We start from the raw sequence: 56,634 nt of genomic DNA, 5'->3' as shown, positions 1-56,634 counted from the left end.
AGCGGTAGCCGAACGGGGCGCCACCGAGCACGTTGACCGAACCCGATTTGGCGCGGTGGGTCTTGCCGCGCCGATACCGTTCCATGATCTGGGCTTTCTCGTATTCGGCGAACATGCCCTGGAACTGCACCATCAGCTGGTCCTCGGGGGTGTCGCCACGCGGGCCACGCACGAACTCGACCCGGGTGCCCGCGCGGGTGAATTCCTCGATCAACAGCGCCTGATAGGCGAACTTACGGGCGAGCCGGTCCGGCGAATAGCACAGCACCACATCGATATCGACGCCCGCAATCAGATCCCGCAACCGCTCGAGCGCCGGACGGATCAGCGTGGCCCCGGAATGCCCGTCGTCACGGAAAATCCACTGCTCAGGCACCTCGAGCCCGAGGTCTCGCGCGTGCGCTTTCAGCGCCTCGATCTGGGAGCCGATCGTCTCGTCCTTCTTCTGCCGGGCCGAGGACACCCGGGCGTAAATCACCGCGTTGCTCATGCGGTGTCATTCCTTCCTGACCGGCTCGCAGGGTGCGGGCCCGTCGTTGCGGTACCAGAATGGAGTAGGCCACCGACATATCCGTGGCCGCGTGACGGTCGAACACGAACTCCGCTTCGACCGCCCGCTCGTTCACCTGCGACGGAGCTGTCCGGGGCCCCGCGCCAAGAACTCCGTCAACGCAAGCGCCACCAGGGCGGAGATCGTGATCTGCGATGCCCGCGCCCGGTCCCGGACCCGCCCCGCCAGCACCGCCGGCAGCTTGACGGTGAAAACCACCGACTCGCCGGGAACCGTGACCTGGCCCTCGCGCACCGCCCGCCCGGCATACCGGCGGGCTTGCCGCGTCGAGCAGCCGAACCGATCCGCCAGTGCCGCAACAACTTCCGCGACCGATAGCCCCGTGGCGAGAAGGTCGGCAGCGGCATTGACCCGACGCGCGTAATCGACCGCACCCACACGAACACGACCATCAGCCATGCCATAAAACTACTACCCGACATGTCAATCCCGCTCCAGAACAGAGGAATTGGCACGAGGCATCAGTTCCAGCCGCCGGTAACTCAGCGAGACATCGAAGCAGAAGTTGCCAACTGCGTTGGGGGCGTAACCACGCCCCCTTGCGGTGCACCCGACAAGGTGGCGTTCCATGTCCATTCCTCGAGGTATCCGGCCTCGAGCATGTTTCGCATCAGCCGCAGGAACCGGTTGTCGTGGATCTTGTCCGCCAAAATCGCAAGGAGCACTTGATGATCCAGCGATCCGAAGCAGTCGGCGACATCGCCTTCGACGAACCAGGTTGTCCCGGTCCAGGTGTCGGCCACCTCGCTCAAAGCGGTGTGGCAGCCCCGGCCGGGCCGGAACCCGTGGGAACGGCCGGAAAACTGTGGCTCGTAAAAGGCTTCCAGCAGCAGCCGGATCACCTCACCGAGCAGTTTGTCCGACCAGGTCGGCAGTCCCAGCGGGCGCAGTTTCCCATTGCGTTTGGGGATCCAGACCCTTCGTGCGGGGCTGAACCGGTAGCGCTCGTGGCGCACCGCATCGATGATGCGGTCGATCCGGTTCAGCGACATACCGTCCACGGTTTCTGCGGTGGCCCCGGGCGTCATCGCTCCCTTGTTGGCGTAGATGCGTCCGTAGGCCAGCAGATACAACTGCGGATTGAACAGTTGCCGATACAACTCATCCAGCGGCAGCCCCTTGCTGCCGCGCTCACTCAGGACACCCAATACCGTTTCGGCGCTCTGCATTTCGCATACCTTCCACTGCTTGGAATGTCCCGGTCACCTGTTGTCCTTCGCCCTGCAGACGGCTTTCCCGTCCTCCCTGGCCGGGCGTGATTCCGGCGACTACTACGACAACTCCGTCGCCCTAGGACTCGCGTCCCGTAGGCGATCCCGCGTTCGTCTTCGTCATACGTATCGAGCGCGACGTAGGCGGCCCACTCATCTCCTTGAATGTCCTCACTGGACATCGCTCCGCATCCGGAAGGCGAGCCGGCCAGAGTGCGGGACCGGCCCGGGACACGGCGTCGGTGATCAGGCATCACTTCCGACGGGCGGGCATTTGCACCGTCTGGAGATTGGGCTTCAGGCAATCCAGCTTTCGCCCTATCGCGCGGGTCTCCCGACGCACCGCCCCCGATACCTGGGCGCAGCCGCCGGTTTCCTGACATGCTCTTGTCCCCGTTAACCTTTCGGCGCCGGGTAAGTCATCAGACCCAAGGATCTCCCTCCAATCCTTCCCGGCTGCGCCGGGGATATGACGAAGCGCCTCGCGGCGCACCACTCTCATGCCGCGACCCGCGCTGACCGAAGCGGCCAGCGCGGGCCCTCGGAAGATCAACGGGCTGAGACCATCTCGGGCACCGCACGGCTGCGGATCGGACGCACCATATTGCCGAATGCAGCGCGTTGTCTGGGCTTCAGTGGAATCACCAGCGGGTCAGCCGATGGGCCATGTCGTCTTGCTCGTCAAGACACCTGAAACACTGCATCGCCCGCTCCCGGCACGGCGAGGTAGGTTCGCGTGAAGCGACGAGGGGAACGGGTGTGAAAGATCCGCATGATCAACCGGAGTTACCGACGCCGGCCCCACACGGCGCGACCGCCGTCACCGCAGCCATCACCGCGCTGATCCTCGGTCCACTCACCGGAATCACCGGAATCATGTGGGTTCTCTACACGGTCGTCGGAATCGAAGATCACGCCCGCGAATATCACGAGATCGGCGAGTACAACACAGACCTGATCGTCATGGGGATCGCCGCCGTCGTCATCGGGCTGACCTGGTGGGTCGGTGGATTCCTTCTGCTGGCGTACATGAAAACGGGTCGTTTCCTGTTGATCCTCGCGTCAGGGGTGGCACTGATCGTGAGCGTTGCACAACTCTTCAATAGAGGTTTCACCTTCTTGTTCATTCCGATCATCGTGAGCCTGCTGATTCTCGTCCTGTGCGCGGTCCCGGCAACCGGTCGCTGGATCGTGGCGGATGAACCAGAGCCGAATCCGCTTGGACACGTTCACGGCCGGGTCTGAGTTCGCCCAGCTGGCCACGTTATTTATGGACTATGTTCTAAGTCGTTGCTCATTGGGCTGCGGGGCCCGCAATGTCGAGCTCCCGAGCTAGCTTCAGTCGACTCGAGTGCGCGGTAATGCCGCCTATCGCGCATAGACGAACGTCCGCATCTGCCGAATGTCGCGCGTTTTCGCGCGGGAGTAAATGGGGGCGAGCGGCGAGGTGTAGGCGATCTAGTATCGCCTGGTGGTGGATGTGGTGAACAGGCAGTGGGTGTTGGGGCGACGGCCGGTAGGGGCGCTGCGGGACACGGATTTCGAGTTGCGGACTGTGCCGGTGCCGGTTCCGGGGCCGGGTGAGGCCTTGATTCGGGTGCATTGGCTGGGGATCGATCCCACCCAGCGGGGCTGGCTCAATGAGGCTGACAACTATATTGACGCCGTGCCGGTCGGCGCGGTGATGCGTGGTAGTGGTGTCGGGCAGGTGGTGCGCTCGAACGATCCGGATTGTCCAGTGGGTAGCTGGGTCGCGGGAATGGTGGGGTGGCAGGATTATGTCGTCCGGTCGGCGGGCGGGTTGTTCGGGTTGAACGTGGTGCCCGACGGTGTGCCGCCTACGTCGATGCTGAGTCTGTTCGGAGCGCCGGGTTTGACCGCGTACTTCGGTATGACGGATATCGGCCGTCCCGAGCCCGGCCAGACGGTGCTGGTTTCGGCGGCGGCCGGTGTCACCGGGTCCATCGCGGGGCAGATCGCAAAGATTTTGGGCTGCACGGTCATCGGTATCGCCGGCGGCCCGGACAAGTGCTCCTGGATCACCGAGCATGCGGGTCTGGATGCCGCCCTCGACTACAAACACGACGATATCGATGCCTGTTTGACCCGTCTTGCCCCAAACGGCGTCGACGTCTTCTTCGACGGTGTGGGCGGCCGTATCCTCGAGCACGGTCTGGCGCACCTGGCCCGTCGCGCGCGTGTAGTCCTGGCCGGGGCCATCTCTTCCGGGTATCAGGGCGCCGATCCGGCATGTGGGCCGCGGAACTATATGAGGCTGGCGCTGGACCGGGCGCGTATGGAAGGGTTCATCTTCCTCGACTACCTCGACCGTTTTCCGGAAGCCTTCATGGCATTGCGTAACTGGCAGGCCCAGGGAGCGATCACCATTGCCGAGACCGTCAGCAGTGGACTGGAATCCGCGCCGAGCGCGTTGCGTGCCGTCTTCGAGGGTCGCAACCTCGGCAAGCAGCTGGTCGAGATCGCAGAGTCCTGACACATGACGGATACGAGATTGTCGCCGTTGCCCGGCCGGGAAACGTTCATCCGGCGACCGGATGTCGGTCGGTGGTGCGCAGCGGCGCGCCGACGTGGTGCATGTGCCGCAGTGCCTCGCGGTAAGAGGAGATCAGCCCGGTCTCGTGGTAAGGCACGCCGATTTCGGCGCAGTAGTCCCGGACGATCACCGTGGCGTGACGCAGATTCGGCGTCGGCATGCTCGGGAACAAGTGGTGCTCGATCTGATAGTTGAGCCCGCCGAGAGCGAGGTCGGTCAGCACGCCACCTCGCACGTTGCGGGAGGTCAGCACCTGCCGGCGCAGGTAGTCGAGGCGGTCGTCGCCGGTCAGGGTTGGCATGCCCTTGTGGTTCGGGGCGAAGATGCAGCCCATGTACAGGCCGAACAGCACCTGGTGGACAGCGAGGAACGCGAAGGCTTTGTCGGCAGGCAGGACCGCGAACAATGCGGCCAGATAGGCGGCGAAGTGGCCGAAGAGCAGCGCGCCCTCCAATCCGCGGTATTTAACCGATCGATTTCTGAGCGCACGTACGCCGGCCACATGGAGGTTCAGGCCCTCCAGCGTCAGTAGGGGGAAGAACAGGAACGCCTGCGCCCTCCCGATGAGACGAGGCAGACCGCGACTGGCCCGTGCCTGCTGTTGTGACCAGACCAGAATGTCGGGCGCGACATCGGGGTCGAGTTCTTCGTGGTTCGGATTGGCGTGATGCCGGGTGTGCTTGTCCTGCCACCAGCCGTAGGCCAGGCCTATGCCGGCGTTGCCGACGAGTCGGCCCACGACCTCCGTCGGCTGCCGTAGCCGGAAGACTTGGCGGTGCGCGACATCATGCATGACGAGGGCGATTTGAGCGAACGTCACAGCCATGAACGCCGCGACCAGCAGCGTCCACCACGAGTCGCCGACGAGGACGAACGCCGCCCAGCCAGCTGCGAACGCAATCCCGACGAGGCTGAGCCGGACCGCGTAGTAGGCGGGACGCCGGTTCATCAGTCCCGCGTCGGAGATCCGGCGCAACAGACGGGCGTAATCACCGCCGGCGCCGCCGCGCCGCGATGGAAATGACTGTGGGGCCAGAGCCGGTGTCGTCATAGATCTTCCTGAGAGCTGAGTCGGAGATGCCACCTGTGCCCGTGCTCGATGCCGACCAGTCGATCTCGATCGGAGATCTGATCAAGCGGCCGCTGCTCGGTGTGTCCGGGGCACGGTGACGATTTCGATACACCGAAGCTATCGACCGGATTCTCATTCCATGTAATCCCTTGGTATGAGCCGGAATCGGACTGCGGTGTGATATCGGATGTCCACCGCAGACCGAGGATCGGTGATGCAGATCCGGATCTCGTAGCCGACTGCCCCGTCGACGACGGCACGGCCGAAGGTGAGCTCAGGGGTTGAGCGCGGGCCGGTCAAGCGCACCACCCTGGCAATGGCCTGCGCAGGTCCGGTGTCGATGGGCGGGCTGCACCGGCGGCGGGCACCATCAGGCCGCGCGCTGACTATCGGCACGGCGGTGGCACAGTGAACCGGAGGCGGGCCCGAGCGAAGAGGAACAGACCATGAGCGGACGTACCCCCAGCCAGTGGGAAGAGCTCACTGCTGCTGACCCTGCGCATTCGACGTGGTACGTGGAGCGGTTCCGAGCAATGGCGGCCGAAGGCACCGATATCGTCGGGGAGGCGCGGCTGGTCGACGCGATGCTCGACCGCAGTGGCCGAGTCCTGGATGCGGGGTGCGGTCCGGGGCGTGTGGGTGCCTACTTGCACCGAGCCGGCCACGTCGTGGTCGGCGTCGACGTCGACCCGGTGTTGATCGCTGCGGCGGAGCAGGACTATCCGGGTCCGACCTGGATAGTCGGTGATCTCGCCGAACTGGACTTGCCGGGCCGTGGGATCGCCGGCGACTTCGATGTCATCGTCTGCGCGGGCAACGTGATGACATTTCTGGCGCCGTCCACCCGGGAGGCGGTGCTGGCCGGGTTCGCCCGCCACCTCGCCCCAGCCGGTCGGGTGGTTGTGGGGTTCGGCGCCGATCGTGGTTACGAGTTCCCGCAGTTCCTGGCAGACGCCGAGCACGCCGGACTTACGGTGGATTTGCTGCTATCGACGTGGGATCTACGTCCTTTTACCGACGAGTCCGACTTTCTGGTGGCGGTGTTCTCGCGTGCGGATTGAAGCCTGCCCACCCCGAGAGATCCCGCCCGAGTGGGCTCTATCCGTTCGTTGAGCTGGACGAGTGAATGCCCTGCGGCGGCTGCTGTTCGGGTCGGGGCTCTTACCAGAGGACCTGCTTGCGTCGCTGGACGCCTCCGGCGGCACCGTGTTCTTCGAGGAAGGCCTGAGCGGTTCGGTCATTCGTCGCGGTTTTCGGCCATCCGGTCGTCTCGTGGAATGGGAGCGGCGGGAGGTCTCGGGCGCGATCGCTGTCACTGTCGGCGGACGGGTATTGGTGTGGGCGGGCCGGTTCAAACACATCGATGTGCCGATGACGCACCCGCTATGGGCGGCAATCGAATTCAGACTCGATCAACCCGATCGAGTCTGCTTCGTCTACGACCCGGCGACGACCGATCCGCGGCAGCCGGAACGGGTCGAAGTGAGACTGAGAACGTCGCAGGCGAAGCAACTCGCTCAGCTGATGACACGACCGGCATGAAGCCGCGTCGGGGCGTGCTCATCCCCGCATGCCGCGCTGCGCGAGCGTTCGGTCGGCCGTCGACCTCACTTTGGTTGACAGGGCATGGCATCCGGCTCGATGACCCACCCGGCTCCCGTGGGCTCAGTGTCCCGCGGCGGTGAGCTGGTAATCCGCTTCGAGCAGCATCCACCCGCTCAGCTGTACCGAGAGATCGCGGCTCAAGTTGGCCGACGAAGCGGCGGACGAGTGTGTGAGCGGGGGAAGGGTTTCCGGAGGCTCCGGCACCGCGACCGCGCGGGTCCAGTCCGGACCGAACAGGGGTAGCCCGTCTACCTCGGCGCGGTTTTCCCAGGCCGCCCGCGCGGAAGCGTGCACGATATTCGCGGCGGTGGTGTCGCCCAAGGCCAGTGCGGCTTCGGCGAGATATCTGGCGAGGATGCCCATGAACAGCCCGGAGTCGTTCCCGGAGGCCGCGGCGATCACTCCAGCGTCCGTGAGCCGGTCCTCGGTTGCGGCGACGAGTGCTGCCACGCGGCTGTGATGGCTCGATTCGCCTGTGCGCACTGCCAACTCGGTTTCCAGCCCGATGGTCACGCCCTGACTGTAGGTGTGGACGGTCCGGTCGACTCGTCCGCCGGGCTCATGGACACCGTCGAGGATCAGGCCGCTGTCGGTATCGCGCAATCGGTTGTAGAGGAAATCGGCAAGTTGTCGGGCGCGGGACAATTCACCCAGACGCGCCATCGCGATACCGGTCGGACCGATCGCAGGGGTGTTGTAGAAATCGTCGCCGGACCGCCAGGGCACCGCACCGACGACCGGGTTCCAGCCATCGATCAAGGCGGCCCGCAAGTCCCCGATGGCATCGCCGAACCGGACACCGAGCAGCCGGTCGGCACGTTCGAGTGCCAGCACCAGCCACGACATATCGTCGTAGTACCGGTTGGTCCAGCCGGTGAGATTGCGGGTCAGAATACCGCGCGCGAGGGCGACGACCCGGTCGATGCGTTCGGGAGTGCGGGTGCGGTACGCGGCATCCACCGCACAGTCGAGAAGGTGGGCTTGCCACCAGTAACACCATCGCACGAAGGACTGGTCCAGCAAGGACGCCGGCCAGACGAGCGCACCCAACCGCATCCCCGACTGCCCCCAGAGCGGGCGCACGTGCCGCTGCACGATCGCCTGTTCCGCCAGGTCAACTCGCTTCCCGGGCTCCTCGGGGCCAGCTGACACCTTACGAGTGATCGTCCCTGCCTGCGGCTGCGCCATTGCGGTGAGCGCGATCGAGGCTGCGCCCGCCAGCAGCACACCGCGCCGGCTGATCACCTTGTTCCGGCGATCCATCCGCTCGGACTCCCTTTACTGAACAACGATCACCGGAGCCGGAAACCGTGCAGCTACACCCTATCTCGCAACGACCACGACCGCGCGCCGCCGACCCGCTGCCCGGAGTACAGGAGTCAACCGCCGAGCCCCGGCTCCTGGCGCTCCGATGTCGAGGAACATCGTTTCGCTGTTGGCCGCGTCGAGGCCGTCATGACCGGCGCCTCTGAAATCTCCGATCTCCGAACCGATTCAGTGGAGCGCTATTTCTGGCCGATTCCGTTGGCGCTCCCAGTGTGGATCGCGGCCGAGAAGAGCTGCGATGGCGTCCAGTGCGGGCAGCGGTCGGTCCGACTCCACCGGGGGCCGGTAGACGCCATCCGGGCCGTTGAGCGCACTGCCCGGCGCGGTGATCGACCGCGCAATCGGCAATGCGAGGGCGGTGAGACGGTCGGGGACCGGGCAGGGGCGCGACAGCGCACGGGACAGGTCCCAGCGGTGCACGAGCATGTCGACGAAATGGACCGACAGCACTGTGTCAGTCGCCAGCGGGCCGCGCTGCGGCAGGTTCACGACATCGCCGGTCTGTTCCATCGCGACCACCCACCGTGCGGCTGTACGCGCGAAATCGTCGCGGGGATTGCCGGAGTGGTCGTCGATCGGCGCCAATACAGACTCGATGACAGCCTCGTGGCGTTCGTTCATGTGACTCATGAGGTCCGCGACGGTCCAGCCCGCACACGGAGTCGGCGCGGCCATGTCCGCATCGGAAACAGTGGACACATCGTGTGCGATCAGCGCCAAGGCCGTCGCGTCGAGTCGTAGCAGATCACTCATCAGCACACTCTCCCTTTAGCGTTCGATCGTTCGCCATAAGAATAGCGAACGATCGAACGCTATGATGGGTTGATGTCTCCACGCAGCTCATTCGCCGAAGCGGCCCGCACCCGGGATCGAATCGTGCAGACCGCGATCGAGGAGGCGTCATGCATCGGTTTGGAAGGTCTCACGATCGGGTCACTCGCCGACCGGCTCGCAATGAGCAAGGCAGGTGTCATCGGCCCCTTCGGATCTCGCGAAAACCTGCAGAACGCCGCACTCGAACAGGCCGGCCAAATCTTTCGGACAGCAGTTATCGCCCCACTGACGGCGATGTCTCCCGGCGCGGCCCGCCTGGCACACCTGATCGATGCCTGGATCGATTACCTGGCCGAATGCCCTTTTCCCGGAGGGTGTTTCGTCACCGCGGCGTCGACCGAACTCGACGGGCGGCCCGGAATGTTGCGAGACCGGCTGCGTGACGTCGTTGCCGGCTGGCGCGCCTTTCTCACCGCCGAAATCGCTGCGGCACAAGACGAAACGTCCGCTTCGCATCGCCCCCCGGACGAGGTCGCCACCGTACTCATCGGCATCTCCATGGCGGTCAACCAGGAAATCCAACTGCTCGCCGACGGATCCGCCGCCCAACGTGGCCGCGCGGCGATGCGCAACGCGGCCGGACTGCCTCCGTCACCATAGCTTCGACCACGGTGCCGGCTTCAGCTGTGGTGCCCGGCGGTTCGGCGCCGCTCGGCGCGGTGGGCGAGCGCATCGATGATGCGTTGCCATGCCGGTGACGCCTCGGAGATCCGGGAAGAGATCAGCTGCAGGCTCTCTGGTCGGCTGCTGTCTCGTTCGTGTTCGATCTCCCACGCGTCCAGGTCGTCGATGAGCCGGTCCAGGCGTGGATCGTGCGGATCCCAGCCGACTGCTCGATCGCAGGCCAGGTAGAGGCGCGTCGTCTCGGGGTCGTCGAGGCCTGCGGTCTTGTCCCGTATCCGCTGCGGCATGGCCTGCGGGTCCAGAGCCTGCAGCAGGATCCACGAGTCGCGCTCGAGTCGTACCCGCTGTTCGCTGACGCCGAGGCTACGCATCCGGTTCAGGATGGCGACCACATCGGGGGGCAGGACAAGGCTTTCACCGCTTGCCAAATCGGCGATGCGGCTGCGGTATTCGGTGAGCTGGTCGATCTTGCGCTGCAATTCGACGTCGATATCGGCGATGGCCGCGGCGAATTCGGTCGGCTGCGCATGGAGCAGCGCATCGATACGGGCAAGCGGAACACCGGCGTCGGCGAGCGTCCTGATCCGGATGAGGTCCACTGCGGCTTGCGCGCTGTAGCGGCGGTAGCCCGAGGCATCGCGCTCGGGCTCGGGCAACAGGCCGACGTGGTGGTAGTGACGGACGGCGCGCACGGTCACGCCTGCGGTCGCCGCGAGCCGGCCGATGGTCAGCACCGTTCCCCTGTCGTCGTCGGGCATGGTCGTGCCGAGTCTAGGGGGATGACACGTCGGCGGAGCTTGCGTAGCTGGCAGGGTGGGTGGAATCAGTGGCCCGCTACCTTCTCCACGACCTCGCGGATCGCCTGGACCACGGCATCGGGGCGGTCGAAGCAGAGCCGGTGGTGGAGGGTGTCGGAGAGGATGCGTTGTTGCCCCTGCGAGACCCCGCTCACCAGGGCCGCGTCCATTCTCGTCTTGGCGTCGTTCATCTCCTGCGAGGTCAGCGCCTGCTGGGTGGGGTCGTTGCCCACCACGGTGAGCGCGACCACCGGGACGTCAGGGATGCTCGGCCCCGCTCGCAGTTCGGTGGCGAGGTCGGTCAAGGTGGCACGCTCGGCGATGCCGACCTGCATCCATTCGTCGCTCACCTTGGCATCGATCAGTGGTTGCCGTATGTGCTCCGGGTAGTCCGCGAGCAACTCGGCGTGTATCTCGCGCAGGGCCGGGCGCATCTTTCGGAGCTGCTCCGGATCAGGTCCCATCTGCTCGAAGGCGGCCAGACTCGCTGTGGGAGGCATGAAGTCGTCCCAGTCCCGGTGCAGGACGTCCAAGCAGACCAGTCCCGCCACGTCCTGCGGGTACAACTGCGCGAACCGATGCGCGTAGAAGCCGCCGAGGGAGTGTGCCGCGAGAACATAGGGAGCGGTGACGTTCTGGGCGCGCAGCAGCTCGCGCAGTTCCGTGGCGACCGCGGCGGCAGTGCGCGGCAGGGCCAGGGAATCGCTGTAGCCCGTGCCGCCACGGTCGTAGACGACAGCGGTGGTGAATTGCGAAACCTGTTGCTGGACATCGAAGTAGTCCAGACCGACCGCGCTCGCGCCGGGCAGGAACACGACGGCCGGTCCGCCGCTACCCGACCGATGCACGAAAACACGGCGGCCGTCGATCTCCTGGAATCCGCCGATCGGCGGCGCGAGCCGAGTCGTGGAAGTGATGTCATTCGTCATGTGACAAGACTCCAACCCTGACGCAGGGTCAGGGTCAATCCCTTCCGCTGCCGTACCCGAAACGTGCTGATCAACGCGCTGCCTGCGACTGATCGGATGGCCTGTGCTCGAAGACGAATCCGCGCAGTGCCAGAAACCGCATGACGCCGACCGTCGCCATGATGGCGATCACGGCGCAGATCTGCGCGATCTCACCGAGGCCGGGTGCCCAGAATTCGAGACCTGCCAGCGCTGCCGTGCTGATCAACAGGCCGATCAGCGCCAGCCCGCCGCCTTCCCACTGTGCGGTGAACCAGCCGACCCGTCCGGCCGCGTGGAAGGTGAGCTGCCGGTGCAGTTCGTTCGCTATCACCGTGCTGACGATCGAGCCGGCGATATTGGCGACCAGCGGGCCGGTCCCGTTCATGGCCATGAACAGCAGGATGTAGGCAAGGTTGCTGGACCCACCGACCAGGGCGAAGCGGATCAGCTGGGCGAAGGCGTGATCGCCGCCCAGATATCGCATCACGCGGGCGAGTCGGTCGACCCATTCCGTGCGCAGCATCGGGTAGGGGCCAGCACCGATAGTCGGATCGATGCGATCGAGGATCGTCTTGTCCCCGTAAGGCTTCCACGACCCGGAAACTGCAATTGCTGTGCTGTTCACGTGAATACTGTCGCCAGGCCGGCTGATACCAACCTGACGCCAACCTGACACGCCCACTGATTCGGTATTCGGCCTCGCCACTGCGGACAACGTCGGATCCGCAATCGTCTACCTGGCATCACCACGTATCGGGCAGTTCATACCTGCCGGCCTCAGCATGCGCCCGCTGGCGGTGTCGCCAGGTGAACAACCCGCGTCGGCGAATCCGTGACGTCGATACAGGCGAATTGCGGCCTGGTTGTCGACTTTGACCGACAGGCCGACCTCTCGGCCGTTTGCCCAGTGCAGCACTGCACGGATCGCTGCGTCGCCGACCCCTCGGCCGCGGGCGAACGGCGCGACCCACATCGACATGAGTTCGATCCTGCCGGTGTCCGCCGTGTCTGCACTGACCATGCCCGCCGCAACTCCGCGCCACCGGATGATCACGTTGAACGCCACGCCGGCTAGCCGCGCACGCCACCGCGCTTCGTCGTCACCGGGACCACTCCAGTCGGCGAGTGTCGAGCCGAACGCCTCCGGTGCGTCCCGCAGAGCCTGTCGGCGGAGCTGACGCCATATCGGCCAGTCGTCGGGGCTGAGCACCTGCACGTCTATCACGTCACCCCCTCATGTCCGCTTGTGCTGCCGCAAATGCCGCGGGTCTGCCGACCATATCCAGCAGACAAGTAATGGGCCTACCGAATTATCTGGTGGCATCGACGTCGCGACACCGTGGTTAGGCGGGTGGATTCCGGCGACAGCCCGTGCGGGCGCGGTCGTTCTGGGCCGACTGCTCGATCTGTTCACCGGCGGCGCCCGCACACGCTGGTGCAGCGCAGCGTGACCCCGACATCGACGGCGACCTGCATGACCTATGACGTCGTCGTCTGATCCATTCTCATCCGAGCCGACAAGATCGGTAGGAGCCTGCGAATTCGGTGTGCGGAAGCGTGTCGGCGAGGAAAATGGCGGGGACGGCACAAGTAGGGAGGTTTCATGGAAACCCATACCGACGAGATCGCCGAAGATATCTACCGCATCTCTACCTTCATTCCCGAGGTGGGGCCGACCGGCTTCACCTTCAACCAGTTCCTCATCGATGCCGAGGAACCGTTGTTGTTCCACGCCGGCATGCGTGCATTGTTCCCGCTGGTGTCCGCGGAAATCGCGCGGATCATGCCGGTGGAACGGCTACGTTGGATCACCTTCGGTCATGTGGAAGCGGACGAATGCGGGGCGATGAACCTCTTCCTCGCTGCCGCACCGCATGCGCAGGTGGCGCACGGTGAGCTCGGCTGTCTCGTCTCGATCGACGATATGGCGGATCGGCTGCCGCGCCGGTTGGCCGACGGTGAGGTCATCGATCTCGGTAACCGTCGAGTACGGCACCTGGATACTCCGCACGCACCGCACAACTGGGAGGCGCGCGTACTGTACGAGGAGACCACTGGCGTGCTGTTCTGCGGTGACCTGATGACCCAGCTGGGAAGTGGCCCGGCACTGACCGATTCCGACCTGGTCGAGCAGGCGGCCGTCGCGGAGGATGTCTTCCACGCCACTTCGTTGGGGCCCGCCGTGCCCGCCACGCTGAATCGGCTGGCGGAGTTGGAACCCACCACGCTGGCGATCATGCACGGTTCCAGCTTCATCGGAGACGGGGCCAGTGCGCTGCGCAATCTCGCCATGGTCTACCAGGACCGCTTGGACTCCTGATCGCCCGAAAGCTCACGGCCGCAGAGGTTTCCGTGCAGTCGCGCTGCGCCTGCCGATGCGGGGGCTTGCGGCCCGACACCGCCAGAATCGAATAGCTAACCTTGGCGGGGTGGGGCGGGGACGAGGCCGAGACTGTGCGCTTTGCGCAGTGCCGAAATGCGGTCGCGCACACCGAGCTTGCGGTAGATGTTCTCGGTGTGCTTGGACACGGTCGCCGGGGTAATCGCGAGTCTGGTGCCGATGGCGCGAGCGGTCAGCCCATCGCATAGCAGAGTCAGGACCGCGAGTTCACGTGGCGTGATCTTGTGTTCGGCGGGGTCCCCCGGTCCCGTGCCGGTAATGACCGCTGCCTCGTGGGCTTCGACGGTATCGAGCAATGATCTGGCGAGCACAGCGTATTCGAGGTCGCGATCGCTGAATCCGAGACCGCTGCGGCTCATGATGACACTGCGTATTTTGCCCGGCCCCGCGGACAGCGGCAAAGCGAGCTGGCGGTCGATGCCGATCGCGTCCTTACCCGCTCGATACCCCTCCCCTTTCCACCAGCGGTCGTCGGCGACCTCGTCCATGCTCAGCGGTGTCATGTCCCGAGTGTGTGCGTAGTGCCGCAGCAAGGGATGAGATCGCATGTGCGCGTGGATGAGTGCGTCCAGCGGGGCCTCGTACAACCAGTCCGGGGAACCGGTGAGCGCGTGACCTGTGCCGGCTTCCCAGTTCAGGTCGACCAGGACAGCCAAATCACACGGTAGGTCAGCGGTCAACCTCTGCATCAATAGCGGCCAGATCCGCACCGGCTGTTTCTCGGTGATGATCTCCAGCGCTAGATCGTGAATCTTCTTGGCGTCCCCACCCGGCCGATCGCTCACTCCTGCATTGTGCACCAACAGATCTCGCATATCAGCCGAAAAGCCGGATCGCCATACGCAAGTCTGCGTATAGCAGCAGACGCGGCGCGGAAACTACCGTTTACTACACGTAATCAGCTGGCCGACAGACGCTTTCGAGGCAATGGGGCTCGGCAGCAGCGGTGTCGGGAGACTCGAACAGGGGACAATCATGATGCGACGGATGGTATGGATGGGGTCGGTGTCGGCGGCGCGCGAAAATGCACGGTTTCGTCGTCAGCGCCTCATGATCTCGGCAGCTACGCTATTGGCTGCTGCGGGAATCGCCGGGACTACTCTCGCTGCTGCACCCGCCGCGCACGCGGACGTACTGTCGCTGTACCCGCTTTACACATGGTGGAATCCGGAACGCGGCGATAACTTCACCACCGGCAACCGTAACGACGAAAACAGCGCCACCGCCGCCGATTACCTGCCCATCCGCAAGGAAGCATTCGTCTACGAGACCCAGCAGCCGGGAACCGTACCGCTGCACCTGTTCTGGAGCAACAGCCGCCAGGACAACTTCAGCACAGCGACACAGGTAGGTATCGATTCCGCCTACAGCGCCGGATACACCTACATCGGTATTCAGGGATATATCAACACCAGCCAGGAACCCGGTACAAGCCCGCTGTACCAGTTCTGGAGCGAAGCGCGCCAGGACAACATCATCGCAGTCGATCAGACCACCATCGACTCCGCTTACAGCGCAGGCTATGTGCTCATCCGTGTCGAAGGCTACGCGCCGCACTACTGACCTCGAGAAGATTCCATGAAAAGACATTTTGCGATAGCCGTCGTGACCGCACTCGCGGCGGCAGCTACGGCCGCGATCAGCGGCGGGTCCGCGTACGCCGGAACAGCACTTTCCCTGCAGCTGTGTCACGGTAACCAGATCAGCACCTACGTGACGCCGGATCCGCTCGCTGTGGTCAACGGCCGGCCCATTTCCTATGGCGACCCGTGGCACGACAGTATGCCGGTCCGTGACGGAGATGTCGTGCGGCTGCGTGCAAGTGGGTCGATCAAGGTCGATTCGTGGCCGTGGGGGCCGTCTTTCGGGCCATCCGGCAGCGATTCCGCACGGCTTTCCACTTTCTGGGGCAATGCCGATTTCCCCGAATACGGCTTTTACGGATACTTCGTCGCCACCGAGCAGGCGTTCTGGATCGGCGACGATAGTGGGTGCGTTACCTACCACGGCCCCGATACCTCACTTTGGCTTGCCCAGAACGACGACAACACCACCGATAACAGCGGCCGATGGGATATCGGCATCAGCCATTACGGGCTCTGACCGGGCAGCCCAGTCCGTGTTGGTCGAGGTTTACGTCACGAATCGGCGTTATTGCCCGACCGCGCCCGGATGCGACCTCCGGTGGCGGTATAGAAAGTTCCCATGGCTCGCATCGGTGTCACCGGACATATGAATATCACGGCCGACACGATTCCGTTCGTGTACGACGAGATCAGGAAAGTCCTTGCCAGACAAGGACACCCCGACGATCTGGTGGGTGTCAGCTGCATTGCGCGCGGCGCTGACTCGGTATTCGCCCGGGCCGTGCTCGATGCCGGTGGGCGGCTGGAAGTAGTGCTGCCGTCGACGAATTATCGACAGCGGAAGGTGAAACCCGACCACGCGGAGTTGTTCGACGAGCTGATCGCACGCGCCGAAACCGTGCGCATCATGGACTTCGACGACGCCGGGCGCGAAGCCTACGAGGCCGCCAACGAAGCCATGCTGTCATCCTGCGATCGGCTCGTCGCGGTATGGGATGGCGGGACCGGCGGTAAAGGCGGGACCGGCACGGTGGTCGCGCTGGCGCGAGCCCGTGGCGTGCCGGTGGAGATCGTCTGGCCGGATGGAGCCGAGCGAGGATGACTCGAATCCGCCTGCCTCACAGGCTCAGCCGAACAGACCGGCGCGCGCCGCGGTCAAAGCCACTGCAGCGGCCGCGTCGGCGGTGCTGTGGTCCACCGACTCACGGGTGATCAGCACGCGGAAATAGATCGGTGCCACAAGAGTTTTGATCAGCTCGGCGGGGTTTGTGCCAGCGGGGAGTTCACCGCGTTCGACCGCGCGCGTCACGACCGGCAGCGCCTTGCGGATGCGGTCACGGAAGGCATGGCGGGTCGGATCGGGCGGTGCGACGTTGGACAGCATGACAGCGAGGACCGCCCGGCCGGACGGGCTGCTGATCCACGCGACCAGACTGCGCGCCAGCGCGCGAAGGTCGTCCTCGACCGAACCCGTATCGGGGATGGGGATTTCCGCTTCGACGCTGTCGGCCAGTGCGTCGGCGATCAGTTCGTCCCGGTCGGCCCATCGCCGGTAGACGGTGGTTTTGTGCACACCGGCACGCTGCGCGACGTTCTCGACGGTGAACGCGGCGTACCCGTGCTCGCTCAACTCGTCGACGGTCGCGGCGAGCACGGCGGCGCGAACCTTCGGTCCGCGTCCGAGGGGTGCGGTCATTGCAACTCCTTGTTGCGATATCGGCGTACGGCAGGCATGCTGACGATATCGCAACTTGATGTTGCGATCTGAGATGGGAGTTCCGATGTTGTCGAAATCCGTCCGGGCCGCGGCGCTGCTGTTCCCCGGCCTGCTCGCCGGTGCGTTCGGCTACGGCGCGGTGAACGTGCTGTACGCGTTTCGCGAAGTGCCCCTTGATGTTCGGTTCACTTTTCATACCGCGCTGATGCGCGTCAACGGCCCGGTGATGCAGTCACTGATGGGTCTCGCCGTCCTGAGCACGCTGATTCTGGCGGTACGGTCGAAGTCATGGCCGCGGTGGATCGCGGCGGGCGCCTCAGCACTGACGTTCATCTCATTCCTGGTGACCCGCTTCGGAAACGTACCGATCAACCAGCAGATCAAACGCTGGGCCGTAGGGACGCCACCCAGCGACTACACCGACATCCTGCGACGTTGGGAACTGTTCCATTTCACCCGAACCGGTTGCGCACTGATCGCGTTCATCCTCGTGATCACAGTCGTCGTGGGAGCCCAAGACGATGCCCAGCACCCCCACTCTGCCATCGACAAACCCTCACCCGAGGTTCCCGCAACGACCCGTTGACGGGAAACCCGTTTCACACGTGGGCGGACGGCAGCTGTCTCCGCGAATCGTTACGTCAACGGTTGATTCCCGGCCCGGGCAGGTACGGCGAGTCCGGTGAGGGCCTGCGGCAATGGACCCTGATGCAGGACACCGAGACGTTGGGTGGCGCGGGTCAGAGCGACGTAGAGTTCGGCTGCGCCGCGTGGGCCCTCGGCGAGGATTCGTTCCGGTTCCACGACCAGGACGGCGTCGAATTCCAGGCCCTTCGTCTCCGAGGCAGGCACCGTGCCCGGCACACCCGGTGGCCCGATCACGATGCTGGTGCCTTCGCGACCCGCTTCGTCACGTACGAATTCCGCTATGGCATTGGGTAATTCGTCCTCGGTCACCTGCCTGGACCAGGGCTGGACGCCGCACGCGCGGACCGACTCCGGTGGCTGGACTTCCGGTGCGAACTCGGCGAGCACCGCGGCGGCAACGGTCATGATCTCCGCCGGGGTGCGGTAGTTCACCGACAGCGACCGATAGACCCAGCGACCAGGCACGTACGGCTCGAACATCGTGTCCCACGATGTCGCTCCGGCCACCGACCTACGTTGCGCGAGATCGCCTACCACCGTGAAGGATCGGCCCGGGCAGCGGCGCATCAGGACCCGCCAGTCCATTTCGGACAGCTCCTGGGCTTCGTCGACCACGACGTGTCGATAAGTCCAATCCCGGTCCGCGGCAGCGCGTTCGACGAGTTCACGGGTGTCGCGCTCGAGGAAGCGATCGGCGAGGTCCTCGGCGTAGAGCATGTCCTGGGCGAGCAGGCCGATGTCGTCGTTCAGGTCCTCGCGCTTGATGAGAGTGTCGAACACGCCTGCGGCGTACTCGGCCTCGGCCTTGCGTTCCCGCTCGGCGGCGCGTGCGGCGGCCTCGTCGGCTGCCTTGTCGCGGCCCAGCAGGTCGACCAGTTCGTCGAGCAGCGGTACGTCCGACACCGTCCATACTTCGCCATCGACGCGCCACAGGGACTGGTCGGCGCCAGACGCACGCAACCGTTCAGCGGACGAATACAGCTGTGCCAGAAATGTTTCCGGCGTCATGATCGGCCAGAGTTCATCGAGCGCGGCGGTGAACTGGTCGTTGTCGGCGAGTTCGGCGAGCAGGTCGGTCCGCAGATTCTCCCATGCTTCGCGGTCCTTCCTGGTCAGCCACCCCCGGCCGATCCGGGCTATCGCCCGTTCGGTGAGTACATAGGTGACGATCTCGCTGAACACCGCACGGGCCTCGTTGTGCGGCAGTCCGCTCGCCCGTGCCTCCTCCCTCGCCCACTCCGCGGTCTCGGTGTCGATTCGCACCGTGACGTCCTGCAGTTCGATTGGCACCGGATGTTCCGGCACCCGCTGCCGATCGGCGATCGCCGCCGCGAGCACGTCCAGGATCTTCAGCGATCCCTTGAACCGCGCGGCATCCGGGGCGTCCTCGGCGGTGACGCGCAAACCGGGCAGCAGATCGCCAGTGGTCATGAACACGACATTCGTCTCGCCCAGCGACGGCAGCACGCGGCCGATGTGGTTGAGGAACGCCGGATTCGGCCCGACCACGAGCACACCGTGACGTTCCATCCGCTCCCGCTGGGTGTAGAGCAGGTACGCGACGCGGTGCAGCGCCACCACGGTCTTCCCGGTGCCCGGGCCACCCTCGATCACCAGCACACCCGGGTGATCGAGCCGGATGATCTGGTCCTGTTCGGCCTGGATCGTCGCCACGATGTCGCGCATCCCAGCACCGCGCGGTGCATTGACCGCCGCGAGCAAGGCCGCGTCCCCGCGCTCGCCATCACTCGGACGGCCGAGCACCTCATCGGTGAAGTCGACAACTCGACGTCCGTGCGAGTGAAACTGGCGACGTCGACGCATGTTCTCGGGAGTCGCGGCGGTGGCGACATAGAACGCCCGCGACGCCGGTGCCCGCCAATCGAGCAACAGCGGCTCGTACTCGTTCTCCTCGTCGAAGATGCCGATCCGGCCGATGTAGGAATGTTCGCCCGAAACGGTGTCCAACCTGCCGAAACACAGCCCGTTGTCAGCCACGTCCAGCCGCTTCGCCGCCCTGGCGAGCGTGCGCACCTCGACATCCCGTTCCATGGGTGTCCCGCCGGTTCCCCGCAGCGCCGCGGTGTACTTTCCCTTCACTCGCGCGCGTTCGGCATCGAGCCGCGTGTAGAGCCCGGCAACGTAGCTTCGCTCGGACTGCAACTCGTCTTCATACCCCCGAGTCGTCACATGTCCCTCCATTTCTTGGCTCGACGGGCTCACACACACCGGTGGTGCGCCGGCTTCCAACTCGGCCGGGAGCGGGCGTTCATCCGGCAGGCTCCACGCGACGGTCTGTACGACGTCGAGATCAGGCGTCTCCTGCCACGGGTCAAGGACCGTATCCGTCGCCGACCCCGGCTGGTCGCCGATGGCCTGGTCGCGGACATCCCCGCGCGACCCATACGTCGACCGCAACTCACGCAATTCGCGACTCCCATTTCCGCAGGTTCTGGCTACGGCCAGTGATTCTGCGGTACGACCGGGGTCTTGCCGCAAGCCCCCGGGTGCGCTATAGATTGAATATGGAAGGGAGTTCCTTCCATATTCAGACCGCGCCTACTGCGAGGGGCGTATCCCGGTTTCCTGGCCCCAGCGGTTGATCGGTGCTTCGAGCGGCTGGATGCGGCCGGTGTAGATGTTGTTCGCGGGCCGCTGGTGTTTCAGGTCTATACCATGGCGATCGTCTGGAGTTCGCTGCGGAACTGGTCTCGCTGGTGTGGCAGTCCGGCCTGCTCCGCGGGCACGAGACGCGGGTCACGCAGCAGCTCGTCGAATTTGCGGCGGATCAGCTGATCGGTCGTGTCGATATCGAGTGCTGAAGGCGTCCTACTTCATGAGGCGCAGCAGGCCGAGTTCCGGTTCGAGTGCGCCGTCCTGGCCGAGCGCCAGGAAGTCTGCCGCTACGGCAGAGCGGTCGAGTTTCCCAGCGCGTACCGCGCGATAGCGCACGAACGACCAGAGGAAGACATCGAGGTTGTCGAAACGGGTGCCGCCTTCGAGCACCTCCTCCTCATGAAACCACACGGCCACTTGGCCGTTGGTGAGTACGACATACAGATTGCCGCCGCCGTCCGCGCCGATCGAGTAGATATCGTCGTCGGTCAGCTCGGTCGTGTAGTCCGAATCGATGATGCCGCAGTCGTTTCCGGCGAAATCGAACCCGTAGGACCAGTCGAAGATGTCCAAGAACTGTGGTAGCAGGCCTGACCGCACCCGGCGGTCGAATGCGGCCAGCGCCGCCGCGTCCGTGGGAGCCAGGCGCGTGAGAAATGGTTCCACCGGTCGGGTCTGCTCGGGAAGCTGGACGGCTTCGGTAGCGGGGAACCAACGCGCCAGGTCGGTGTCGAGGTCGCGGTCGGTGTAGCCGACCAGATCGGCGAGGGTGAGCGTCACGCACGGATTGTAGAAGTACCTCCGCGCTGTCGATACACGAGAACCTGTGCGGCGCAACCGGCGAACATTATTACGTCGGAGGTAATCGACGGGGCACATCGGTGCGGGCATGGTGGCAGGTATGAACGATCTCGGGACGATCGCCACCCGCACCGTCGTCGAGGAGTTGCTGCGCCGAATCGGTGCAGGCGATCCGGACGCCACCGCCGCGCTCTACGCCCCGGTCAGCGACTGGAAACTGAATTGGCCGGAGAACGAGCACAACCGACCCACCACCCCGTGGATCCGGCACCGCGCCACACGCGCCGACGCGGCCGAGCATTTTCGTGAGATCGCTCGCCACCACGTGCCCGAAGAGGTCGGCACCGTCATCGAACGCATCCTGGTCGACGGCCCGGATGCGGTGGTGCTCGGCGAAATTCGCCAGACTGCCCGCCCGACCGGACGCGCCTATCGCTCCCGTTTCGCGCTGCACCTCACCATCGAAAACGAACTCATCACCCGGCATCACGTCTACGAGGACAGCCTCGCCGTCGCCCAGGCATTCGACATACCCGGGCACGATCAAAGCGGTTCGAGCGCACCATACTCCGGCTGTGCTCCGACGACCCAGGCGAGATCATCTACGACGATCCCCATCAGGTCATCGCCAAGCCAGCGAACGCGATTGGCATTGCACAGCAATGGAATAGCCGCGACTGACAGACCTAGCGCTCAGAGGGCTGAGCTGCCCGATTAGTCGGTCGTTGGTCGGTCGTTGGTGAGTCCGCACAGAGTTGGTGTCAAGCCGTCGGAAGGCCGACACCGATTCTCACGAAGGAAATCACCATGAAAATCAGCTACCGCGCCAACGCTGTTCGCCGTCTGGTCCCGCTCGCCGCAGCCGTGCTGACACTCGGCACAGTCGCGGGTGGCACGGTGATCTCGGCCGCCCCGGCATCCGCGTCACCGAGCTACGACTGCCCGGGCGGAATGTTCTGCGGCTGGGACGGCGCCAATGGCACGGGCAGCATGATCGTGCAGTACGACGCGGGCTGTTTTCTGCACGACATCGGCAACGGCGGCGTCGGCGACCGTTTGACCTCGTATTGGAACCGCACCGGCGTAACCGTCGCGGTGTACAACTGGACGGGCGAACGCTGGCAGCTGCTCGCCTCCGTCGCGGACAACGCTCGGGGCACCCTGCCATCCAGCGCCGACAACAAGGCCGACGCGGTGGAGATGTGCCGCTGAACCTCGCCTGTATGTGAGTGCGAAGTGCCCTCGGGAACCTCGCACTCACATACCCATTTCAGCGATGGCATCCTCGACTTCCCATCGGCTGTATAAAGACTCACGATCAAGGGGTACGAAGTCATCACGAAGTGTGTTGTAGCGGGATAGCATCAGTCCGATTCCCACGCTGTCGAGGGCCGCGACTGCCGGGACGCGCCTGGAACCATGCGACGCCCACAGGACGGCCTCAAAGATGCACGAAGATCCCGACCTTGCCCAAGCACAGGTCTTCTTGGAACTACTGACGAATCGGGCCGAGACGCTGACCCGTGAACTCGGACTCCCCCACCGCCTGCCCCCGGCGTCCCGCGCAGAACTAGTGGTTGAACTGCGCGCCATACAGCGATTCATCGACCGGCTGCACCGCAGGTTCCCGGAAACCTGCCCTGGTCGCTATGCCGGTGAATTGCGACGTTGATTGTCGGCGAACGACGTCGGGGACGCAGCGAGAGATACCGGTGAAAAGCCATGTCGCGGACCGGCCTTTCGAGGAGCTTGTGCTTGGCTGAATTCGTGCGGAAACGGACTTGGCTTCCAACGACCGGTCTCGTGCTCGTGCTGCTGTGGGGCGAGTGGGAGAACTGGCGCGCTTCCCACAGGCTGGTGGGATCGGTCACGGGCACCTCCGAGGCCATCGTGGTTCTCGGCTATCGCAACGCGGGCACACGCGCGAACATCATGAACCGGTGGCGCGTGCGAGCCGGTCTGCGGTCCATCGACCCGACCGTGGCCAGCAGTCGTCTCGTGCTCTGCGGAGCGGCATGCGCGGGTCCGCAATCCGAAGCCGCCCTGATGGCCCGCTACGCCACGGAGACCTGCGGGTATCGCGGGGACCTCGTCCTGGAAGATCAGAGCCGGACCACGTGGGAAAACATCAGTTTCGCGATCCCATATCTGAAGAACAGCGACCGGATCAAGATCGTCTCGATTCCCCTCCACGCCGAGAAGGCGCGACAATACCTCGCCCAGCAGTCCCCGGAGCTGGCGACGCGTCTGGTGCGAGGAGCGGATTATCGGTTCGGTGAGTGGATGGCGGCAAAGCCACTACTGGCCTTCTACGGTGTGTGGAAGGAAGCTCGCGACCGTACCGCAGTCCGACATGGCCATAACGGCCGGTGCGGTCGTACCACTCCTAGCATTTACTCGTATGGCCCATGATCGAGATGTCGATGCCTTCGACCGGCGTGCCCGCACTTACGATGACGACCTCCTCGGTCGTATGCACCGCGACATCACCGACCGGACGATCGCGCTCGCATTGCGAGCCTGCCCGAACCCGCGGCGCGTACTCGACGTCGGCTGCGGTACCGGTCTCGCGCTTCGCCTGCTGGCCGAGAAACTCCCTGGTGCACAACGTCTTACGGGGGTGGATGCCGCCCCCGGATGATCCGGGCGATTTCCGTGGCATGCGTGAAGACGAGTCGGTGGTCGGCGTCGAGCCAGGATGTGGCGATGTGCGGGCGATCGCGCACGAGACGCTCGATACCGGCACGCCAGTTCCGATTGCGCCACGGTGTACGGCCTTCGCTGCTCACACCGGCCATCGAGGTCGACATGATCATGCTGATCGGACGGTCGATCCTGCGGTATCGGTCCAGGATTTCGGATCGAACCGCATCGATCTCGAGATTCAGGGCGAGGATGTCCTGTGCGGTGAGCAACACCTGACGCGGCGTGCCCTTGGCCTGCTCGGCCTCGTGTCGCATCGCCGGGTCGTCGAACATCGCGCGGAACTCCGGCAGGTCGGCCTCGGTGATGAACGGTTCTGGCACCGGGTTCGCGCCGTCGATGAGAACGAGCTCGGCAATGGTGTCAGGACGCTCGCAGGCATAGTGCACGGCCAGATCCGCACCCAGTGAATAGCCCACCAGCACTGGCGCCGAGGGCAGGTCGAGGCGTCCCAGCTCCGCCATGACGGCGGCGAGATCACTGAGGAACGCCTCGAAGGAGTAGCGGTCGGCGGCCGAGGCGACGCCGTGGCCTCTGAGGTCGAAGGTCACCACGTCGTGGTCGCGCCGCAGCAGCTCGGCCAGTTCGTGCAGGTCGGCCTGTGTGGAGCTCAGCCCAGGACACAGGACCAGCGGCCTTCCCTCGCCACCGCGAGACACCGGAATCGTGACACCGTCGTGGTGAATTGTGAAGTGCCGCATCGCCCCTGTCTCCTGCCAGCCGTCCGTCGCCACCCGGTAGTGCGTGTCTTCGGCCGCTACGTTACTCACATCGACCTGGTGGCCGTTTGTTCAGGAGATCGGCCAAGACCGGGAACTGTCGGGGCAGGGGAAAGTCGTTCGCGCGCATCGCCGACGCAGCCAGGACCACCTCGTGGAAGTCGGCGTATTGCCCCATGGCGACAAATCTGTCGGGGCACATCGTTAACCTGCGGACATGGTCAGACCTGAGTCGGCACTGCGCCGTCTGCTTCGTGAAACAGAAAAACTGTTGCAACCGTATGGGTTTGACGGCGCGGACCCCAGGTGGATACGGGTCGAGCCGGGCGGTGTCGCCTCCGTCGGTCGCACCCGAGTTTCCCGCACGTGGACCAGCGGACAGCAGGTGCTCAGATTCGGCCTGGAGTTGAGCGCCACCCCAACGGCCTGGTGGGAATTCCGCAACTGGCGCAACACACAGCTGGGCTTACCGCCCACACCACTGGAAGAGGTTACCGGCCCCGACCTGATCAACGCCCAAACCCTGCCCGACGAACTGACCGCCCCATGGTCGTTACGACTCGACCCGGAACAATCCGGCCAGCACGTACTGCAAACCGATATCGACACCATCCGCACCGAACTGCCCCGGCATGTACACGCCTTCGCGCGCCGCGCATTACGGCTGCTGGAGCCGGACCGGTACCTCGACGAACTGCTCACCCATCCCGACCCGCACATCGGCACCTGGGAGGCGATCGTCGTCCTGCTCGCCGATCGCGGACCGGGACCACAACTCGACGACGCGTTCGACCAGCTCCGAGCATGTTTCGCGGAGCGAGATGCCGCGGCCTACGCGGAAGATGTCATCGCGTACGCACAAACCCGAGCCGCCCTGGTGCACTGAGGCCATGCGATGTCGGCGACTGCCAGCCATGGTTCGCCGGGACACTCCGTTGAAGCCAGCGGCGGCAGGCCGATCTGCTAAAAGAATCTGGACACAGCCATGTACTAATTGTGGGAGGGGCGGAGTACTTGATCGACGTGATGGAGCAGGCGCGGGCTGCGGTCGCGCGGCTACAGGCGGTGGCGGCGGAATCGGATGAGCGGGTCAGGCTGGTGCCCGGCATCGCGGACAAAGTGATGGACAGTTGGTCGGTGCCGTTGCCCGCGGATGTTCGGCTGATTGCCGGGGAGATCGGGGCGATCTGGTTCGACGAGTACGACGCCATCGAATTCGACCATCCACGCAATGACGATCCCGAGCCCCGCCCCGCGGAAGCTCCGCAGCGTTATCGGATTCTGCACACGAATTCCGCGGCCGAAACCTATTGCGCCGAAGTCGATCCCGAGACCGGAGCCTGGGGGCGGATCTTCTACTACTGGGAGGACCACAGCATCACCTGGGTTGCCGAGAACCTTGCGGCATGGCTGCTGTTCGTAGCGCACGGGCTGGACCTCGCCTTGCGCATCGACAGCGGCGAAATGGTTCCGGAACTGGCCTCGGCCGGGTACGTGGACGAGGAGGACCTACCGCAGCTCACCTTCGAGAACGTATTCCGCGACTGGTTCGGCAGGTACGGCGAATTCTTCGCGCAACGCGACGATCCGCGAGCGACGACTCCCTACGTCCTGGACTAAGGATCCGACTGGGCCGCGCTACGAAGGCATCGAACAATGCGAGTCCGGTTTCGGCCGATCGCCGTGTCCGGGCGCATCGATGGAGGCGCCGGTGTACACGCCGGAGACCGCTAAACTGCTGATCGAGTCAGCAGCGGTTCGCGTCGCGTGTTCATCCGCGGCCGGCCGCGTGGATTGCTGTCCCGTCGTAGGGAGGTGGTGCGGTGTCTGTTCGTCGAAGCGTGCTGATGGCGGCGGTGCTGTGCACCCTGCCGGTGCTCGGTGCGCCGCAGGTGCAGGCCTATCCACCGAGCGAGGGCAGCGGCGGTTGCCGCCAGGGCGGTCTGATGACCGGCCGGTTGGTGCCCGGCACCGGTAGCGCGGGGCAGAATATCCGGCGGACGGCCACACTGCGGGAGTGCGTCAGCTCGTTGCTTCCGGGTATCGGCTCCGGACAGTTCGATGTGACCATTCCGTGGAACACACCCGATACGCCCAGTTCGGCCCAGTTCACATGGTCGGATGGCAGCATCAGCCCGGCGACCGGGTACGGCAATGGCTTGTGGTTGATCACCGACGGTCCGGCGCGTGGCCATGCGATCCAGGTGATCGTCGCCGATACGTGGAACGGCTGGTATTACAGCTTCGCCGATGTGGCCGTCACATCGGCGATCTTCCAATCCTGAGTTCAGTGCGCGCCGAGCGCATCGAGCATCATCGGCCGCGCCGACGCGAGCGCCTGCTGCCAATAGGGCCAGGTGTGCGTTCCGTTGATGATGTCGAAGCGCGCGGGGATGCCGAGTTCCGCCATTCGATCACGCAACATCTGGGCCGACGTCAACGTCATTGCTTCGAGGGCCATCGCATTCACCGTGTTGCCGAGTCCGTACGGCAGGTCGAGCGGTCCGGGCTGGCCATTGCCGGTAGAGACGTAGACCGGCAACCCGCGCAGCAATTCTGCCTGCTCGGTGGCATCGTTGCGGCGCCAGGCGGGATCACCGGCCGGACCCCACATATCGTCCACATTGAAGTTGCCCTCGTCCCACATGGCAGCGCGCATCGCTTCGTTCCAGAGCGGAAAAGTCGGGTGCACGAAGCCGGAAAATGATCCGGCGAACTTGAACTGGTCGCGATGGTGGCCGGCCAGCGTCAGCGCGGCATTGCCGCCCATAGAGGCACCGACGATCGCGTTGTTGGTCGGCGAAACGCCGAACCGCGCCAGGTATGCGGGCAACTCCTCGGTGAGGAAGGTTTCCCATTTGTATGTCGTCTGCTGACCATTGGTACTACTGGGTCGGTACCAGTCTGTGTAGAAGCTCGAGCGACCGCCGACCGGGAACACCAAAGTGACGTTGTCGCCTGCGAATTGGCGCAGCGCATCGGTATCGCTGACCCACTGACTGTGATCGCCGGGCGCGCGGAGACCGTCGAGCACATAGACGGCCGCGCTCCCGCCCCGGGCCGCCCACTGCACCTGGACCTTGATCGGCCCCATGCTCGACGGCACGAACAGGTCCTCGTAACCGCCCGCGGGGGTGCGCAATCTTGGTGTGGCGGTGGCAACCGCCGCACCGATCGACGACAGCAGAACAGCTGCGACCAACACTGCGCCTGCCTTGCGCAGCCAACCCCAATGATTTCCAGACCGTGCTGCACCCACCCGCACACCTCCTACCGATCGGAAAGATCATCATAGTTTGCGCGACAATCGCTCTCGCCTCAGCTGACCGCCTTCTTCACGAGCGCGCCGAGCCGTTCCTCATCGGCGGCCGTCAACTTCGTCAGCGCGAAGGCGGTCGGCCACATGGTGCCTTCATCAAGGGTCGCGATGTCGTTGAAGCCGAACGTCGCGTACCGCGACTTGAATTTCTCGGCGGTTTGGAAGAAGCAGACGACCTTGCCGCCCATGGCATACGCGGGCATACCGTACCAGAGTTTCGGCGTAAGAGCTGGTGCGTTGGCCTTGACGATGGCATGGATCCGTTCGGCCATGGTGCGATCCGGTTCTGCCATCTCGGCGATCTTGGCGACCACGTCGGCTTCCCCATCCGCCTTGGCCGCCCGCGAGCCGCGGCGCGCGGCGGTCTTCAACTCCTGGGCGTGCTCCTTCATCGCGGCCCGCTCTTCTTCGGAGAATCCGACGGAGGCCCGGCTCTTCGCGCTGGTTGCGTTGGTGGACTTCTGCGATTGGTTCATTGTCATTTCCTCCGTGATCGTCTCGCTGGGGACGTTTCCAATGCTATGGAGGCGACCCCACGCCGGGCTTCTTCGAAACTGATCAATCGATGCGATCCGAAGATTCGCCCGGCGGACGGAGCGCGTCGCGGATGGTCTCGCGGAGCCAGCGCTGCGCCGGGTCTGCGTCGAGGCGGGTGTGCCAGAGCAGTCGCACTTCGACTTCCGGGAGGGGTGCGGGGATCGGAAACCAGCGAAGGCCGAGGGACTGGCCGTACTGTTCGGCGAGGCGTTGCGGGACGAGTCCGATGTACTGACTCGACGCGACCAGGAGTGCGGCGACGGCGGAAGTAGGCACGACGGCGGCGACGTGGCGTTGCAAGCCCGCGGCGTCGAGTGCGTCGTCGAGTGGCCCCCGAGCACGACCGCGGCGGGAGGCCGAGACGTGGGGATGTCGGCACAGTTGCCGCAATGTCGGGCGGCGGCCCAGTGGGCTGTCGGCCCGGACGATGCCCACTATTCGTTCGCGATACAGCACAGCTGACCGCATGTCGGAAGCGACGATTTCGCCCGCGCCGATATCCAGATCGACCGAGCCGTCGCGCAGAGCCTCGATGCTCTCACTGCCCTCCGCGACGAAGCGCAGCGTCACGCCGGGAGCGACCGCGGCCGTGGCATCTACCGCCACCGCCGCCAGGGTCGCAGCAACACCGTCGTTGATGCGAATTGTGAAGGTGCGCTGCAATTCTGCGACCGTGACCTCGCGATCGGCGCAGATCAGTGCCGACGCTTCGTCCAGCAGGGACCGCACCCGCGGCGCGGTGCGCAGCGCGAACGGTGTCGGAGCCATCCCACGACCGGCACGCACCAAAATCGGATCGCCCATCGCCCGCCGTAACCGACCCAAGGCCCGGCTGGTCGCCGGGATGGACAGATGTAGGCGCTCGGACGCCGCCGTGACGCTGCCGTCCTGGAGTAGGGCATCGAATACGCGCAGGAGGTTCAGATCAAGCTGCTCTGGCACAGTTGCATCATATGCAAGAAAGACTTATGAAAGTTGCGTGGCACGGAGACTGCCCAGGTCCATAACGTCGTGACCATGCAATTCAATGCCCTGAATCACGCTCCGGCCCTGGCGAAGCGCCCGGCCCCGCAGCGCGGCCTGCTCGCGGTCATCTGCGCATGCGTCGTGCTCGTCGTCGGTATGGTCGCCGCGATCAATCTCGCCGTCCCGATGCTCGCCGCCAGCGCACTGCATCCATCCGCGTCGGCGCTGGTCTGGATCGTCGATACCTATGTGATCGTCTTCGCCTGTCTGGTGATCCCCGGCGGGTCGGCGGGAGATCGCTTCGGGCGCAAGGGGATTCTGCTGTTCGGACTGGGGCTGTTCGCACTGGGCGCGCTCGTATCGGCAGTGGCACCGAACGTGGCGTTCCTGCTCGCCGGTCGGGCGATTACGGGAGTCGGCGCTGCTGCCGTACTGCCCAATACGCTTGCCGTCCTGCTGCACGCTGTTCCCGCCGGGCGTAAGAGCGCGACTATCGCGGTCTGGGCATCGATGACGGGTATCGGTGGAGTCGTCGGCAATGTCGGTGGCGGGGTAATCCTTTCGGGCGGTTCGTGGCGTTGGCTGTTCGCCGGTGTCGTGCCGATCGCGCTGCTGCTCGCTGCTCTGGTGGGACGGATCGCGCCCGTGTCGCCGCGCCATGACCGTCGGCTCGACCCGCTCGGCGCGGTATTGCTCGTCGGGGCGTCGGTCGCGCTGCTGCTCGGAATCGTCCAGGGCCCGGAGGCGGGCTGGCACAGTGCGACCGTCATCGCCGGATTCGCCTGTGCCGCAGTGCTGTTCACCGCGTGGGCGATTGTCGAGTTGAAAGTCGAACACCCGTTGCTGGATCCGCGGTTGTTCCGCCTCCCCACCCTCCGCAGTGCTTGCCTCGGCATGACGGCGGTCTTCTTCGGCATGTTCGCGCTGTTCTACATCAACGCGTCATTCCTGCAGTACGGCAAGGGATTCGGCGTATTACAAACCGGCCTAGGGATAATCCCGCTCACCGTCCCGATCATCCTCGGCGCGAAGCATGTCGGACGACTGTCACAGCGGATCGGACTCGACGCCACCACCGCGCTCGCATTCGTATTCGTCGGCGGCGGACTGCTCGGACTGTCCACGAGCGACGTGCAGACACCCTATGCCGCATACGCCACGTGGCTCGTCGTGATGGGAATCGGTGTGGCGCTGGCACTTCCGACATTGTCCGGTGCGATCGCCGGGGCGCTGCCGCCGCAGCAGGCCGGGGTCGCAGCCGGCTTGCAGGCCACCACCCGCGAGTTCGGCAGCGCCCTCGGCGTCGCGGTCATCGGCACGGTGCTCACCGCACGATTCGTCGCCGCACTACCGTCGGAGATCCGCGCCGACCACGATCCGCACACCGTAGCCCAGGCACTCGCCATCTCCGACCGCACCAATGACGTTGTCGCAGCGTTCGTTTCGGGCGCGGACGCCGGACTGCGGGTGATCGGCGTGCTCGTGCTCATTTCCGGCGTGCTCGTCGTGGGGCAGTCGCTGCTGTCCCGACGTGGGTCCGACCGTCGGGCGTAGGACCTCGCAGCCAATGCGTCCTCGGCGTCGAGTAGTCGGACTACAAAATCGTCACCCGCCCTAGCCGATCACATCTCGTGATCCTCCGACACCGCCGATGGCAATGCGCGGGCCGAAGGCTAGCAGGCCGTTGGTCGTGTCGGACCGTGTGCGAGGTGGCCCTTGCGGGCGACGAGGGCGGAGCGGAGGTACCACAGTCCGCTGGGTTCGGCGGGGTCGAAGCCGGTGAGCTGGGCTATTCGGCGGAGTCGGTAGTCGACGGTGTTCGGGTGGACGCACAGTTTGCGTGCGGCGCGCGTTCGGCTCAGGCCGGTATCGACGTAGATCTGGAGGGTTTCCAACAGGCCCGGGTGTTCGTGCAGTGGGGTGAGCCGGTTGGCGAGAGCGTCGCGCCCCAGCCCAGGGCGGGTCAGTTGATACTGCAGCGCCAGTTCGGTGAATCTGTATACGCCGGGCTCCAATTCGAGCTGTTGCACGGTGTCGAGGAGTTCGTGGGCATGGCGCGCGGCAGTGGGCACCTCGTCGGGACGGGCGGTGACAACGGCGACGGTGAGCGGCACCTGCGTGGCCGAGGACATCCGTTGCACCAGTCCGTCGAGTTCGGGATCGGTCCGCACGGTGGACGGGACGAGAATCGTTCCGCCGTCGACGGATAACAGCGACAGCGCCGTTCCTCCGAATACGGTCGCGAGTGCGGCTTGGAGGCGGCGCAGCTTACGGCGTGCGACGACTTGACCGTCGAGCTGCGGATGGCTCTCATCCGGGTGCGCCGGAATCGCTACGGCGAGCACCGAGTACTCGTCGGCGATCGGTAAACCGCTTTCCCGCGCCGCCGCGGAATCGAGATGACCGGCGAGCAACGCCGAGGTCAGGCTGTGTGCCGCGGTCTGTTGCTCGGCGGCAACAGCCTTGTGCTCGAGGACGTAGGCCTTGCTGACGGTGGCGGTAGTCAGTTTCGACAGCTCCAGCACCGTGGCGGTGCCCGTGACGACACCGAGTACATCCGCCGGACCCGTACGAGCGAATATCAGATCCAGCCCCACTTTGAAGCCCTCGTGAACCGCATGCAGAACGGTATCGACGGGGATCCCTTCGCGGGTACATCCGGCGGCCGCGATCGCGAGCCGGTCGGTCCTCGTCGGCAGCGCGTGACCGTTCACGCAATGGATCAGCCATCCCAGGCAGATCCGGACCACGGCCTTCACATCGCGAACCAGCGTTTGCCCCGGCAGCGCGCCGCACTGTTCGTCCGACTCCGCGAGATGTGCCATCACCTCGCGGGTCAACCTGTCGATATCGCGCGCGGACGGCGAAATCGGCCGATCCAGCCCATTGGGTTCGGGCCGGACGAGACTCTCGATCGTCACGTATGACCTCCTTGTCACCGTTGTCACGCAGTCACTACGACCTGATGAGCAACTGCCGCGCCGAGAACTTTGCAGTACCGGCTGTCTGCTGTATCAGGAAACGTTAAACCGAGTGGTAGCTCACCTTCTACTCCTCTTCGAACAATCCGCAACGGCCACAAACACAGTCGACTACCAGGCAGAATGCTGGTTCTCGGGCGGCGTCGAGGAGCGCCCACCTATCAATAGATGGGGATGCGCTCACTTTTGAAGACGCGGCGTCAGGCCGCCTTGGCCTTGATTTCGGCCTCGGCCATCGCCGTGATCATCCGCGCGGTCATCTCGATCGCCTCTTTGCGCTCCCGGCTGTCGACCTCCAGCGCCGATGCGCGAAGCACCGCGGCAAAACCGGTGTTGATCAGCACGAAGGTCATCACGTCGTACTCGTGATCGTCACCGGGGCCGAGCAGCTGGATCACCAGCAGCTTGACCAGCAGCCGCAGCCGCGGCTCGAATTCGGGGATACCGCTGCTATAGAACTGCACTCCGGCCACCAGCGCGCGCACCAACCTGGCGTTGGCCACGAGTTCGTCGGTGATGACTTCCAGAATGCCGGTGATCATTTCCAGCATCGGCTTGTCCGACAGCCCGAATATCCGCTCGGTAAAGCGCCTTTCGACGTTTTCGAGCAGGCGCCTGAGCAGCTCTTCGACGATGACCGAGCGGTCGGCGAAGTACCGATAGACGGTGCCGATGCTGACCCCGGCCTCGGCCGCGATCCGGTTCGTCGAGGTGTTGGCGATGCCGCGCTCCCCGAAAAGCTGTGCGGCGGCGTCGAGTATGTGTTCTCGGGTCGCCCTGGCACGTTCCTGTGTCGGGCGGCGGCGCTGCCCAACGGCTTTCGGCGGCATCGCACTCCTCCTGCCGAACTGTCCTGAGAAGATGAGCGTCGCTCAGTTTAACGGCGGCACCAGTTTTCATGCCACGAATTCCCGATCCGATGACGCCGCTATGAGGTGGAATGTGGTGGAGTCACAAGCGTGGCCGATGGAGGTGCGATGGTGGTCGGTCGAGTGCCGAAGGGTCGTCTCGCGCGGGGCGGCAAGGTGGGCCGATTGGTTGCGGGACAGGCCATCCGTGAAGTCGGCACCCGCCTGTCGATGATCGGGCGAACGGAACAGGCCCGGCAGCTGCTCGCCGAACGGTCCACGCTGCGCACCGCACAGCAACTCGTCACCGTGCTCGGCGCGATGAAGGGCGCGGCAATGAAACTCGGGCAGATGCTGTCGGTGCTCGATGTCGATCTGCTGCCGGAATCGCATCGTGAGATGTTCCGCGACAAGCTCGCCGAGCTACGTGATCAAGCGCCCGCATTTCCGTTTCCGGCAATGCGACAGGTGGTCGAGGACGACCTCGGGCCATTGGCGCGGGCCTTCGCCGACTTCGACGAGACCGCGATCGCTGCGGCCTCGATCGGCCAGGTATATCGCGCGAAGTTGCACGATGGACGCGCCGTCGCGGTGAAGGTCAAATATCCGGGCGTGGACGAGGCCGTCGAGGCGGATATGCGCAATCTGGCGATGATCAGCAGACTCTGGAAATCCATTCTGCCGAGCGCCGCGGATACCGATGTGCTCGACGAAATCGCCCGCAATATCGGCAGCGAGCTGGATTACGTGCGCGAAGCACGGACACAGCATCGAATCGCGGCACGCTACCGGGACCATCCGTTCATCACGGTCCCCGACAGCGTCGAGGAACTCTGCGGACACCACGTCTTGGTGACGGAGTTCGTCGACGGGAAGTCGTTTCCGCAGATCCAGGACCTGCCCGCGGCCGAACGCGATGGGATCGGCGAGCTGATCTATCGCTTCTATGTCAGTTCCCTTTTTTCGGATTTCGAATTCTGTGGTGACCCGCATCCGGGCAATATCATGCTCGCCGCGGACGGTCGCGTCGGCTTCGTGGATTTCGGGCTCTACAACAATATGGATCCGGTGCATGTCGAACTCGAGCGTGCGTGTCTGCAGGCCGCCGGTGAAAATCGGGCCCAAGACCTTTATGAGGCGTGGGTGGGCCGCGGCATTATCGCCCCGGACTCGGACGTCACGGCAGAGGAATGCCTGGAGTATGTGTGGGCTGCGGCGGGCTGGCATCTGACCGACGAGGAAATCACGGTCACGCCCGAACTCGCCACCGGCGCAGTGGTTCTCGCGGTCGACCCCAGGGCCGCCGAGTTTCGCGGTATGCGACAGCAGTGGCTCCCGCCGGAGCATGTCTTCTCGCGGCGAGCGGACCTGTTCACCTTCGCCGTATTGGGCCAATTGGGGACCACGAACAACTGGCACCGAATCGCCAGGGAATGGCTCTACCACGAACCTCCGGCAACCGAGATCGGACGGGCGACAGCACGGTGGCGCGCCGACCGGTGACACCTTGGTGGTGATCCGGTCCACCTTGGGGGCACGAGCTCAGCACTCGGGGACCTGATATCGGCGGGCGATGCGGCGGACAGTTAATCAAGTCACCGCAACGAACCGGAGCCCTCGATGTCGATCACCAGCACCATCGCCACCTCGGCGGAACGTCGTGCCACGGTCTCGACCGAGGACGGGGTGGAACTCGCGGTTCGCGAATACGGTCCGCGAGATGCCGACCTCACCGTCGTCCTGCTGCACGGACACTGCCTGCGCACCGCGTCGTGGACCTACGTCCGCCACGCGCTGCAGCGCCGGTACCCCGGCGCCCGGATCGTCTGCTACGACCACCGCGGCCACGGCGATTCCGCCACGGCCTCCCGGCGGACCTACCACCTCGAGCAACTCGGCAAGGACCTGCGCGACGTTCTCGACGCCGTCGCCCCCACTGGGCCGGTCGTCCTGGTCGGCCACTCGATGGGCGGCATGACGGTGCTCACCTACGTCAGCCAGAATCCGCACGAGATCGGCACGCGCATTACCGGCGTCGCACTCATCGCGACCGCCGCGAGCGGACTCGCCGACGCCGGTTTCGGCCGTCTGCTGCGCAACCCGGTCGTATCCGCATTCCAGGCGGCCGTCCGACGCGCTCCGGGCCTGATGCACCACGCGAAGCTCATGGCCTGCAAGGTCTTCGCCCCGATCATCCGCACCGCCGAGTTCGGCGATCGCAAGGTGAGCCAGCGGGTGCTCGCCCTCGCCAACGCCATGCACAACGAGACACCGATCGTGACGATGGCCAGCTTCCTGAGCGCCTTCATGGTCTTCGACCAGACCGACGCCCTCGCGGTCCTGTCGAAGATCCCGACGTTGGTGCTGTGCGGTAGCGCCGACCTGATGACGCCGCCGTCGCATTCCATCGCGATGGCCGCCGCCGTCGAGTACTCGGATTTCGTCCAGGTCGACGGCGCCGGACACTCGGTGATCCTCGAGCGGCCGACCGAAGTCACCGAGGCCATCAGCCGCCTGATGACACGCGCCGACGGTACCGGCGAGGTCGCGGGCGCGCGTCTCACCCTCGTCGCGTAGTCCGCTCAGGGCCGCGAGCGACGGTCCCCCACCTGATGCGACGACCAGTCAGGCGTCCGCGCCGTCGGCGAAAAGAAAATGGTTGGGCGAGTCGATATGCGTGCTGGTAGCGTGCCGGAGGCCGTGACATCGCGCGAGGAGGTGAGACCCATGAACGCTGTATCCATGTGGGTGCTCCCCTTCGGGTTCACGGTCGGGCGATCGAGGTAGGTGTCGCCGGGAGTGCCTCTACACGGCAATCCCGAAAGGCAACAACCAAATGCATTTCAGCTCGCAGACATCGTCGAACGGTGTCATCGAACGCGACTTCATGCTGGGTGAGGTCCCCGGCGTGCTCTGGACTCCCGAGCCCGGCTCCGCCCACGCACCCCTGATCCTGATGGCGCACGGCGGCGGCCAGCACAAGAGAGCACCGGGAATCCTGGGCTGCGCCCACCACTTCGTGACCGCCTACGGCTTCCATGTCGCCGCCATCGACGCGCCAGGACACGGCGACCGACCGCGCACGGCGACCGACGAACAGCACGTGGCCGCCTTACGGCAGGCTCAGGCGGCGGGCGAACCGATCGGCCCGATCGTCGTCGGGATCCACCTCGACCTGGCGGCACGTGCCGTACCGGAATGGCAGGCAACCATCGACGCCCTCCAGAAACTTCCAGAGATCGGCACCGACGCGCCGATCGGCTTCTGGGGCATCATGCAGGGCACCGGAATCGGCGTGCCGTTGACGGCGGTCGAACCCAGGATCACCGCCGCGGTCTTCGGTTGCCTCGGACATGAAACCCTGACCGAGCCCGCAGCACAGATCACCGTCCCGATCGAATTCCTGCTCCAGTGGGACGACGAACTCGTCGACCGCCGATCCGGACTCACCCTCTTCGACGCCTTCGCATCGAAGGAAAAGTCGTTGCACGCCAACGCAGGTGGACACGCCGGAGTACCCAGGTTCGAAGTCGACAGCGCGGCCCGCTTCTTCGCCCGGCATCTCGGCTCGGTCGGCACATCACCGGCCTGACGTAACAGGTCTCGGCGACCGGCTTCGTGCCGGTCGCCGAGACCCTGTAGCGAATTTCGTCGTACCGGGCCGGATCGAGCGCAGGCTCTCAAGAAGTCGGTCGACCGCCACCGCGTTGTATGGCGTGGTCGGTGACTGCGGTGTGGTGAGGCCGCTCTATCCGGAATACGGCGACGAGTTCATGGCCTCGGCTCGCGGCTTCGTCGACGACGCGCGAACCGACCATGCCTGCGGCTCCGACGACGGCAATCTTCATCGAGATGTCCTTTCCAGGGTGGGAACGGGAAGTTGTCCCGCGACGATGGCGGCGAGCGAGAGCCCGAACCCCACAAGTTGGATCGGGCCGAGGGTCTGGCCGAGCAGGACGGCACCGAGTACGGCAGCCACCAGTGGCGAGAGCAGGGAGAGAATCGAGACGGAGTTGACAGGCAATGTGGTGATGCCGCGGAACCACAGGACGTAGGCGATCAGGCCGCCGATCAGTCCCAGCCAGAGGTAGCCGAGGACGGCGTCCGGGTCGATCGCGGGAGGTGCGCCCTCGAAGACGAAGCTGACGGGCACCAGGAAAAGACCACCCGCGGTGAGTTGCCAACCGGCGAAGGCGGTGGGGCTAACCTCGGCGGGCCGTCCCCAGCGTTTGGTGAGCGTCACGCCGAGCGCCATCGTGGCCGCGCAGGCCAGACCCGCGACGATCCCGATGACGTCGAGTGCCGCATTCGGCCCGATCACCACCAGGCCGACGCCGACCACCCCCATCGCACCCCAGCCGATCCGCCATGCCGATGGGCTCTCGTGCAGAACTGTCACGGCCAGGATCGCCACGATGAGCGGCTGAGCTGCCGCCAGGGTCGCGGCAACGCCGCCGGGCAGGCGTTCGGCGGCGACGAACAGCAGCGGAAAGAACAGCCCGATATTCAGTACACCGAGCACCGCGGCCTTCCCCCACCACGTCCCGCGCGGCACCGTCCGGGTGACCGCCAACGCGATCAGACCGGCGGGCAGCGCACGCAAGAGTCCTGCGAAGAGTGGATGTCCCTGCGGGAGAAGTTCGGTGGTGACGACATAGGTGGTGCCCCACGCCAAAGGCGCGAGCGCCGTCAGGGCGGCGCGAGGCAGGTTTCCCTTCGAAGTACCGGAAACCCGCTGTGCTACTGAACTTTTCACACCCGCAGTCTCACCCGGCCGCGATCAATGAGTCCAACACATGTTTGTCACCGGATCAATCTCGATTCAAGATTGATCCATGGAGCTCCAGCAGATGCGCTACGTCGTCGCGGTCGCCGAGACGAACAGCTTCACCAGGGCCGCAGAACGATGCCTGGTCGTCCAGTCCGCCCTCAGTCACCAGATCGCGCGCCTGGAACGCGAACTCGGCGCGCGACTTTTCGAGCGCACCAGCCGCCGGGTGCGGCTGACACCTGCTGGCGTGGCATTCCTCCCCGCCGCCCGTCAGTGTCTCGACGCCGCCGAGCGCGCTGCCGCCGAGGTCGCCGCGGCAATCGGTGAGATACGCGGGCGGCTCGCGGTCGGCCTGATCCCGACCGTCGCCGCGGTCGATATCCCGGGGGCATTGCGCGATTTCCGTCGGCAGTACCCGCAGGTGCGCATCGATCTGCGGGTGGGCGCGAGCGACGACCTCGTCGAACAGGTCAGGGACGGCGCCATCGACGTGGCCTTCCTCGGGCTGCCGACCACGGCGCGACCCCAGGACGTCGCCGTGTACGAGCTCGCCCGTGATCGACTCGTCGCCGTGGTCGCCCCGGACCATCCCCTCGTCGGCGAAACCATGGTCGACCTGCACAGACTTTCATCCGAGGTTTTCGTGGACCTCCCAGCCGGGACAGCCGGGCGAATCCAATCCGACCAGGCCTTCGCCGCTGCCGGTCTCGACCGTGACGTCGCCTTCGAAGTGACCAGCGCCGACTACATCGCTCGACTCGTCGGGCCGGGTCTCGCCGTGGCCATGCTCCCCGCCGCCTACGCGCCCCAGCTCGCCGGCGTTGTCACCATCGAGGTCAGCGACGCACCGGCTCGCGTCGAGTACGTCATCTGGAGCCGCTCCGGCCGTACGCCCGCGGCGACCGCCTTCCTCGCCGTTCTCGGCATCCCGGCACGCACCGGCGACTGAAACATCAGCCCCACATACCAGCGGATGTTCCACGGCTCACATCCTGGGACATGCCCTTGCATTCGGAACAGTTGTGATTACACAATCATTGTGTGAATACAACTGTTAGAGACCTGACTCCGCGTCGCAAGTTGGTGGTGTTGGCGACGTGTTGCCTGAGTCTGCTGATCGTGTCGATGGATTCGACGATCGTGAATGTCGCAGTGCCTGCGATTCGAGCGGATCTGGACGCGCCGCTGGCTCGGCTGCAGTGGATCATCGATATCTACGCACTTACGCTCGCGAGTCTGCTGATGCTCGCGGGGGCGACCGCGGATCGGTTCGGGCGGCGGCGGGTGTTCCGGATCGGATTGATGGTCTTCGCACTCGGGTCACTGGCCTGCAGCCTCGCACCGAATATCGACACCCTCATCGGGGCAAGATTTTTGCAGGCGATCGGTGGGTCGATGCTGAATCCGGTCGCGATGTCGATCATTACGCAGGTCTTCACCGGAAAGGTGGAACGTGCTCGCGCAGTGGGTATTTGGGGTGCAGTGGTCGGCATTTCGATGGCGCTCGGGCCGATGGTCGGCGGTGTGCTGATCGATGCGCTGGGGTGGCAGTCGGTGTTCTGGATCAATCTGCCGATCTGCGCGCTCGCGCTGGTTCTGACGACTCTATTTGTGCCGGAATCGAAGTCGGCCACGGTGCGCGGACTCGATCCGATCGGGCAGTTGCTGGCGATCGCCTTTCTGTTCACGGTGGTATTCGGGTTGATCGAGCGATTGCCGGTGGTCTTCGTGGTGTCGGCCGTGGCCCTCGCGGCCTTCCTGTGGCAGGAATCGAGGCGCTCGGATCCGTTCATCGATCTGCGCTTCTTCCGCAGCGTGCCGTTCGCGTCGGCGACGGTGACCGCGATCTTCGCCTTCGCGGCGCTCGGCGCGTTCCTGTTCACCTGCTCGCTGTATCTGCAAGAGCTGCGCGGCTATTCGGCGGTGCACACTGGGGCGCTGTATCTGGCCATGGCGGTCGCGACGCTCATCTTCTCGCCGCTGTCGGGGCGTCTGGTCGGGCGCTACGGGACCAAACCCTCATTGCTCGCGGCGGGCGCCGCGATGACCATCGCCGCCGTGCTGCTCACTCGACTCGATGTGGCAACCCCGATCTGGCATCTGCTCATCATCTTCGCGATCTTCGGAATCGGATTCGGCATGGTCAATGCACCGATTACGACGGCGGCGGTCAGCGGGATGCCACTGGATCGCGCAGGCGCTGCGGCGGCGGTCGCCTCGACCAGCAGACAGGTCGGCGTGAGCATGGGTGTCGCGCTGTGCGGCGCGCTGACCGGTGCCGGTCTGTGGTGGCTGATTGCGGTTTTCACCGCCGGAATCGCCATACTCGGCATAGTCGCGAACACCCGGTGGGCCGCGCGGTCCCGCGATCGCGTCGCCCCGATATTGGAAGAGAAGGTCCCCGCACATGCCGGATGACGTACCCACCGCCGACGATGTGTGGGCCCAGCTCACCCACCTGGTGATGGATACCCGCGACTCGTGGAAGCGGGCGGTCAGCGAACGAACCGGCTTGCCATTCAGTCGAATTCGCATTCTGCGACGCCTGCGCCCCGGCCCGCTCACGCTCAACCAGATCGCGCAGGCAACCGGCATGGACGCGCCCGCGACCACGGTCGCGGTCAATAATCTCGACGAACTCGGCCTCGTCGTGCGCGAGATCGACCCGACCAACCGCCGCCGCAAACAGGTCTCCATCACCAGCGCCGGTCGCGCGGTCCTCGCACAGGCCATGGCCACCCCCGACCCCGCCCCGGCCACCGTCGCCGCCCTCTCCCCCGACGACCTACGCTCGCTGCATCAGCTCTTACGCAAGCTCGAGCACTGATCGCCCACGCATTTCACCAACTCGGAGCGGACACTGTGCTTCAATCGTATGTAGAACGTGTTCCAGCTCTGGGAGGTGGCCATGGCCACGCCGTCGATTCCCGCCGGATTCGATTTCACCGACCCGGACCTGTGGGCGAAACGCAGACCCACCGCGGAATTCGCGGAGCTGCGCCGAACCGCGCCGGTCTGGTGGTGCGCCCAGCCCGACCGCTCCAGCGGCTTCGATGACGGCGGCTACTGGGCGGTCACAAAACTCGAACACATCAAGGAGATCTCGAAGCATCCGGAGATCTTCTCCTCCACCGCCAACAGCGCGATCATCCGCTATCAGTCCACCATCACCCGCGAACAGATCGATATGCAGCGGCTGATTCTGCTCAATATGGATCCGCCGGCCCACACCAAGAATCGGCGCATTGTGTCCAAGGGCTTCACCCCGCGCGCGGTGGAGGGCCTGCGGGCGGCGCTCACCGAGCGGGCCGCCCGAATTGTGCACGAGGCCAAGAAGTCCGGCAGCGGTGATTTCGTGGAGCAGGTCGCCTGTGAATTGCCGCTGCAGGCCATCGCCGAACTGCTCGGGGTGCCGCAGCAGGATCGCAAGAAGCTGTTCCACTGGTCCAATCAGATGATCGGCGCCGATGATCCGGAGTACACCACCGATGCGCCGACCGCACAGCTGGAATTGACCGGCTATGCCTGGACCATGGCCGAGGAGCGGCGCGCCTGCCCGGCGGACGATATCGTGACGCAGCTGGTCAATGCCGATATCGACGGTGAGCATCTGGGTTCGGACGAGTTCGCGTTCTTCATGATCCTGCTGTCGGTGGCGGGCAATGAGACCACCCGCAACTCGATCACCCACGGTATGAAGGCCTTCGTCGACAACCCGGACCAATGGCAGCTCTATAAGGAGCAGCGGCCGCGCACCGCGCCGGATGAGATCGTGCGCTGGGCCACCCCCGTCTCGGTATTCCAGCGCACCGCGACGCGCGATGTTGAGCTCGGCGGGCAGTTGATCCGCAAGGGCCAGCGCGTCGGATTGTTCTACAGCTCGGCCAATTTCGACGAGGACGCCTTCGAGGATCCGTTCAGGTTCGATATCCTGCGCGACCCCAATCCACACGTCGGATTCGGCGGCGCGGGCACGCACTACTGCCTCGGCGCGAACCTGGCCCGGCTGGAGATCGATCTGATGTTCAATGCCATCGCCGACGCCATGCCCGAATTGAGTCAGGTCGCCGAACCCGAGCACCTGCGCTCCGGATGGCTCAATGGCATCAAACGGTGGGAAGTACGTTTCGATTGATGCACGCGACCTCGGCAAAGCCGTTGCGAGCGCGCATCATGTAACTATGGAACCTGAACCAGTGCGGGTGCGGGTGATCCTGTTGTTCGGCGATCGGGCGCAGGTGCAGACACCCTGGCATCCGACACATTCGCCCATGTGGATACCGGCTGCCGATATCGCCGAACAGGCCGGGCTGCCGCAGAACGAATTACCAGGACGGGAGTTCTGGGCCTCCGGTGATGAGCACGGGCTGACCGGTTTTCGGCTGGTCTTCGATCCACGGCTCTGACACGCATCGGAGGATATGCGTGAGAGTTGCGGACATCAGCGCACGATGACTTGCGTTGGCAGCGAGGCGAATCCACGGAGTGTCGAGCTGACATGGTCGACCGTAGTCGACCATGGGCTAATTCGGCACGATGTCGTACTTCAGCAGTACGAAGCCGGTGGGCACGGTGGCACTCATCGAGATGCGATCCCCGGACCAGGTACCGGCCAGTGCGGCATCGCCGTCGGCGCAATCAGCGCCTTCCGCAGTGAGCATCGGAAGCGGGTGGATGCGGTGGCGGTCGTCGCCGTGCCGGACCGTCGCCTTGTCCACATAGGTGCGTTTGTCATGATTGAGGATGTAGCGGCCGATGAAGCCGTTTTGCGGTGCGACCAGCGGGGCGACGGAGGCGGCCTTGTCGTACAGGCTGGTCTGCTCCCCCACCTGCGGTCCGGCCCACACCACCCGCGTCGGCACCGTCAGGAGGCGCTCCACACCCTGGACGAAGTCGTCGCCGATCCAGGCGCGTCTCAGGAATCGGATCTTTGGTTCCAGATACCCGATCAGCTTGTGGTCGGCGTCCAGGAAGACGGCTCTGCAGAACTGCCCCACGGGGGTGATTTCCTCTCTGGGATAACGGCTTTCGGACAATCTAGCCTGCGCGCACCGTTGCGGCTCGGCGGGTGGTTACAGTCGAGTTACCGGCATGTTCAGGTCTGGCTCGAGATCACCCGCAACGGCTGCTTCGATGCGCGAGTTAGGCTCCGACGATGCGATACGCCATTTCGGTTCCGCAGCTCATTCCCGACGGATCGTTCCAACCGGAAAATCTGCGGGCCTACCTCGATCGAGCCGAAGCGCTCGGCTTCGAGAGCGCATGGACGACCGAGCAACTGCTCGGATCCGCGCCCAATCTGAGTCCGATCGAGTTGTTGACCTTCGCGGCCGCATGCAATGAGCGGTTGCGCTTCGGATGCGCGGTGTTCGTGACGCCGCTGCACAATCCGGTGCACCTCGCCAAACGCATCAGCACGCTGGACCAGCTCACCCGCGGCCGGCTCGAGATCGGTGTCGGGATCGGCGGACGCAACCGGATGTTCTCCGCCTTCGATGTCGACCCCGCCGACAATCTGGTGACCCGCTTCAACGAGGGCCTGCGCGTCATGAAGGCACTGTGGACCCAGCCGCGGATCGATATCGACGGCGAGTTCTGGCAGCTGACCGGCGCCGCCATGGAGCCGAAACCATTCCAGAAGCCTTATCCGCCACTGTGGTTCGGCGGCAGCACACCCGCGGCTTTGCGGCGGGCGGTTCGGCACGGCAACGGATTCTTCGGTGCCGGTTCGAGTACGACGGCCAAATTCGCCGAACAGGTCCGGTACGTGCGCGAGGCGCTGGCCGAAAACTCCGGCGACCCATCGGATTTCCGCATCGCCAAACGTGTCTACATCGCGGTCGACGACGACCCGGCGCGGGCCGAACAGCGCATGGCAACCGCCCTTTCCGACTTCTACGGCGAATTCGGAAAAACCCTGCTGCCCGTCGCCGTACACGGCACGCCTGAGGACTGCATCCAGGGCCTACGCGAGGTGGCCTACGCCGGGGCCGAAATGATCCTGATCAACCCGCTGTTCGACGAGGCCGCTCAAATGGAGCGCATCGCCGCGGAGGTGCTGCCGCACGTCGACTGAGCGGTGCGGCAACGCCAGGGCGCTCGACAGCCCGCACGCACTCGACCTACCCGCGCCGCCACTGACACATCTCGCCGACGTCGACGATCTCTATCTGATGGCGAGCGTCTGCCGGTTGGCGGCGAAATTCCGAGCTGGTGTCAGCGCGGGTCCCGGGCTTCGGCGGGCTCGTAGCCGAGGCGGACGTCGTGGGTTACCTCGCCGCCGGCGACTGTTACTCGGGTGGTGACGGGTGGGTAGCCGCGCGCTATCACGGTGTAGTGGCCTTCGGGGAGGTCGGTTACCAGGTAGCGGCCGTTGGCGTCGGTTCGGGCACTGGCGGTGAGGTCGCCGGATGCGTCCAGGACGGTGATCTGGATGTCCGGGACAGCTCGCTCGCCGTCGGCCAAGGCGGATCCGGCCAGCACGGCCATCGATGCCATATCGATGTCGTGATGTAGGAGACCGCTGTCGGGGATGGTGAGGGTGGTGGCGCAGGGCCGCATATGTTCGGCGACGGCCACCAGGGTGTAGGTGCCCGAGACGACGCCATGGCAGACATACGCGCCGTCGCCCGCGGTGATGGCCGCGCCGACGACGTCACCGTGGATATCGGTCAGTGTGACGGTGGCACCCGGCAGCGGAGTACCGCGACCGGCCGAACGGACCACACCGGACAATTCGCCGGAGCCGGTGAGGGTCAGGTCGAGCAGCTGTGGGCGCTGTCCGATGGCCACGCTGACCGCCTCTGGCCGATGTCCGGTCGCCGATGCGATCAAGACGTAGTTGCCCGCGGTCGGCGCCTCGATCCGGTAGCCGCCGTCGGCATCCCCGGTCGCGCGCGAAACCTGGTGTCCCCGTTGGTCGATCAAGGTCAGCACGGTGCCGGGCACCGGTCTGCCGTCCTCGCGTCCGACCCGGCCGCCGATCGATGCACCTTCGTATTCGAGGCTCGAATGCGACTGCGGCACAACGGCGGCCACATACACACCATTGCCGTCGTGATCCACCGAAATTCGGCCGACCGCACCCGCCAGCACCGGTTCGGGTTCGGAGAGCACCTCGGCGGCACCCTCCCAAACCTGCGCCTCATCCCAATCGGACTCGGCCTTCAGAGTCACCTGCTCTACAGCGGGGACCGGATTGTCCTGCAGCGGAATCTCTTTCATGAACATCAGCACCAGGCACGCCAGCAGTGCCACCCCCGCGGCGGCATAGAAGACGCCGTGCATCGCATCGGTGAACCCGATCAGAATGGGCACTCTCAGCTCGTCGGGCAGCGCCGCGATTCCGCTGGTATTGCTCTGCATGGTGCTCAACTGCGCGGCATCGAAGCCGGCGGGCAGCGCACCACCGAATGCGTCGATGATCCGGTGCGGCAACAGGTTGAACAGGATGGTCAGGAATACCGCGACACCGAGGGTGCCGCCCATCTGCCGGAAGAAGGTCGCCGAAGCGGTCGACACACCCATATCCGAACGCGGACCGGCATTCTGCGCCGCGATGATCAAGGTCTGCATGCAGCAACCGAGCCCGAATCCGATGACGCCGCCGTAGACCAGCGGCTGCCATAGCGGACTGTCGTAATGCACTTGCCCGTAGAGCGCCGCGCCGACCGCGATGATGAATGTCCCGATCACCGGCAGGATCTTGTAGCGCCCGGTCAATTTGGTGGTCAATCCGGCCAGCTGCGAGCCGAACATGATCCCGAGCACCAGCGGGAGCATCAGCAGACCCGATTTGGTCGGCGAATATCCGCGCACCACCTGGAAGTACTGCGGCACCATGACGATCGCGCCGAACATCGCGATCCCGACAATGAATCCGCCCGCGATGGTCACGCTGAAGGTCGAATTCTTGAACAGCCGCAGGGGAATCAGCGCCGCATCCTTCATCAGGAATTCGACGAGCACGAACAGCAGCAGCCCGCCCGCACCGATCCCGTAGCAGATGAGCGCGCGCTGCGAGCTCCACCCCCAATCCCGGCCCTGTTCGGCGACGATCAGCAGCGGCACCACGCAGGTCGTCAACGCGACCGCGCCGAACCAATCGATGCGGTGATCCTGGCGCTGATGCGGGGCATTGAGCACCTTGGCGACCACGCCGAGCGCGAGCACACCGATCGGCACGTTGACCAGGAACACCCAGCGCCAACCCTCGAGACCCCAGAGCTGGTCGTAGTTCGAGAAGAAACCGCCGAGCACCGGCCCGAGCACCGTCGCGGTACCGAAGACCATCATGAAATAGCCCTGGTAACGCACCCGCTCCCGGGCGGGCACGATATCGCCGATGATGGTGAACGCCAAGGACATCAACCCACCCGCACCTAGCCCCTGGAAGGCGCGGAATCCGGCGAGTTCGTACATCGAGGTGGCGAAGGTGCAGGCCACCGAACCGATGACGAACAGTCCGATCGCGGTGAGGTAGAACGGCTTTCGGCCGTAGATATCGGCCAGTTTGCCGTACAGCGGGGTGGTGATCGTCGCGGTGATCAGATATGCCGTGGTCGCCCAGGCCTGTTCGTCGAATCCGTCCAGGCTGTTGGCGATCCGCACGATGGCGACGCTCACGATGTTCTGATCCAGCGCGGCGAGGAACATGCCGAGCAGCAGTCCCGACAGGATGGTCAGGATCTGCCGGTGCGACAGTGACGTACCCTCACCGGCATCCAGGTCCGGCGACTTTGCCGGGGCCTGGGTGGTCGAATTCGTCATAATTTGAGCCCTAGTTCTGATCGGCTATCCGTGGTGGAAGTGTCTCGAAACCTGAGTCGAGCCGGTCGAGCAGTTGGCACACTGCGCCACAAGCGATCTGCCCCCACACGCCGATCACCCGTAACTAGTTGCGCTCGCTAATATACATACGGCCGCGCAGGACGAAACGGCCTGGTCGGATCATCCCGACATCCAATGCCTCAGCGGCCGAGCGCATACTCGGCGCAAGGATTTTCAATAGGGACTGAACTGGTCGCGCCAGCGCGGATTCAGTTCGTCGGCAAGGAGTTCGGGGGCCGAGATCCTGTTCGGGTTGCCGTCGGAGGTGTAGCGCTGGTCCGGATGCTGGTCGAGGCGGTCGAGCCAGTAGCCGGAGGCGAAGTCGACCTCAGCCTTCCCCGACCGGATGCGCGGCACGCCAGCGGGATCCACCTGGCCGAATGGAGAGGGTGCGGGTTCGGCGCCGACCAGCAGCACGGCCTCGAAGGTGTAAGGAGTGCCGTCCCAGCTTCCCGCTGTGGCGAGTGCACGATCGGTCGGGAAGATGCCGAGCGGCAAGGCCATCGTGCGCACGCGATTGCCGGGGGCCGCAGCCGCGATCGCGCGCAGGTTCTCGACCAGCTCACGCTGCACTCCGGTGCTGTCCAAACGACCGAGGTTGGCGTGGCTCGCGGTGTGCGCGCCGATTTCATATCCGTGGGCGGCCAGCCAGGGCAGTGCGCGCGCGTCACCGGCGAACGGCTCGTTATTGACGTAGAACGTTGCGGTGGGCCGGAAGTCCGGATTGCGCGCGCCGAACTCCTCGAGGATCCCGATCGCGGTACCCGGGGCCACCTTTGCGTCCTGGGTGAATCCGAGTTGGGTGATGGTGGAGTCGTCGAAGGTGAGCACCACCGGGTGGGTGCCGGCGGGGATGTCGATATGGCCGGAGATGTAATCGGCGACGGTCACCGGTCGGTAGTTCTCGCGGTACAACCGCTCGAGTTCGGCGTGGAACTTCTCCGGAGTCTGGTCGTATTCGCCGACCGGAGTCGGTGTCACCTGGTGGTACATCAGGATGGGGACGAGCCCGAGTTCGTTGGCTCCCACCGCAATCGGATCGGGCGCCGGTGTGGCCACCGGAACCTTTTCGATGGCCGCCGGTACCGGAGTCGGCGCTGCACCACATGCGGTAGCCGCTGCGAATATCAAGGCCGACAGGACAACCCGAGTTCCGATAGCCGAGCACCGCACCACCGATCGAACGGTACGCGGTCGCACGGAATCTCGGTTGCGAATCGGCATAACCACGCCCGGTGGAGCTGTCCGAGGTAGATAGTTAGGCAATAGCGACAGATGAAAGTTGGTGTGCGCGTTGGATAAATTGGTCCGGGTTACCGGGCGATGGCGGCTCGCGGCAATAGCGGTTATCGGAGTTTTATCAATACTCATCGCATCCGTGATCATCGGCGCCAATCGGTCCGAGCCCGCGGGTTTGGCGCTGGCCGGATTGCCGGACGGAGTCGTCGGTGCCGGCACGCTGACCGGTCTGGCTTTGCGTGTGGACGCCCACGGCCACAACCCGAACGATATGCGGCTCGAACTCGACGGCAAGGCGGTGAACGGCACGGTCGAAGGCGATTCGGTGGTGTACCGGCCCGGACCGCTCACCGATGGCGACCACAAGTTCACCGCCGAGATACCACGCGGGGGCATACTCGGCCTGTTCAGCGCCGGTCCGGGGGTTACCGCGACCTTCACCGTGGATACCGAGGCGCCGAAACTCGAGGTGACCCAGCCGGGTACGGCCGGATCATATCGTCAGCCGATCACGTTGCGCGGCAAGGAATCCGGTGCGGTGCACGTTTCCGTCGGCGCGCAGTCGGTCACCCCCGCCGCGGACGGCACGTTCGAGATCACACTGCCGCGCACACCGGTGGGCGGTGCGGTGACCGCGGTCGATGCGGCAGGAAATAAGGCGACGCAGGCGATTACGACCTCGGTCGATATGCCCCGGGTCAAGGCTGTGCATATCACGGCGTACGGATGGGCATACGAGGGTTTACGCGAGCCCATTCTGGATATGGCCCGCGAGGGGCGCATCGACACCGTTCAGCTCGATATCAAGGATGAGGACGGGGTTATCGGCTACGACTCGCAAGTGCCGCTGGCACGGCAGGCGGGTGCGGCCACCAATATCTACGATGTGCGCGTCGCACTGCGACAATTGCACGAGATGAATCTGCGGGTGGTCGGGCGAATCGTGGCCTTCCGCGATCCGACCATGGCCGAATGGGCGTGGCACGGAGGACATCCGGACTGGGTCATCCAGAATCCCTCCGGTCAGCCGTATGCCAGCAAGTACGGTGCGATCGCTTTCACCAACTTCGCCGATCCCGAAATCCGCAAGTACAACATCGATCTCGCGACCGAGGCGGCCGAGCTCGGCTTCGACGGAATAATGTACGACTATGTCCGGCGACCGGATGGTGCGCTGTCGCAGATGCAGTTTCCGGGGCTGACCGTCACGCCCAGTGAATCCATCGCCGAGTTCCTGCACGAGAGCCGGGATCCGGTACGCGACAAAGGCGCGAATCTCGGTGCCGCCGTGTTCGGCATCGCGGCGACGCGCCCGGATGAGATCGCGCAGGACATTCCGGCGATCGCCCGGTATGTCGACTATGTGGCCCCGATGCTCTACCCGTCGCATTGGAATGCCGGTGAATACGGTGTCGCGAACCCCAATGCCCAGCCGTACGACATTATTCTCCGATCGCTGGCCGACTTCTTCGAGCAGACCAAAGGTTCCGGCGCGAAAGTCATTCCGTGGCTACAGGATTTCAGCCTGGGGGTGAACTACGGCGATGCCGAGGTCAAGGCGCAGATCGATGCCGCGGCGGCTGCGGGAACGAACAGCTTCTTCCTCTGGAATGCGGCATCGCGGTATCACTCCTGGGCCGTCGTGCCCGGTTGATCCCTACTGGTCTGCGTGGCAGGTGACGTCGGCGGCGGGCAGGGTGCCGTCGGCGTAGTAGGTATTGATCGCATTGTTGACGCAGGCGCTCAGGTCGGGACGGAAGGTCATGTGGATGCGAATGTCCTGCAGTGTGACCATGCGGGATTCGGATAGGTGCTGATGTAGTCGGGCACCGTGGGTATACGGGGTTCGGGCGTCACCGGTCGCCTGCAGGATGAGGGCGGGAACCGAATTCCGCACGGTGGTGGCGGGTTCGACGGGTCGGGGCCAGAATGCGCAGGGCTGGATATTGTTGGCCAGCGGACCGAATATCGGCTGCATGGCACGGCTGGCTTCGATATTGCTCGCGTACCACGCCGGATCTGTCGGCGCCGCGGCATCACCGCAGGCGATCTGGGCCAGGACGGAGTTCTCCTCGGATCGCAAGGCCTGCAAGACGATTTGCAGACGTGGTGCCCGCGCCGCCACAGGCGGGCCACCCACCGCATCGGCGATCTCACGCAAGGTTTCGGCCAGCGCTTGGTTACGCCGGAAATCGGTCACCATGTTGTGCAATAGAAATGGCAGCCAGTGATCGTCGATCGGGAAGTCGTCGATCACGACCGGTTGCCGTGCCGCCGCGGCGAGCAGCTCCGTCAGCGATGCACGAACTCCGGTCGGGGTCGAACCGAAGTGATACGTATCATCCTGTCCCGCAGCCCAATTCGACCATTCGTCGATCGCCCGCTCATCCGACTGACCCCAATCCTGGACGAGCCCGGTCCAATACCGATCCGGATCGATGGCGCTGTCGAACACCATCCGGTCGCTGCGTTCCGGAAACATCTGGGTGAATACCGCACCGAGGTAGGTGCCGTAGGAAACGCCGTAATAGCTGAGCTTCGGCTCGCCCAGCGCCACTCGGATGACATCCATATCGCGAGCGGTGTTGCGGGTGGTGAGCTGACGCACCTTCACCGGATCATCGGCCAGACAACCCTCGGCCATATCCGCCGCCAGCGCGGTTTCCCGCGTGAAGCCCTGCGAAGTCAGACCCGCCGAATGGATCATTTCGCCCACCGGCCATCCGCAGCGCGGCGTGCGTCCGGAGTCGCCTACACCACGCGGATCCATGCCGATCAGATCTAAACGGGCCCGCACCTGCTGGGTGAGCACGTCACCGAGCAGATCCACGGTGTCCAGACCCGATGCGCCGGGACCACCCGGATTGGCCAGCAGGACGCCGTGGCGCTGATCCGGATCGGTGGCCCGGACCCGGGATATCGCGATCTTCAGCTTGCGACCGTAGGGCCGCAGATAATCGAGCGGCACCAGCACATCCGCGCATTCGGCCCCGGCCTTGTCCAGATTCTCGATACCGCAGGCGTGCCAGTGCAGTCGCTGGTGATAGAACCGGTACGCCGGATCGACCTGTGCCCCGGGCACGGTGATCAGCGCCGCCCCGACCGCTACCAACACCAACCACCGCAAAAGCCTCGCCGACAACCCACACGCCTCTCACCGCCAAATCCCGCAACTTCGTACCACAGCTCGCCACAGGGCACCCTTGCCACAATTGGTGGTGCCACCGATACTCCAAGGGGGCCGCGCCACCGCACGGTTCCGCATCGAGGGGAGGAATCAATGCTTCGAAACCAATTGAATTCACTACGGACAGTGGAGGATTCGCTCGCCTACGGCCAGCCGTACGAAACTTCCGACGGCACCACGATCATCACCGTCGCCAGGACGGGCGGTCTGCTGCGCACCGCTCGTCCGGTGGGTGCGTTCGTGGTCCATGACGGCGAGGTCAGCTGGACGCCGGCGGTCGATGCGACCCGGATCGCGCTGATGGGTGAATTGATCGGTCTGCTGGCGGCGGTCATCGCCACGCTCGCGGTGCTGCGCAGGCCACCGTGGCCGGATCTATCACGGGTGGTGGCAATCGGACGGGACTCGCGACACACTTGATCCCGTGAATCGCATGCCACTCGGACATATCGACCGGGGCGGTCCGCCGTGACCGCACTCGCACGCGGGGAAAATCGCCCCGCGCCCGGCGACCGGATGATCGTGACCGTCACCTGCGCAGCGCCGGTCGATGTGTCGGCGCTGCTACTCGGCGCCGACGGGCGGGTCCGCTCCGATGCCGACTTCGTCTTCTTCAATCAGCCGGCCGGCCCCGGTGTCACCTATCGGCACGGCCGCGGTGCCGGCGATATGGTCGATGTGCAGACCTCCGCACTACCCGCCGATGTCGACAAGGTGGTGGTCACGGCCAGCCTCGACGGCAGCGGGCCGCCGACCTTCGCGGGCGCGAGTTCGCTGACCGCGACGATCGGATCCGACTCCGGAACGCTGACCTTCCCGATGACCGGCCTGAGCACCGAGACGGCCGTGGTGTGCGTGGAGATCTACCGGCGCGGCGGTGCGTGGAAGGTGCGCGCGGTCGGGCAGGGCTACGACAACGGACTGGCCGGAATCGCGACGGCGTTCGGTGTGAATATCGACGACGAACCCGAAGCAGCGCCTCCCGCTGCGGTCCCGCCGCAATACCAGGCCCAGCCGCAGGCTCCGGCGACGCCGCAATACCCAGCCCAGCCGCAGTACCAGCCGCAGGCTCCCGTTCCGCCCGCCTATCCTCCGGCCGGCGCCGTGCCGCCGCCCCCACCGATTGCACCACAGCAAGGAGCGCTGCCGATGCAGAGCGAACTGTTCAATCCGAGCCACGCCGAGGTCAACGGCATCGGCATCCAGAAGCAGGGCGGCAAGATGATCAAGGTCGCCGTCAACGGCGAGACCATGGCGCGGGCCGGCTCGATGGTCGCCTATCAGGGCGACCTGCATTTCAAGGCGCTCGGTTCGGGCGGTATCGGCCGTGCGATCCAGCAGCGGCTCACCGGCGAGGGGGTGCCGCTGATGCAGGTGTCCGGTCGCGGCGATCTTTTCCTCGCCGATGCCGCCGCCGACGTGCACACCGTCGATCTCGACGGCACCGATGGGCTCACGATCAACGGCTCGAATGTCCTCGCCTTCGATACCTCGCTGTCCTACAACATCCAAAGGGTCCAGGGCGCAGCCGGTTTCGCCAGTAACGCCGGCTTCTTCAACTGCGTGTTCACCGGACGCGGTCGCATCGCCATCACCACCCACGGCTCGCCCGTCGTCCTCAATGTCGACCAGCCCACCTACGCCGACCCACAGGCCGCGGTGGCCTGGTCGTCGAGCCTGTCCACCGGCATCAAGCGCAACGACTCCTTCGGCCTCGGACGTCTCATCGGCCGCAGCACCGGCGAGGGTCTGACGCTGTCGTTCTCCGGACGCGGCTTCGTCATCGTGCAGCCGTCGGAACTGCCGCCGGGCGGTTTCATCGGCGGCACCGGTGGTGGTCAGGAGGCCGGACAAAGCGGCGGCGTGCTCGGCGGCTTGTTCGGATAACCGTCCCGCGCTGGAACCGGCTGGGCCACAGCCGGTTCCAGCGGCACCGGATCAGTTCAACAGACCGCGCCGGACCAGGAGCGGTTCGATTTCGGGGGCGCGGCCGCGGAAGGATTCGAAGGCCTCGAGCGGGTCGACCGAACCGCCGCGCGAGAGCAGTTCGCGGCGGAAGGCCTCGCCCTTTTCCCGGATGGACGCGTCGCCCTCGTCGAACCACTCGACGGTGTCCGCGTCCAGCACCTCGCTCCAGATGTAGGAGTAGTAGCCCGCCGCGTATCCGCCGGAGAAGATGTGGGCGAAGTAGCCGGTCCGGTAGCGCGGCGGAATCGCGTCGAGGGCCAGGCCCGCCTTGCGCAGAGCTTCTTCCTCGAACGCCTCGGCATCGGTGTCGGCCAGCGCCTCGGGGGCGGGCACGCGATGCCACGCCCAGTCCAGCAGTGTCGCGCCGAGGTATTCGACGGTTTTGAAGCCCGTACCGAAACGCTCGGCCTCCGCCATCCGCTCGACCAGTTCGGTGGGCATCGGCGCACCGGTCTCGATATGCCTGGCGTAGTTGGCGAGTACCTCCGGTCGCGACATCCACATCTCGTTCACCTGGGACGGGAATTCGACGAAATCCCGTGGCACTTCGGTCCCGGAGAAGAACGGGTACATCACATCCGAGAACAATCCGTGCAGCGCGTGCCCGAACTCGTGGAAGAGCGTGCGCACGTTGTCCCAGGTGAGCAGTGCGGGTTCGCCCGCGGGCGGCTTCACGATATTGAGGTTGTTGACCACCACCGGCCGCTTCCCCAAAAGCCGTGACTGGCTGACCAATTCGTTCATCCACGCCCCGCCACGCTTCGACGGTCGCGCGAAGAAGTCACCGAGGAACAGTCCGAGCGCACTGCCGTCCGCGTCGAATACCTCGAAGATCCGCACCTCCGGGTGGTATCCGACCAGATCCTTCCGCTCCTGGAAGGTGATCCCGTACACCTGCTCGGCGGCGTAGAAGACACCGTCGCGTAACACCCGTTCGAGTTCGAAATAGGGGCGCAACGCTTCCGCGTCCACCGAAAACCGTTCGGCCCGAACCCTTTCCGACCAGAACTGCCAATCCCACGAGCGCAGCTCCTGCCCACCCATGGCCTGCGCCAACTCGGCCGCCTCGCGTTCCGCATTGGCCACCGCGGGTGCGACCAATCGCCCGAGCATTTCCTCCACCGCCGCAGCGGTCTTCGCGGTCTGATCCTCGACCGCGTACGCCGCATGATCGGAATAGCCCAGCAGTGCGGCCCGTTCCGCTCGCAATCCGGCGATCCGCACGGCGAGCGCGCCGTTGTCACCCGACCCGCGCCCGAGCGAGGCCGCCATTACCCGCTGCCGCACGTCCCGGTCGGCCAGTTCCGCCAGTACGGGCTGATTCGAAACGTTCTGCAGCCGAAGCGCCCACGCGCCGTCGCGCCCCAACTCCCGAGCGTTCTCCGCGGCCGCTGCCACGGCCGCCTGCCCCAGCCCCGCCAATTCCGCCGCCGACTCGACGACCACCGTCGCACCATTCGTCGCCGCCAAAATGTTCTGCCCGAATTCCGTTGCCGCCGTGGCGAGTTCCGCATTCAACTCCCGCAACCGCGCCTGCCCGGCCGCATCCAGCCGAGCCCCGGCCCGCACGAACCGAATATGATATTGCTCCAGCAGTCGCGCTTCCTCGGGATCCGATCCCAGTTCGTTTCGGCGGCCGTAGAGTGCCTCGACCCGTGCAAAGAGCTCAGGATCCAAGTAGATCGCGTCCCGATGCGCCGCCAGCTTCGGCGATACCTCGGCCTCGATCGCATCGGTGGTCTCGCTGGAATCGGAGCTCGTGATATTGAAGAACACATTCGCGACCCGAGTCAGGACCGCCCCCGAACGCTCCAAAGCCGCAATGGTATTCCCAAAACTCGGCTCCTCCCCGCTCGAGGTGATGGCGGCCACCTCTGCCAGTTGTTCCGCCATCCCTCGCTCGAACGCAGGCAAATAGTGCTCCGTACCGATCTCGGTGAACGGAGGAAGCTCATACGGCAGCGCACTTGGTTCGAAGAACGGGTTGCTGGTCATAGGTGAACCCTATGCGGCAATCGCGCTCCCATGACAGCAAAATCACTGCCGAGATCCACAGCGCTGACGACGGCGGCACCACGCCGTGCACCGCGATCGGTAATGTCGAGCGGGTGAGTGGCTGGATGCGGCGAAAGTTCTACAGAGTCGGGCGATTCGATCGGGCGGTCGGCAGCGCGGTCGCCGAATTACCGGCCTCCCTGGTGGACAACAGCCTGCTGCGGGTCACCAAGAGCGCCGATTTCAGCGCGCTGTGGCTGGTCTGCGCGGCACTGCTCGCCACCCGCCAGGGCACACCACGGCGGGCCGCGCTGCGTGGGGTCGTCTCCGTCGGGGGCGCGAGCCTGGCCGTCAACCTCGGACTCAAGACGCTCATTGCCCGGCGCCGACCGGCCGCCGAACTTTTGCCCGCATACCGGCGGCTGACGCCGGCCCCGAAGTCTTCCTCCTTCCCCTCCGGGCACAGCGCCTGCGCGGCGGCATTCGCCACCGCGGTCGCACTCGAAAGTCCGCGCACCGCACTGGTTGTCGCCCCGCTGGCGGCCACCGTCGCCTACTCGCGGGTGCACACCGGCGTGCACTGGAGCTCCGATGTGCTCGTCGGGGCGGCCGTAGGTTCCGGTATCGCATTGGCCACCCGACGCTGGTGGCCGGTGCGTGAATCGGACGAGGCACAGGCCAGGCTGGTCCGTGCGGCGCCCGCACTGGCGGAGGGCAAGGGACTTCTGGTGTTGGTGAATCCGGTTTCCGGCGATCCGAACTACGATCCCACCGCCGATATCAGCGCGGCCCTGCCCGCCGCCACCGTCCTGCGCACCGAACCCAACCTGGATGCCGCCGAACAACTCGAGCGGGCACTCGCCGAACACGCCGGGCCGGTGCTGGCGTTGGGCATCGCCGGTGGCGACGGCACCGTGGCGGCCGTTGCCGCGGTGGCGCTGCGGCACGAGTTGCCGCTGGCTGTCATCCCCACCGGCACGCTCAACCATTTCGCGCGTGATCTCGGCGTCTACGATTTGCGCGAGGTGATCGATGCGACCGGCACCGGCGAGGCGGTCGCTGTCGATATCGCGCGCGTCGAATACGGTGACGAAACCGGTTCGCACACCAGGCATTTGATCAATACCGCCAGCATCGGCGCCTATCCGGACCTGGTGCGGCTGCGTGAGCAGTGGCAGGCGCGCTGGGGCAAATGGCCCGCCTTCGCGGCCGCGCTGGTAGTCACCCTGCGCCGGGCCGAACCGATCGAGATCTATCTC

Annotated in this window: 59 protein-coding genes (1 of these 59 only partly in view); 32 read left to right on the top strand and 27 right to left on the bottom strand. The window is 65.1% G+C overall.

All coding sequences use genetic code 11. The features are described from left to right. The 3 genes from ON44_RS42020 to ON44_RS42010 all read right to left on the bottom strand — a co-directional run. A protein-coding gene (locus tag ON44_RS42020) for a recombinase family protein (RefSeq protein WP_051183244.1) crosses the window boundary here: on the bottom strand, positions 1-490 show its beginning. It extends 1,241 nt beyond the left edge of the window; the window shows 490 of its 1,731 coding nt (coding positions 1-490); it begins with the start codon at positions 488-490; the stop codon falls past the left edge of the window. Positions 491-622: 132 nt separating this feature from the next. Further along, positions 623-970, bottom strand: a complete 348-nt coding sequence (locus tag ON44_RS42015; RefSeq protein WP_218007766.1) for a hypothetical protein — start codon at positions 968-970, stop codon at positions 623-625. An 83-nt stretch (positions 971-1,053) separates the two neighbouring features. Then, the gene (locus ON44_RS42010) at positions 1,054-1,740 is read right to left on the bottom strand and encodes a reverse transcriptase/maturase family protein (RefSeq protein WP_083898505.1); all 687 of its coding nucleotides are present in this window, start codon (positions 1,738-1,740) and stop codon (positions 1,054-1,056) included. A gap of 801 nt (positions 1,741-2,541) precedes the next feature. Here ON44_RS42010 and ON44_RS42005 point away from each other — a divergent pair. Together ON44_RS42005 and ON44_RS42000 are read left to right on the top strand one after the other, a co-directional pair. Then, positions 2,542-3,027 carry a hypothetical protein gene (locus ON44_RS42005; RefSeq protein ID WP_040700542.1) on the top strand — a complete coding sequence of 162 codons (486 nt, stop codon included), beginning with the start codon at positions 2,542-2,544 and terminating at the stop codon, positions 3,025-3,027. Between the two features lie 226 nt (positions 3,028-3,253). Continuing rightward, positions 3,254-4,276 (top strand): NADP-dependent oxidoreductase, encoded by a 1,023-nt coding sequence (locus ON44_RS42000; RefSeq protein WP_040700540.1) that lies wholly within the window; start codon positions 3,254-3,256, stop codon positions 4,274-4,276. 46 nt (positions 4,277-4,322) lie between these two features. Here the strand turns inward: ON44_RS42000 and ON44_RS41995 are convergent, their stop codons facing one another. Beyond that, positions 4,323-5,387, bottom strand: a complete 1,065-nt coding sequence (locus ON44_RS41995) for a fatty acid desaturase family protein (protein WP_040700539.1) — start codon at positions 5,385-5,387, stop codon at positions 4,323-4,325. Positions 5,388-5,854: 467 nt separating this feature from the next. Between ON44_RS41995 and ON44_RS41990 the strand changes: the two genes are divergently transcribed. Both ON44_RS41990 and ON44_RS41985 read left to right on the top strand, forming a co-directional pair. Continuing rightward, positions 5,855-6,469, top strand: a complete 615-nt coding sequence (locus ON44_RS41990) for a class I SAM-dependent methyltransferase (protein ID WP_040700537.1) — start codon at positions 5,855-5,857, stop codon at positions 6,467-6,469. Positions 6,470-6,530: 61 nt separating this feature from the next. Then, on the top strand, positions 6,531-6,950 hold the full coding sequence (locus ON44_RS41985) for a hypothetical protein (RefSeq protein ID WP_040700535.1): 420 nt from the start codon (positions 6,531-6,533) through the stop codon (positions 6,948-6,950). A 123-nt stretch (positions 6,951-7,073) separates the two neighbouring features. Here the strand turns inward: ON44_RS41985 and ON44_RS41980 are convergent, their stop codons facing one another. Further along, complete coding sequence (locus tag ON44_RS41980; protein WP_051183242.1) at positions 7,074-8,276, bottom strand: glycoside hydrolase family 76 protein; 1,203 nt, start codon at positions 8,274-8,276, stop codon at positions 7,074-7,076. Positions 8,277-8,507: 231 nt separating this feature from the next. After that, a complete protein-coding gene (locus tag ON44_RS41975) occupies positions 8,508-9,092 on the bottom strand; it encodes a maleylpyruvate isomerase family mycothiol-dependent enzyme (RefSeq protein WP_051183240.1) in 585 nt (194 codons plus the stop codon). A gap of 72 nt (positions 9,093-9,164) precedes the next feature. Here ON44_RS41975 and ON44_RS41970 point away from each other — a divergent pair, with 72 nt between their 5' ends. Next, entirely contained in the window at positions 9,165-9,773 is a 609-nt protein-coding gene (locus ON44_RS41970) for a TetR/AcrR family transcriptional regulator (RefSeq protein ID WP_040700534.1), read from the top strand. Between the two features lie 20 nt (positions 9,774-9,793). Here ON44_RS41970 and ON44_RS41965 read toward each other — a convergent pair whose 3' ends face one another. The 4 genes from ON44_RS41965 to ON44_RS41950 form a co-directional block, all read right to left on the bottom strand. Then, positions 9,794-10,555: a MerR family transcriptional regulator gene (locus tag ON44_RS41965; RefSeq protein WP_245567546.1), complete on the bottom strand. Its 762-nt coding sequence runs from the start codon at positions 10,553-10,555 to the stop codon at positions 9,794-9,796. A gap of 65 nt (positions 10,556-10,620) precedes the next feature. Then, entirely contained in the window at positions 10,621-11,523 is a 903-nt protein-coding gene (locus tag ON44_RS41960; RefSeq protein ID WP_040700532.1) for an alpha/beta fold hydrolase, read from the bottom strand. A gap of 70 nt (positions 11,524-11,593) precedes the next feature. Next, positions 11,594-12,067 carry a GtrA family protein gene (locus ON44_RS41955; protein WP_051183238.1) on the bottom strand — a complete coding sequence of 158 codons (474 nt, stop codon included), beginning with the start codon at positions 12,065-12,067 and terminating at the stop codon, positions 11,594-11,596. A gap of 210 nt (positions 12,068-12,277) precedes the next feature. After that, positions 12,278-12,769: a GNAT family N-acetyltransferase gene (locus ON44_RS41950; protein ID WP_040700530.1), complete on the bottom strand. Its 492-nt coding sequence runs from the start codon at positions 12,767-12,769 to the stop codon at positions 12,278-12,280. 378 nt (positions 12,770-13,147) lie between these two features. Here ON44_RS41950 and ON44_RS41945 point away from each other — a divergent pair, with 378 nt between their 5' ends. Next, positions 13,148-13,864 (top strand): MBL fold metallo-hydrolase, encoded by a 717-nt coding sequence (locus tag ON44_RS41945; protein ID WP_040700528.1) that lies wholly within the window; start codon positions 13,148-13,150, stop codon positions 13,862-13,864. Between the two features lie 95 nt (positions 13,865-13,959). On the opposite strand, the gene ON44_RS47550 is transcribed toward ON44_RS41945, so the two are convergent. Next, positions 13,960-14,730, bottom strand: a complete 771-nt coding sequence (locus ON44_RS47550; protein ID WP_157187592.1) for a helix-turn-helix transcriptional regulator — start codon at positions 14,728-14,730, stop codon at positions 13,960-13,962. A gap of 211 nt (positions 14,731-14,941) precedes the next feature. Between ON44_RS47550 and ON44_RS41935 the strand changes: the two genes are divergently transcribed. From ON44_RS41935 to ON44_RS41925, 3 genes are all read left to right on the top strand, one after another. Beyond that, positions 14,942-15,508 (top strand): hypothetical protein, encoded by a 567-nt coding sequence (locus ON44_RS41935; protein WP_157187591.1) that lies wholly within the window; start codon positions 14,942-14,944, stop codon positions 15,506-15,508. 15 nt (positions 15,509-15,523) lie between these two features. After that, a complete protein-coding gene (locus ON44_RS41930; RefSeq protein WP_157187590.1) occupies positions 15,524-16,048 on the top strand; it encodes a hypothetical protein in 525 nt (174 codons plus the stop codon). Between the two features lie 102 nt (positions 16,049-16,150). Then, positions 16,151-16,633, top strand: coding sequence for a hypothetical protein (locus ON44_RS41925; RefSeq protein WP_040700524.1), 483 nt, complete (start codon positions 16,151-16,153; stop codon positions 16,631-16,633). 24 nt (positions 16,634-16,657) lie between these two features. On the opposite strand, the gene ON44_RS41920 is transcribed toward ON44_RS41925, so the two are convergent. Next, a complete protein-coding gene (locus ON44_RS41920; RefSeq protein ID WP_040700522.1) occupies positions 16,658-17,227 on the bottom strand; it encodes a TetR/AcrR family transcriptional regulator in 570 nt (189 codons plus the stop codon). Positions 17,228-17,312: 85 nt separating this feature from the next. Here ON44_RS41920 and ON44_RS41915 point away from each other — a divergent pair, with 85 nt between their 5' ends. Further along, the gene (locus ON44_RS41915; protein ID WP_040700584.1) at positions 17,313-17,834 is read left to right on the top strand and encodes an anthrone oxygenase family protein; all 522 of its coding nucleotides are present in this window, start codon (positions 17,313-17,315) and stop codon (positions 17,832-17,834) included. A 50-nt stretch (positions 17,835-17,884) separates the two neighbouring features. Here ON44_RS41915 and helR read toward each other — a convergent pair whose 3' ends face one another. Together helR and ON44_RS41905 are read right to left on the bottom strand one after the other, a co-directional pair. Then, a complete protein-coding gene (helR, locus tag ON44_RS41910; protein ID WP_174415263.1) occupies positions 17,885-20,086 on the bottom strand; it encodes an RNA polymerase recycling motor ATPase HelR in 2,202 nt (733 codons plus the stop codon). A 639-nt stretch (positions 20,087-20,725) separates the two neighbouring features. Further along, entirely contained in the window at positions 20,726-21,292 is a 567-nt protein-coding gene (locus ON44_RS41905) for a hypothetical protein (RefSeq protein ID WP_040700520.1), read from the bottom strand. 121 nt (positions 21,293-21,413) lie between these two features. Between ON44_RS41905 and ON44_RS41900 the strand changes: the two genes are divergently transcribed. The 5 genes from ON44_RS41900 (at position 21,414) to ON44_RS41880 (ending at position 23,954) form a co-directional block, all read left to right on the top strand. Continuing rightward, on the top strand, positions 21,414-22,031 hold the full coding sequence (locus ON44_RS41900; RefSeq protein ID WP_083898504.1) for a nuclear transport factor 2 family protein: 618 nt from the start codon (positions 21,414-21,416) through the stop codon (positions 22,029-22,031). A gap of 89 nt (positions 22,032-22,120) precedes the next feature. Beyond that, positions 22,121-22,525, top strand: coding sequence for a peptidase inhibitor family I36 protein (locus ON44_RS41895; protein ID WP_051183234.1), 405 nt, complete (start codon positions 22,121-22,123; stop codon positions 22,523-22,525). A 235-nt stretch (positions 22,526-22,760) separates the two neighbouring features. Further along, positions 22,761-22,985 carry a hypothetical protein gene (locus ON44_RS41890; protein WP_040700518.1) on the top strand — a complete coding sequence of 75 codons (225 nt, stop codon included), beginning with the start codon at positions 22,761-22,763 and terminating at the stop codon, positions 22,983-22,985. An 83-nt stretch (positions 22,986-23,068) separates the two neighbouring features. After that, complete coding sequence (locus ON44_RS41885; RefSeq protein WP_245567545.1) at positions 23,069-23,725, top strand: YdcF family protein; 657 nt, start codon at positions 23,069-23,071, stop codon at positions 23,723-23,725. Beyond that, the gene (locus ON44_RS41880) at positions 23,715-23,954 is read left to right on the top strand and encodes a methyltransferase domain-containing protein (protein ID WP_040700516.1); all 240 of its coding nucleotides are present in this window, start codon (positions 23,715-23,717) and stop codon (positions 23,952-23,954) included. The genes ON44_RS41885 and ON44_RS41880 overlap by 11 nt, the downstream gene beginning before the upstream one ends. Here the strand turns inward: ON44_RS41880 and ON44_RS41875 are convergent. Continuing rightward, positions 23,926-24,786 carry an alpha/beta fold hydrolase gene (locus ON44_RS41875; protein ID WP_245567544.1) on the bottom strand — a complete coding sequence of 287 codons (861 nt, stop codon included), beginning with the start codon at positions 24,784-24,786 and terminating at the stop codon, positions 23,926-23,928. The two genes, ON44_RS41880 and ON44_RS41875, sit on opposite strands and share 29 nt — an antisense overlap. A 166-nt stretch (positions 24,787-24,952) precedes the next feature. Between ON44_RS41875 and ON44_RS41870 the strand changes: the two genes are divergently transcribed. From ON44_RS41870 to ON44_RS41860, 3 genes are all read left to right on the top strand, one after another. Beyond that, complete coding sequence (locus ON44_RS41870; protein WP_040700514.1) at positions 24,953-25,621, top strand: chitin-binding protein; 669 nt, start codon at positions 24,953-24,955, stop codon at positions 25,619-25,621. A 128-nt stretch (positions 25,622-25,749) separates the two neighbouring features. Beyond that, positions 25,750-26,355, top strand: a complete 606-nt coding sequence (locus ON44_RS41865) for a hypothetical protein (RefSeq protein WP_157187589.1) — start codon at positions 25,750-25,752, stop codon at positions 26,353-26,355. Between the two features lie 203 nt (positions 26,356-26,558). Then, positions 26,559-27,020: a hypothetical protein gene (locus ON44_RS41860; protein ID WP_157187588.1), complete on the top strand. Its 462-nt coding sequence runs from the start codon at positions 26,559-26,561 to the stop codon at positions 27,018-27,020. A 2-nt stretch (positions 27,021-27,022) separates the two neighbouring features. Here the strand turns inward: ON44_RS41860 and ON44_RS41855 are convergent, their stop codons facing one another. The 3 genes from ON44_RS41855 to ON44_RS41845 all read right to left on the bottom strand — a co-directional run bounded on the left by ON44_RS41855 (position 27,023) and on the right by ON44_RS41845 (position 29,533). Beyond that, positions 27,023-27,994 (bottom strand): alpha/beta hydrolase, encoded by a 972-nt coding sequence (locus ON44_RS41855; RefSeq protein ID WP_083898502.1) that lies wholly within the window; start codon positions 27,992-27,994, stop codon positions 27,023-27,025. A gap of 59 nt (positions 27,995-28,053) precedes the next feature. Further along, the gene (locus ON44_RS41850) at positions 28,054-28,530 is read right to left on the bottom strand and encodes an iron chaperone (RefSeq protein WP_040700509.1); all 477 of its coding nucleotides are present in this window, start codon (positions 28,528-28,530) and stop codon (positions 28,054-28,056) included. An 82-nt stretch (positions 28,531-28,612) separates the two neighbouring features. Then, positions 28,613-29,533, bottom strand: a complete 921-nt coding sequence (locus tag ON44_RS41845; RefSeq protein WP_040700508.1) for a LysR family transcriptional regulator — start codon at positions 29,531-29,533, stop codon at positions 28,613-28,615. A 75-nt stretch (positions 29,534-29,608) separates the two neighbouring features. On the opposite strand from ON44_RS41845, the gene ON44_RS41840 reads away from it, so the two are divergent. After that, the gene (locus ON44_RS41840; RefSeq protein WP_040700506.1) at positions 29,609-31,111 is read left to right on the top strand and encodes an MFS transporter; all 1,503 of its coding nucleotides are present in this window, start codon (positions 29,609-29,611) and stop codon (positions 31,109-31,111) included. 119 nt (positions 31,112-31,230) lie between these two features. Here the strand turns inward: ON44_RS41840 and ON44_RS41835 are convergent, their stop codons facing one another. After that, positions 31,231-32,478 (bottom strand): PucR family transcriptional regulator, encoded by a 1,248-nt coding sequence (locus tag ON44_RS41835; protein ID WP_040700504.1) that lies wholly within the window; start codon positions 32,476-32,478, stop codon positions 31,231-31,233. A gap of 260 nt (positions 32,479-32,738) precedes the next feature. Beyond that, on the bottom strand, positions 32,739-33,368 hold the full coding sequence (locus ON44_RS41830) for a TetR/AcrR family transcriptional regulator (protein WP_040700503.1): 630 nt from the start codon (positions 33,366-33,368) through the stop codon (positions 32,739-32,741). Between the two features lie 150 nt (positions 33,369-33,518). Here ON44_RS41830 and ON44_RS41825 point away from each other — a divergent pair, with 150 nt between their 5' ends. From ON44_RS41825 to ON44_RS41815, 3 genes are all read left to right on the top strand, one after another. Then, positions 33,519-34,889 carry an ABC1 kinase family protein gene (locus ON44_RS41825; protein WP_085998726.1) on the top strand — a complete coding sequence of 457 codons (1,371 nt, stop codon included), beginning with the start codon at positions 33,519-33,521 and terminating at the stop codon, positions 34,887-34,889. A gap of 117 nt (positions 34,890-35,006) precedes the next feature. After that, positions 35,007-35,963 (top strand): alpha/beta fold hydrolase, encoded by a 957-nt coding sequence (locus ON44_RS41820; RefSeq protein ID WP_040700499.1) that lies wholly within the window; start codon positions 35,007-35,009, stop codon positions 35,961-35,963. Between the two features lie 259 nt (positions 35,964-36,222). Continuing rightward, the gene (locus ON44_RS41815; protein WP_040700498.1) at positions 36,223-36,978 is read left to right on the top strand and encodes an alpha/beta hydrolase family protein; all 756 of its coding nucleotides are present in this window, start codon (positions 36,223-36,225) and stop codon (positions 36,976-36,978) included. Positions 36,979-37,066: 88 nt separating this feature from the next. On the opposite strand, the gene ON44_RS53225 is transcribed toward ON44_RS41815, so the two are convergent. Together ON44_RS53225 and ON44_RS41810 are read right to left on the bottom strand one after the other, a co-directional pair. Next, positions 37,067-37,234: an NAD-dependent epimerase/dehydratase family protein gene (locus ON44_RS53225; protein WP_245567543.1), complete on the bottom strand. Its 168-nt coding sequence runs from the start codon at positions 37,232-37,234 to the stop codon at positions 37,067-37,069. Beyond that, positions 37,231-38,142: an EamA family transporter gene (locus ON44_RS41810; protein ID WP_174415261.1), complete on the bottom strand. Its 912-nt coding sequence runs from the start codon at positions 38,140-38,142 to the stop codon at positions 37,231-37,233. Before ON44_RS41810 ends, ON44_RS53225 begins: the two co-directional genes overlap by 4 nt. A 79-nt stretch (positions 38,143-38,221) precedes the next feature. Between ON44_RS41810 and ON44_RS41805 the strand changes: the two genes are divergently transcribed. The 5 genes from ON44_RS41805 to ON44_RS41785 all read left to right on the top strand — a co-directional run bounded on the left by ON44_RS41805 (position 38,222) and on the right by ON44_RS41785 (position 42,563). Then, positions 38,222-39,106 carry a LysR family transcriptional regulator gene (locus tag ON44_RS41805; RefSeq protein ID WP_040700495.1) on the top strand — a complete coding sequence of 295 codons (885 nt, stop codon included), beginning with the start codon at positions 38,222-38,224 and terminating at the stop codon, positions 39,104-39,106. A gap of 92 nt (positions 39,107-39,198) precedes the next feature. After that, positions 39,199-40,575 carry an MFS transporter gene (locus ON44_RS41800; protein WP_040700494.1) on the top strand — a complete coding sequence of 459 codons (1,377 nt, stop codon included), beginning with the start codon at positions 39,199-39,201 and terminating at the stop codon, positions 40,573-40,575. After that, positions 40,565-40,984: a MarR family winged helix-turn-helix transcriptional regulator gene (locus tag ON44_RS41795; protein ID WP_040700492.1), complete on the top strand. Its 420-nt coding sequence runs from the start codon at positions 40,565-40,567 to the stop codon at positions 40,982-40,984. The genes ON44_RS41800 and ON44_RS41795 overlap by 11 nt, the downstream gene beginning before the upstream one ends. Before the next feature lie 81 nt (positions 40,985-41,065). Then, positions 41,066-42,292 (top strand): cytochrome P450, encoded by a 1,227-nt coding sequence (locus tag ON44_RS41790; protein WP_040700569.1) that lies wholly within the window; start codon positions 41,066-41,068, stop codon positions 42,290-42,292. Positions 42,293-42,338: 46 nt separating this feature from the next. Then, positions 42,339-42,563, top strand: coding sequence for a hypothetical protein (locus tag ON44_RS41785; RefSeq protein WP_040700490.1), 225 nt, complete (start codon positions 42,339-42,341; stop codon positions 42,561-42,563). 117 nt (positions 42,564-42,680) lie between these two features. On the opposite strand, the gene ON44_RS41780 is transcribed toward ON44_RS41785, so the two are convergent. Beyond that, complete coding sequence (locus ON44_RS41780) at positions 42,681-43,154, bottom strand: hypothetical protein (protein ID WP_040700489.1); 474 nt, start codon at positions 43,152-43,154, stop codon at positions 42,681-42,683. Between the two features lie 158 nt (positions 43,155-43,312). Here ON44_RS41780 and ON44_RS41775 point away from each other — a divergent pair, with 158 nt between their 5' ends. Further along, the gene (locus ON44_RS41775) at positions 43,313-44,233 is read left to right on the top strand and encodes an LLM class flavin-dependent oxidoreductase (RefSeq protein ID WP_040700488.1); all 921 of its coding nucleotides are present in this window, start codon (positions 43,313-43,315) and stop codon (positions 44,231-44,233) included. Positions 44,234-44,373: 140 nt separating this feature from the next. Here the strand turns inward: ON44_RS41775 and ON44_RS41770 are convergent, their stop codons facing one another. Both ON44_RS41770 and ON44_RS41765 read right to left on the bottom strand, forming a co-directional pair. Further along, the gene (locus ON44_RS41770; RefSeq protein ID WP_040700487.1) at positions 44,374-46,926 is read right to left on the bottom strand and encodes an MFS transporter; all 2,553 of its coding nucleotides are present in this window, start codon (positions 46,924-46,926) and stop codon (positions 44,374-44,376) included. A 234-nt stretch (positions 46,927-47,160) separates the two neighbouring features. Further along, complete coding sequence (locus ON44_RS41765) at positions 47,161-48,045, bottom strand: polysaccharide deacetylase family protein (RefSeq protein ID WP_245567542.1); 885 nt, start codon at positions 48,043-48,045, stop codon at positions 47,161-47,163. A gap of 319 nt (positions 48,046-48,364) precedes the next feature. Between ON44_RS41765 and ON44_RS41760 the strand changes: the two genes are divergently transcribed. Next, on the top strand, positions 48,365-49,879 hold the full coding sequence (locus ON44_RS41760; RefSeq protein WP_040700485.1) for a putative glycoside hydrolase: 1,515 nt from the start codon (positions 48,365-48,367) through the stop codon (positions 49,877-49,879). 3 nt (positions 49,880-49,882) lie between these two features. Here the strand turns inward: ON44_RS41760 and ON44_RS41755 are convergent, their stop codons facing one another. After that, positions 49,883-51,340 carry an alpha/beta fold hydrolase gene (locus ON44_RS41755; protein WP_051183232.1) on the bottom strand — a complete coding sequence of 486 codons (1,458 nt, stop codon included), beginning with the start codon at positions 51,338-51,340 and terminating at the stop codon, positions 49,883-49,885. Positions 51,341-51,505: 165 nt separating this feature from the next. Here ON44_RS41755 and ON44_RS41750 point away from each other — a divergent pair, with 165 nt between their 5' ends. Continuing rightward, on the top strand, positions 51,506-51,832 hold the full coding sequence (locus tag ON44_RS41750; protein WP_040700483.1) for a hypothetical protein: 327 nt from the start codon (positions 51,506-51,508) through the stop codon (positions 51,830-51,832). A gap of 48 nt (positions 51,833-51,880) precedes the next feature. After that, positions 51,881-53,299, top strand: a complete 1,419-nt coding sequence (locus ON44_RS41745; protein ID WP_040700481.1) for an AIM24 family protein — start codon at positions 51,881-51,883, stop codon at positions 53,297-53,299. 51 nt (positions 53,300-53,350) lie between these two features. On the opposite strand, the gene ON44_RS41740 is transcribed toward ON44_RS41745, so the two are convergent. Beyond that, a complete protein-coding gene (locus tag ON44_RS41740) occupies positions 53,351-55,375 on the bottom strand; it encodes a M3 family metallopeptidase (protein WP_040700479.1) in 2,025 nt (674 codons plus the stop codon). Between the two features lie 11 nt (positions 55,376-55,386). Here ON44_RS41740 and ON44_RS41735 point away from each other — a divergent pair. After that, positions 55,387-56,634: bifunctional phosphatase PAP2/diacylglycerol kinase family protein (locus ON44_RS41735; protein ID WP_051183230.1), on the top strand; the 1,248-nt coding region annotated here is incomplete at its 3' end.

Origin of the sequence: Nocardia vinacea NBRC 16497, from assembly GCF_000308835.1 — a bacterium.
Taxonomy (GTDB): Bacteria; Actinomycetota; Actinomycetes; order Mycobacteriales; family Mycobacteriaceae; genus Nocardia; species Nocardia vinacea.
Note: the sequence above shows the minus strand (reverse complement) of the source record. Positions and strands in the feature narration are given on the sequence as shown.

What these genes read in the sequence shown, in the direction of transcription:
- ON44_RS41850 (WP_040700509.1), bottom strand. Translation starts at nt 28,530, where the DNA reads ATGAACCAATCGCAGAAGTCCACCAACGCAACCAGCGCGAAGAGCCGG.
- ON44_RS41775 (WP_040700488.1), top strand. Translation starts at nt 43,313, where the DNA reads ATGCGATACGCCATTTCGGTTCCGCAGCTCATTCCCGACGGATCGTTC.
- ON44_RS41965 (WP_245567546.1), bottom strand. Translation starts at nt 10,555, where the DNA reads ATGCCCGACGACGACAGGGGAACGGTGCTGACCATCGGCCGGCTCGCG.
- ON44_RS41935 (WP_157187591.1), top strand. Translation starts at nt 14,942, where the DNA reads ATGGGGTCGGTGTCGGCGGCGCGCGAAAATGCACGGTTTCGTCGTCAG.
- ON44_RS41870 (WP_040700514.1), top strand. Translation starts at nt 24,953, where the DNA reads ATGGTCAGACCTGAGTCGGCACTGCGCCGTCTGCTTCGTGAAACAGAA.
- ON44_RS41815 (WP_040700498.1), top strand. Translation starts at nt 36,223, where the DNA reads ATGCATTTCAGCTCGCAGACATCGTCGAACGGTGTCATCGAACGCGAC.
- ON44_RS41820 (WP_040700499.1), top strand. Translation starts at nt 35,007, where the DNA reads ATGTCGATCACCAGCACCATCGCCACCTCGGCGGAACGTCGTGCCACG.
- ON44_RS41960 (WP_040700532.1), bottom strand. Translation starts at nt 11,523, where the DNA reads ATGACGAATGACATCACTTCCACGACTCGGCTCGCGCCGCCGATCGGC.
- ON44_RS41970 (WP_040700534.1), top strand. Translation starts at nt 9,165, where the DNA reads ATGTCTCCACGCAGCTCATTCGCCGAAGCGGCCCGCACCCGGGATCGA.
- ON44_RS41980 (WP_051183242.1), bottom strand. Translation starts at nt 8,276, where the DNA reads ATGGATCGCCGGAACAAGGTGATCAGCCGGCGCGGTGTGCTGCTGGCG.
- ON44_RS41920 (WP_040700522.1), bottom strand. Translation starts at nt 17,227, where the DNA reads ATGACCGCACCCCTCGGACGCGGACCGAAGGTTCGCGCCGCCGTGCTC.
- ON44_RS42010 (WP_083898505.1), bottom strand. Translation starts at nt 1,740, where the DNA reads ATGCAGAGCGCCGAAACGGTATTGGGTGTCCTGAGTGAGCGCGGCAGC.
- ON44_RS41750 (WP_040700483.1), top strand. Translation starts at nt 51,506, where the DNA reads ATGCTTCGAAACCAATTGAATTCACTACGGACAGTGGAGGATTCGCTC.
- ON44_RS41930 (WP_157187590.1), top strand. Translation starts at nt 15,524, where the DNA reads ATGAAAAGACATTTTGCGATAGCCGTCGTGACCGCACTCGCGGCGGCA.
- ON44_RS41740 (WP_040700479.1), bottom strand. Translation starts at nt 55,375, where the DNA reads ATGACCAGCAACCCGTTCTTCGAACCAAGTGCGCTGCCGTATGAGCTT.
- ON44_RS42015 (WP_218007766.1), bottom strand. Translation starts at nt 970, where the DNA reads ATGGCTGATGGTCGTGTTCGTGTGGGTGCGGTCGATTACGCGCGTCGG.
- ON44_RS41805 (WP_040700495.1), top strand. Translation starts at nt 38,222, where the DNA reads ATGGAGCTCCAGCAGATGCGCTACGTCGTCGCGGTCGCCGAGACGAAC.
- ON44_RS41900 (WP_083898504.1), top strand. Translation starts at nt 21,414, where the DNA reads ATGAACGATCTCGGGACGATCGCCACCCGCACCGTCGTCGAGGAGTTG.
- ON44_RS41890 (WP_040700518.1), top strand. Translation starts at nt 22,761, where the DNA reads ATGCACGAAGATCCCGACCTTGCCCAAGCACAGGTCTTCTTGGAACTA.
- ON44_RS41790 (WP_040700569.1), top strand. Translation starts at nt 41,066, where the DNA reads ATGGCCACGCCGTCGATTCCCGCCGGATTCGATTTCACCGACCCGGAC.
- ON44_RS41990 (WP_040700537.1), top strand. Translation starts at nt 5,855, where the DNA reads ATGAGCGGACGTACCCCCAGCCAGTGGGAAGAGCTCACTGCTGCTGAC.
- ON44_RS53225 (WP_245567543.1), bottom strand. Translation starts at nt 37,234, where the DNA reads ATGAAGATTGCCGTCGTCGGAGCCGCAGGCATGGTCGGTTCGCGCGTC.
- ON44_RS41770 (WP_040700487.1), bottom strand. Translation starts at nt 46,926, where the DNA reads ATGACGAATTCGACCACCCAGGCCCCGGCAAAGTCGCCGGACCTGGAT.
- ON44_RS41995 (WP_040700539.1), bottom strand. Translation starts at nt 5,387, where the DNA reads ATGACGACACCGGCTCTGGCCCCACAGTCATTTCCATCGCGGCGCGGC.
- ON44_RS41880 (WP_040700516.1), top strand. Translation starts at nt 23,715, where the DNA reads ATGGCCCATGATCGAGATGTCGATGCCTTCGACCGGCGTGCCCGCACT.
- ON44_RS41955 (WP_051183238.1), bottom strand. Translation starts at nt 12,067, where the DNA reads ATGCTGCGCACGGAATGGGTCGACCGACTCGCCCGCGTGATGCGATAT.
- ON44_RS41975 (WP_051183240.1), bottom strand. Translation starts at nt 9,092, where the DNA reads ATGAGTGATCTGCTACGACTCGACGCGACGGCCTTGGCGCTGATCGCA.
- ON44_RS41895 (WP_051183234.1), top strand. Translation starts at nt 22,121, where the DNA reads ATGAAAATCAGCTACCGCGCCAACGCTGTTCGCCGTCTGGTCCCGCTC.
- ON44_RS41945 (WP_040700528.1), top strand. Translation starts at nt 13,148, where the DNA reads ATGGAAACCCATACCGACGAGATCGCCGAAGATATCTACCGCATCTCT.
- ON44_RS41915 (WP_040700584.1), top strand. Translation starts at nt 17,313, where the DNA reads ATGTTGTCGAAATCCGTCCGGGCCGCGGCGCTGCTGTTCCCCGGCCTG.
- ON44_RS41830 (WP_040700503.1), bottom strand. Translation starts at nt 33,368, where the DNA reads ATGCCGCCGAAAGCCGTTGGGCAGCGCCGCCGCCCGACACAGGAACGT.
- ON44_RS41785 (WP_040700490.1), top strand. Translation starts at nt 42,339, where the DNA reads ATGGAACCTGAACCAGTGCGGGTGCGGGTGATCCTGTTGTTCGGCGAT.
- ON44_RS41925 (WP_040700524.1), top strand. Translation starts at nt 16,151, where the DNA reads ATGGCTCGCATCGGTGTCACCGGACATATGAATATCACGGCCGACACG.
- ON44_RS41795 (WP_040700492.1), top strand. Translation starts at nt 40,565, where the DNA reads ATGCCGGATGACGTACCCACCGCCGACGATGTGTGGGCCCAGCTCACC.
- ON44_RS41840 (WP_040700506.1), top strand. Translation starts at nt 29,609, where the DNA reads ATGCAATTCAATGCCCTGAATCACGCTCCGGCCCTGGCGAAGCGCCCG.